This window comes from Paenibacillus sp. Negev47 (assembly GCF_058313655.1).
Genome location: NZ_CM177754.1, coordinates 1,903,159 through 1,959,885 on the forward strand (window position 1 = coordinate 1,903,159; position 56,727 = coordinate 1,959,885).

67 protein-coding genes, 1 tRNA gene and 1 pseudogene (2 of these 69 cut by a window edge) are annotated in these 56,727 nt (G+C 42.9%); 59 read left to right on the plus strand and 10 right to left on the minus strand.

Features of this window, described 5'->3' with window-relative positions:
* Together AC4G47_RS08740 and AC4G47_RS08745 are read left to right on the plus strand one after the other, a co-directional pair.
* A protein-coding gene (locus AC4G47_RS08740; protein ID WP_458123396.1) for a sensor histidine kinase crosses the window boundary here: on the plus strand, nucleotides 1–538 show its final stretch. The gene continues 611 nt to the left of window position 1, outside the view; 538 of the gene's 1,149 nt are visible here — the last part of the coding sequence; its start codon lies beyond the left edge, outside the window; it ends in the stop codon at nucleotides 536–538.
* 110 nt (nucleotides 539–648) lie between these two features.
* On the plus strand, nucleotides 649–1,131 hold the full coding sequence (locus AC4G47_RS08745; RefSeq protein ID WP_491105730.1) for a NucA/NucB deoxyribonuclease domain-containing protein: 483 nt from the start codon (nucleotides 649–651) through the stop codon (nucleotides 1,129–1,131).
* Between the two features lie 195 nt (nucleotides 1,132–1,326).
* Here AC4G47_RS08745 and AC4G47_RS08750 read toward each other — a convergent pair whose 3' ends face one another.
* Complete coding sequence (locus AC4G47_RS08750; RefSeq protein WP_091028538.1) at nucleotides 1,327–1,551, minus strand: hypothetical protein; 225 nt, start codon at nucleotides 1,549–1,551, stop codon at nucleotides 1,327–1,329.
* Nucleotides 1,552–1,758: 207 nt separating this feature from the next.
* On the opposite strand from AC4G47_RS08750, the gene AC4G47_RS08755 reads away from it, so the two are divergent.
* Both AC4G47_RS08755 and AC4G47_RS08760 read left to right on the plus strand, forming a co-directional pair.
* Nucleotides 1,759–2,208, plus strand: coding sequence for a hypothetical protein (locus tag AC4G47_RS08755; RefSeq protein ID WP_491105731.1), 450 nt, complete (start codon nucleotides 1,759–1,761; stop codon nucleotides 2,206–2,208).
* A gap of 235 nt (nucleotides 2,209–2,443) precedes the next feature.
* Nucleotides 2,444–2,529: transfer RNA gene (locus AC4G47_RS08760), tRNA-Leu, on the plus strand.
* 76 nt (nucleotides 2,530–2,605) lie between these two features.
* Here the strand turns inward: AC4G47_RS08760 and AC4G47_RS08765 are convergent.
* The 3 genes from AC4G47_RS08765 to AC4G47_RS08775 all read right to left on the minus strand — a co-directional run bounded on the left by AC4G47_RS08765 (nucleotide 2,606) and on the right by AC4G47_RS08775 (nucleotide 4,805).
* On the minus strand, nucleotides 2,606–3,886 hold the full coding sequence (locus tag AC4G47_RS08765) for a tyrosine-type recombinase/integrase (RefSeq protein ID WP_491105732.1): 1,281 nt from the start codon (nucleotides 3,884–3,886) through the stop codon (nucleotides 2,606–2,608).
* Between the two features lie 73 nt (nucleotides 3,887–3,959).
* Nucleotides 3,960–4,379 (minus strand): ImmA/IrrE family metallo-endopeptidase, encoded by a 420-nt coding sequence (locus AC4G47_RS08770; protein WP_313958613.1) that lies wholly within the window; start codon nucleotides 4,377–4,379, stop codon nucleotides 3,960–3,962.
* On the minus strand, nucleotides 4,380–4,805 hold the full coding sequence (locus tag AC4G47_RS08775) for a helix-turn-helix domain-containing protein (RefSeq protein WP_458123392.1): 426 nt from the start codon (nucleotides 4,803–4,805) through the stop codon (nucleotides 4,380–4,382).
* Between the two features lie 191 nt (nucleotides 4,806–4,996).
* Between AC4G47_RS08775 and AC4G47_RS08780 the strand changes: the two genes are divergently transcribed.
* The 19 genes from AC4G47_RS08780 (at nucleotide 4,997) to AC4G47_RS08870 (ending at nucleotide 17,910) form a co-directional block, all read left to right on the plus strand.
* On the plus strand, nucleotides 4,997–5,203 hold the full coding sequence (locus tag AC4G47_RS08780; RefSeq protein ID WP_145323087.1) for a helix-turn-helix domain-containing protein: 207 nt from the start codon (nucleotides 4,997–4,999) through the stop codon (nucleotides 5,201–5,203).
* A gap of 80 nt (nucleotides 5,204–5,283) precedes the next feature.
* Entirely contained in the window at nucleotides 5,284–5,550 is a 267-nt protein-coding gene (locus AC4G47_RS08785; RefSeq protein WP_491106672.1) for a helix-turn-helix transcriptional regulator, read from the plus strand.
* Nucleotides 5,551–5,605: 55 nt separating this feature from the next.
* Nucleotides 5,606–6,745, plus strand: a complete 1,140-nt coding sequence (locus AC4G47_RS08790; RefSeq protein WP_491105733.1) for a ParB N-terminal domain-containing protein — start codon at nucleotides 5,606–5,608, stop codon at nucleotides 6,743–6,745.
* Complete coding sequence (locus AC4G47_RS08795) at nucleotides 6,726–7,154, plus strand: ORF6C domain-containing protein (protein WP_491105734.1); 429 nt, start codon at nucleotides 6,726–6,728, stop codon at nucleotides 7,152–7,154. The genes AC4G47_RS08790 and AC4G47_RS08795 overlap by 20 nt, the downstream gene beginning before the upstream one ends.
* A gap of 202 nt (nucleotides 7,155–7,356) precedes the next feature.
* The gene (locus AC4G47_RS08800) at nucleotides 7,357–7,629 is read left to right on the plus strand and encodes a hypothetical protein (protein WP_491105735.1); all 273 of its coding nucleotides are present in this window, start codon (nucleotides 7,357–7,359) and stop codon (nucleotides 7,627–7,629) included.
* 98 nt (nucleotides 7,630–7,727) lie between these two features.
* Nucleotides 7,728–8,888, plus strand: coding sequence for a hypothetical protein (locus AC4G47_RS08805; RefSeq protein ID WP_491105736.1), 1,161 nt, complete (start codon nucleotides 7,728–7,730; stop codon nucleotides 8,886–8,888).
* Nucleotides 8,889–8,895: 7 nt separating this feature from the next.
* Nucleotides 8,896–9,303: a hypothetical protein gene (locus AC4G47_RS08810; protein WP_241230735.1), complete on the plus strand. Its 408-nt coding sequence runs from the start codon at nucleotides 8,896–8,898 to the stop codon at nucleotides 9,301–9,303.
* A gap of 27 nt (nucleotides 9,304–9,330) precedes the next feature.
* Nucleotides 9,331–10,356 carry a replication protein gene (locus tag AC4G47_RS08815; protein ID WP_491105737.1) on the plus strand — a complete coding sequence of 342 codons (1,026 nt, stop codon included), beginning with the start codon at nucleotides 9,331–9,333 and terminating at the stop codon, nucleotides 10,354–10,356.
* 4 nt (nucleotides 10,357–10,360) lie between these two features.
* Nucleotides 10,361–11,296, plus strand: a complete 936-nt coding sequence (gene dnaI, locus AC4G47_RS08820; RefSeq protein ID WP_491105738.1) for a primosomal protein DnaI — start codon at nucleotides 10,361–10,363, stop codon at nucleotides 11,294–11,296.
* Nucleotides 11,297–11,424: 128 nt separating this feature from the next.
* Nucleotides 11,425–12,555 carry a DNA polymerase III subunit beta gene (gene dnaN / locus AC4G47_RS08825; protein WP_491105739.1) on the plus strand — a complete coding sequence of 377 codons (1,131 nt, stop codon included), beginning with the start codon at nucleotides 11,425–11,427 and terminating at the stop codon, nucleotides 12,553–12,555.
* A complete protein-coding gene (locus AC4G47_RS08830; RefSeq protein WP_491105740.1) occupies nucleotides 12,555–13,025 on the plus strand; it encodes a DUF1064 domain-containing protein in 471 nt (156 codons plus the stop codon). The genes dnaN and AC4G47_RS08830 overlap by 1 nt, the downstream gene beginning before the upstream one ends.
* A 1-nt stretch (nucleotide 13,026) precedes the next feature.
* Entirely contained in the window at nucleotides 13,027–13,320 is a 294-nt protein-coding gene (locus AC4G47_RS08835) for a hypothetical protein (protein ID WP_491105741.1), read from the plus strand.
* A gap of 98 nt (nucleotides 13,321–13,418) precedes the next feature.
* A complete protein-coding gene (locus AC4G47_RS08840) occupies nucleotides 13,419–13,598 on the plus strand; it encodes a hypothetical protein (protein WP_491105742.1) in 180 nt (59 codons plus the stop codon).
* A 256-nt stretch (nucleotides 13,599–13,854) separates the two neighbouring features.
* Nucleotides 13,855–14,520 (plus strand): HNH endonuclease, encoded by a 666-nt coding sequence (locus AC4G47_RS08845; RefSeq protein WP_491105743.1) that lies wholly within the window; start codon nucleotides 13,855–13,857, stop codon nucleotides 14,518–14,520.
* 66 nt (nucleotides 14,521–14,586) lie between these two features.
* Nucleotides 14,587–16,362, plus strand: a complete 1,776-nt coding sequence (locus AC4G47_RS08850) for a DNA cytosine methyltransferase (protein WP_491105744.1) — start codon at nucleotides 14,587–14,589, stop codon at nucleotides 16,360–16,362.
* A gap of 19 nt (nucleotides 16,363–16,381) precedes the next feature.
* Entirely contained in the window at nucleotides 16,382–16,813 is a 432-nt protein-coding gene (locus tag AC4G47_RS08855; protein ID WP_491105745.1) for an ASCH domain-containing protein, read from the plus strand.
* A 44-nt stretch (nucleotides 16,814–16,857) separates the two neighbouring features.
* Nucleotides 16,858–17,295, plus strand: a complete 438-nt coding sequence (locus AC4G47_RS08860) for a YopX family protein (RefSeq protein WP_491105746.1) — start codon at nucleotides 16,858–16,860, stop codon at nucleotides 17,293–17,295.
* Nucleotides 17,292–17,543 carry a hypothetical protein gene (locus tag AC4G47_RS08865; RefSeq protein WP_491105747.1) on the plus strand — a complete coding sequence of 84 codons (252 nt, stop codon included), beginning with the start codon at nucleotides 17,292–17,294 and terminating at the stop codon, nucleotides 17,541–17,543. Before AC4G47_RS08860 ends, AC4G47_RS08865 begins: the two co-directional genes overlap by 4 nt.
* Nucleotides 17,530–17,910, plus strand: coding sequence for a YopX family protein (locus tag AC4G47_RS08870; protein ID WP_491105748.1), 381 nt, complete (start codon nucleotides 17,530–17,532; stop codon nucleotides 17,908–17,910). The genes AC4G47_RS08865 and AC4G47_RS08870 overlap by 14 nt, the downstream gene beginning before the upstream one ends.
* A 37-nt stretch (nucleotides 17,911–17,947) precedes the next feature.
* On the opposite strand, the gene AC4G47_RS08875 is transcribed toward AC4G47_RS08870, so the two are convergent.
* Nucleotides 17,948–18,673, minus strand: coding sequence for a hypothetical protein (locus tag AC4G47_RS08875; RefSeq protein WP_491105749.1), 726 nt, complete (start codon nucleotides 18,671–18,673; stop codon nucleotides 17,948–17,950).
* Nucleotides 18,674–18,755: 82 nt separating this feature from the next.
* Here AC4G47_RS08875 and AC4G47_RS08880 point away from each other — a divergent pair, with 82 nt between their 5' ends.
* Nucleotides 18,756–19,385 carry a hypothetical protein gene (locus tag AC4G47_RS08880; protein ID WP_491105750.1) on the plus strand — a complete coding sequence of 210 codons (630 nt, stop codon included), beginning with the start codon at nucleotides 18,756–18,758 and terminating at the stop codon, nucleotides 19,383–19,385.
* An 81-nt stretch (nucleotides 19,386–19,466) separates the two neighbouring features.
* Here AC4G47_RS08880 and AC4G47_RS08885 read toward each other — a convergent pair whose 3' ends face one another.
* Entirely contained in the window at nucleotides 19,467–20,174 is a 708-nt protein-coding gene (locus AC4G47_RS08885) for an NPCBM/NEW2 domain-containing protein (RefSeq protein ID WP_491105751.1), read from the minus strand.
* Between the two features lie 484 nt (nucleotides 20,175–20,658).
* Here AC4G47_RS08885 and AC4G47_RS08890 point away from each other — a divergent pair, with 484 nt between their 5' ends.
* The 4 genes from AC4G47_RS08890 (at nucleotide 20,659) to AC4G47_RS08905 (ending at nucleotide 23,841) form a co-directional block, all read left to right on the plus strand.
* A complete protein-coding gene (locus AC4G47_RS08890; protein WP_491105752.1) occupies nucleotides 20,659–21,219 on the plus strand; it encodes a tyrosine-type recombinase/integrase in 561 nt (186 codons plus the stop codon).
* A gap of 262 nt (nucleotides 21,220–21,481) precedes the next feature.
* Nucleotides 21,482–22,210 carry a phage terminase small subunit gene (gene terS, locus AC4G47_RS08895; RefSeq protein WP_491105753.1) on the plus strand — a complete coding sequence of 243 codons (729 nt, stop codon included), beginning with the start codon at nucleotides 21,482–21,484 and terminating at the stop codon, nucleotides 22,208–22,210.
* Nucleotides 22,200–23,657 carry a DEAD/DEAH box helicase family protein gene (locus tag AC4G47_RS08900; RefSeq protein WP_491106673.1) on the plus strand — a complete coding sequence of 486 codons (1,458 nt, stop codon included), beginning with the start codon at nucleotides 22,200–22,202 and terminating at the stop codon, nucleotides 23,655–23,657. The genes terS and AC4G47_RS08900 overlap by 11 nt, the downstream gene beginning before the upstream one ends.
* Nucleotide 23,658: 1 nt before the next feature.
* Entirely contained in the window at nucleotides 23,659–23,841 is a 183-nt protein-coding gene (locus AC4G47_RS08905; RefSeq protein ID WP_491105754.1) for a hypothetical protein, read from the plus strand.
* Between the two features lie 46 nt (nucleotides 23,842–23,887).
* Here the strand turns inward: AC4G47_RS08905 and AC4G47_RS08910 are convergent, their stop codons facing one another.
* Both AC4G47_RS08910 and AC4G47_RS08915 read right to left on the minus strand, forming a co-directional pair.
* On the minus strand, nucleotides 23,888–25,591 hold the full coding sequence (locus AC4G47_RS08910; RefSeq protein WP_491105755.1) for an ATP-dependent nuclease: 1,704 nt from the start codon (nucleotides 25,589–25,591) through the stop codon (nucleotides 23,888–23,890).
* A 244-nt stretch (nucleotides 25,592–25,835) separates the two neighbouring features.
* Nucleotides 25,836–26,057, minus strand: a complete 222-nt coding sequence (locus tag AC4G47_RS08915) for a DUF2188 domain-containing protein (RefSeq protein WP_491105756.1) — start codon at nucleotides 26,055–26,057, stop codon at nucleotides 25,836–25,838.
* Nucleotides 26,058–26,158: 101 nt separating this feature from the next.
* On the opposite strand from AC4G47_RS08915, the gene AC4G47_RS08920 reads away from it, so the two are divergent.
* From AC4G47_RS08920 to AC4G47_RS09070, 31 genes are all read left to right on the plus strand, one after another.
* The gene (locus AC4G47_RS08920) at nucleotides 26,159–26,770 is read left to right on the plus strand and encodes a restriction endonuclease (RefSeq protein WP_491105757.1); all 612 of its coding nucleotides are present in this window, start codon (nucleotides 26,159–26,161) and stop codon (nucleotides 26,768–26,770) included.
* Nucleotides 26,771–27,083: 313 nt separating this feature from the next.
* Nucleotides 27,084–27,380, plus strand: coding sequence for a hypothetical protein (locus tag AC4G47_RS08925; protein WP_491105758.1), 297 nt, complete (start codon nucleotides 27,084–27,086; stop codon nucleotides 27,378–27,380).
* Nucleotides 27,381–27,637: 257 nt separating this feature from the next.
* Complete coding sequence (locus AC4G47_RS08930) at nucleotides 27,638–28,459, plus strand: hypothetical protein (protein WP_491105759.1); 822 nt, start codon at nucleotides 27,638–27,640, stop codon at nucleotides 28,457–28,459.
* Nucleotides 28,460–28,751: 292 nt separating this feature from the next.
* Nucleotides 28,752–29,099 carry a nucleotide pyrophosphohydrolase gene (locus tag AC4G47_RS08935; RefSeq protein WP_491105760.1) on the plus strand — a complete coding sequence of 116 codons (348 nt, stop codon included), beginning with the start codon at nucleotides 28,752–28,754 and terminating at the stop codon, nucleotides 29,097–29,099.
* Nucleotides 29,092–30,057, plus strand: coding sequence for an HNH endonuclease (locus AC4G47_RS08940; protein ID WP_491105761.1), 966 nt, complete (start codon nucleotides 29,092–29,094; stop codon nucleotides 30,055–30,057). Before AC4G47_RS08935 ends, AC4G47_RS08940 begins: the two co-directional genes overlap by 8 nt.
* Before the next feature lie 57 nt (nucleotides 30,058–30,114).
* Nucleotides 30,115–30,795 carry a hypothetical protein gene (locus AC4G47_RS08945; protein WP_426642048.1) on the plus strand — a complete coding sequence of 227 codons (681 nt, stop codon included), beginning with the start codon at nucleotides 30,115–30,117 and terminating at the stop codon, nucleotides 30,793–30,795.
* A 190-nt stretch (nucleotides 30,796–30,985) separates the two neighbouring features.
* Nucleotides 30,986–32,434, plus strand: coding sequence for a hypothetical protein (locus tag AC4G47_RS08950; protein WP_491105762.1), 1,449 nt, complete (start codon nucleotides 30,986–30,988; stop codon nucleotides 32,432–32,434).
* 44 nt (nucleotides 32,435–32,478) lie between these two features.
* Nucleotides 32,479–33,768, plus strand: a complete 1,290-nt coding sequence (locus tag AC4G47_RS08955) for an HK97 family phage prohead protease (RefSeq protein WP_491105764.1) — start codon at nucleotides 32,479–32,481, stop codon at nucleotides 33,766–33,768.
* Nucleotide 33,769: 1 nt separating this feature from the next.
* Entirely contained in the window at nucleotides 33,770–34,138 is a 369-nt protein-coding gene (locus AC4G47_RS08960) for a head decoration protein (protein ID WP_491105765.1), read from the plus strand.
* Nucleotides 34,139–34,153: 15 nt separating this feature from the next.
* Nucleotides 34,154–35,167 carry a major capsid protein gene (locus AC4G47_RS08965; RefSeq protein WP_491105766.1) on the plus strand — a complete coding sequence of 338 codons (1,014 nt, stop codon included), beginning with the start codon at nucleotides 34,154–34,156 and terminating at the stop codon, nucleotides 35,165–35,167.
* 14 nt (nucleotides 35,168–35,181) lie between these two features.
* Nucleotides 35,182–35,592 (plus strand): hypothetical protein, encoded by a 411-nt coding sequence (locus AC4G47_RS08970; protein WP_491105768.1) that lies wholly within the window; start codon nucleotides 35,182–35,184, stop codon nucleotides 35,590–35,592.
* Complete coding sequence (locus AC4G47_RS08975) at nucleotides 35,558–36,016, plus strand: hypothetical protein (protein ID WP_491105769.1); 459 nt, start codon at nucleotides 35,558–35,560, stop codon at nucleotides 36,014–36,016. Before AC4G47_RS08970 ends, AC4G47_RS08975 begins: the two co-directional genes overlap by 35 nt.
* Nucleotides 36,016–36,591 carry a hypothetical protein gene (locus AC4G47_RS08980; RefSeq protein WP_036674036.1) on the plus strand — a complete coding sequence of 192 codons (576 nt, stop codon included), beginning with the start codon at nucleotides 36,016–36,018 and terminating at the stop codon, nucleotides 36,589–36,591. Before AC4G47_RS08975 ends, AC4G47_RS08980 begins: the two co-directional genes overlap by 1 nt.
* Nucleotides 36,588–37,166, plus strand: coding sequence for a hypothetical protein (locus tag AC4G47_RS08985; protein ID WP_036674034.1), 579 nt, complete (start codon nucleotides 36,588–36,590; stop codon nucleotides 37,164–37,166). The genes AC4G47_RS08980 and AC4G47_RS08985 overlap by 4 nt, the downstream gene beginning before the upstream one ends.
* The gene (locus tag AC4G47_RS08990; protein ID WP_154957435.1) at nucleotides 37,163–37,597 is read left to right on the plus strand and encodes a hypothetical protein; all 435 of its coding nucleotides are present in this window, start codon (nucleotides 37,163–37,165) and stop codon (nucleotides 37,595–37,597) included. The genes AC4G47_RS08985 and AC4G47_RS08990 overlap by 4 nt, the downstream gene beginning before the upstream one ends.
* Nucleotides 37,598–37,606: 9 nt before the next feature.
* Entirely contained in the window at nucleotides 37,607–37,813 is a 207-nt protein-coding gene (locus AC4G47_RS08995) for a hypothetical protein (RefSeq protein WP_051449992.1), read from the plus strand.
* A gap of 27 nt (nucleotides 37,814–37,840) precedes the next feature.
* The gene (locus tag AC4G47_RS09000; RefSeq protein ID WP_491105770.1) at nucleotides 37,841–38,611 is read left to right on the plus strand and encodes a YomU family phage tail tube protein; all 771 of its coding nucleotides are present in this window, start codon (nucleotides 37,841–37,843) and stop codon (nucleotides 38,609–38,611) included.
* 81 nt (nucleotides 38,612–38,692) lie between these two features.
* Nucleotides 38,693–39,073: a hypothetical protein gene (locus AC4G47_RS09005; protein ID WP_491105772.1), complete on the plus strand. Its 381-nt coding sequence runs from the start codon at nucleotides 38,693–38,695 to the stop codon at nucleotides 39,071–39,073.
* Nucleotides 39,074–39,374: 301 nt separating this feature from the next.
* The gene (locus AC4G47_RS09010) at nucleotides 39,375–46,274 is read left to right on the plus strand and encodes an NlpC/P60 family protein (protein WP_491105773.1); all 6,900 of its coding nucleotides are present in this window, start codon (nucleotides 39,375–39,377) and stop codon (nucleotides 46,272–46,274) included.
* Entirely contained in the window at nucleotides 46,274–46,828 is a 555-nt protein-coding gene (locus AC4G47_RS09015) for a phage tail domain-containing protein (RefSeq protein ID WP_491105774.1), read from the plus strand. The genes AC4G47_RS09010 and AC4G47_RS09015 overlap by 1 nt, the downstream gene beginning before the upstream one ends.
* Before the next feature lie 11 nt (nucleotides 46,829–46,839).
* Complete coding sequence (locus tag AC4G47_RS09020; protein WP_491105775.1) at nucleotides 46,840–47,250, plus strand: phage tail fiber protein; 411 nt, start codon at nucleotides 46,840–46,842, stop codon at nucleotides 47,248–47,250.
* A gap of 8 nt (nucleotides 47,251–47,258) precedes the next feature.
* Nucleotides 47,259–50,006 carry a hypothetical protein gene (locus AC4G47_RS09025; protein WP_491105776.1) on the plus strand — a complete coding sequence of 916 codons (2,748 nt, stop codon included), beginning with the start codon at nucleotides 47,259–47,261 and terminating at the stop codon, nucleotides 50,004–50,006.
* Between the two features lie 12 nt (nucleotides 50,007–50,018).
* On the plus strand, nucleotides 50,019–50,687 hold the full coding sequence (locus AC4G47_RS09030) for a hypothetical protein (protein ID WP_491105777.1): 669 nt from the start codon (nucleotides 50,019–50,021) through the stop codon (nucleotides 50,685–50,687).
* Complete coding sequence (locus tag AC4G47_RS09035) at nucleotides 50,680–50,823, plus strand: XkdX family protein (protein ID WP_145323012.1); 144 nt, start codon at nucleotides 50,680–50,682, stop codon at nucleotides 50,821–50,823. The genes AC4G47_RS09030 and AC4G47_RS09035 overlap by 8 nt, the downstream gene beginning before the upstream one ends.
* 19 nt (nucleotides 50,824–50,842) lie before the next feature.
* Nucleotides 50,843–51,394: a phage distal tail protein gene (locus tag AC4G47_RS09040; RefSeq protein ID WP_491105778.1), complete on the plus strand. Its 552-nt coding sequence runs from the start codon at nucleotides 50,843–50,845 to the stop codon at nucleotides 51,392–51,394.
* Between the two features lie 15 nt (nucleotides 51,395–51,409).
* A complete protein-coding gene (locus AC4G47_RS09045; protein ID WP_491105779.1) occupies nucleotides 51,410–53,632 on the plus strand; it encodes a phage tail protein in 2,223 nt (740 codons plus the stop codon).
* A 42-nt stretch (nucleotides 53,633–53,674) separates the two neighbouring features.
* Nucleotides 53,675–54,253 carry a stalk domain-containing protein gene (locus AC4G47_RS09050; RefSeq protein WP_491105780.1) on the plus strand — a complete coding sequence of 193 codons (579 nt, stop codon included), beginning with the start codon at nucleotides 53,675–53,677 and terminating at the stop codon, nucleotides 54,251–54,253.
* A 167-nt stretch (nucleotides 54,254–54,420) separates the two neighbouring features.
* Entirely contained in the window at nucleotides 54,421–54,615 is a 195-nt protein-coding gene (locus tag AC4G47_RS09055) for a hypothetical protein (protein ID WP_491106674.1), read from the plus strand.
* Between the two features lie 40 nt (nucleotides 54,616–54,655).
* A complete protein-coding gene (locus AC4G47_RS09060) occupies nucleotides 54,656–54,946 on the plus strand; it encodes a hypothetical protein (RefSeq protein WP_124113795.1) in 291 nt (96 codons plus the stop codon).
* 3 nt (nucleotides 54,947–54,949) lie between these two features.
* Entirely contained in the window at nucleotides 54,950–55,228 is a 279-nt protein-coding gene (locus AC4G47_RS09065; protein ID WP_491105781.1) for a phage holin family protein, read from the plus strand.
* Nucleotides 55,215–56,150 carry a glycoside hydrolase family 25 protein gene (locus AC4G47_RS09070; RefSeq protein WP_491105782.1) on the plus strand — a complete coding sequence of 312 codons (936 nt, stop codon included), beginning with the start codon at nucleotides 55,215–55,217 and terminating at the stop codon, nucleotides 56,148–56,150. Before AC4G47_RS09065 ends, AC4G47_RS09070 begins: the two co-directional genes overlap by 14 nt.
* A gap of 139 nt (nucleotides 56,151–56,289) precedes the next feature.
* Here the strand turns inward: AC4G47_RS09070 and AC4G47_RS09075 are convergent.
* Nucleotides 56,290–56,492, minus strand: a pseudogene (locus AC4G47_RS09075) (hypothetical protein).
* 19 nt (nucleotides 56,493–56,511) lie between these two features.
* Nucleotides 56,512–56,727 carry the 3' end of an Ltp family lipoprotein gene (locus tag AC4G47_RS09080; protein ID WP_491105783.1) on the minus strand. It continues 366 nt past the right edge of the window, so 216 of the gene's 582 nt are visible here — the last part of the coding sequence; the start codon falls outside the window, past its right edge — the gene reads right to left on this strand; its stop codon occupies nucleotides 56,512–56,514.

The following is a 56,727-nucleotide window of genomic DNA, read 5'->3' on the forward strand; positions in this document are numbered from 1 at the left end:
CATGGCGAAACTCGGCAGAGGGAAAATGGCTGTGGAGAACATTGAATTTCAGCCTCTGAAACTGATTCAACAGATAATGAAGACACATGAGCCTGCAGCACAGGATAAACAAATACGTCTATTCTGTCACGCTGATCTGAATGTTCCTGATGTGCTTGTGGGTGATCCGCTAAGACTTCGCCAGGTACTGGATAACTTGCTGAGTAATGCGATTAAGTTTACGGAACAGGGGGAAGTGCAATTACAGGTGGATGTCAAGCAACAGTTGATGGACACCGTTGTATTGGTATTCTCTGTACGTGATACGGGAATCGGTATTCCTCAACATCATATGGAACAATTGTTTGATGCATTTACACAGACAGACATCTCCCATGCACGCCGATTTGGGGGAAGTGGGCTTGGTCTGACCATCTGCAAAGAGCTGCTGGAACTGATGAATGGTCAGATTTCGGTGGAGAGTACCGAGGGGAAAGGTACACAGTTTGAGGTTACACTGCCATTGCTGCGCCAACAGGCCATTCCCAATGTAGGATAATCATTCCATCAGAACAGCCGGGCGGTCTCGGCTGTTTTTTTTATTGTATTGTATTGTTTTACGAACGGGCGTTCTGATATAATGCAAGTGGTGAATGGGGGAGACACAGCATGAGTAAGAGACGCACAAGACGAACACGCAAAGGTAAGCAAGGCTTCAAAAAGCAGATACGGACGTTGGTAGCAATGCTGCTGGTAGCCCTCTATGCATGGGCTGGGGGAGAATGGCCAGAGGAGATACCTTCTCCATTCGGGGGGACTAACAAGAGTGTGGACCATACCATTACGTTCCCTTCAGAGCGCTATCCCGAAACGGCCAACCATATTAAGGCTGCCATCAAGGCAGGGCATTCGGATGTATGCACCATTGATCGTAGTGGAGCCGAAGGGAATCGGGATTTATCACTCAAGGGCGTTCCGGTCAAAAAGGGTAAGGATCGGGATGAGTGGCCGATGGCGATGTGTGCAGAGGGTGGTACGGGTGCAGATATCCAGTACATTACCCCGAAGGATAATCGCGGTGCAGGTTCTTGGGTAGGGAATCAGTTAAGTACATATCCAGATGGAACACGAGTGAAGTTTGTAGTGAAGTAACGACAGGGTATGGGTGAGCAGAAAAAAGGATAGTAAATCCTTCATTGCGTGGCAGTGGCAGCATGGTACAGGAAAAAGTGAAGAGAAAAACCAGACGTTCAGGCGTCTGGTTTTTCTGGTATAAAGTGCTGGCATAAATGGATCTTGCTGACGTATCTATACAAGAACTGATTTTCTATATGATTATAGATCCGACTAAACGAGTTGCATTCCGCTTAAATGATGAGACCGGATACTTAACAGACGCGTAACATGTTCAACCTCATCGAACGGTATCCACAGATTGCCGTGAACGGTACGTAAAGAGAGAATGGATGTATCGGCAGTACGCTCGGGAAATCCGGTTACCGTCTGACCGCTTGTATTACGAACCATGATCTGTTGTTTGCGCCGGATGGCAATTTCTACCTCTTTTTTCATAAGTCATTGCTCCTGATTATGAGATGTTAAATCCATATGTCAATGTTTTCAATGGTTAATTTGACTTCTTTATCTAGTCTATCAGAACTAGGTATAGATTTCCAGAAGAGAAATCAATAATTCTATAGGTGATTTGTCTTAGCTATGGTTCAGCCGTTTTTGAATGGGGGTTACGGGGTTATATTAGGATAAAAGGAGGGGAACGGAATGACACAATTGATGATTGGGCTGGCCCGTACCGAGAACGAGGCGATATTGATGCTGAATCAGGTGAAAGAGGAAGGCATTAAGGATAAATATTTGGGAGCGGTGGCGAAGGAACAGCTTAATCTTGAGCTGGTGAGCGAGAAGACAGGTCTGCCCAAACCGTTGAAAGGTGCTGGAACAGATGGTGCCTTTGGTGCTCTGAAAGGCATATTGGCTGGTCTGGGGAAGCGAATGGATCAGACGATGTCGATCGGAAATGCAGTACGCAGGCTCGCTGGCAATGAGATTGGGAGTGAGACCGATGATTTGGTGCTAACACTAACGGAAGCAGGGATCTCGGAAGAGGATGCACGGTACTATGAAGATTGGCTGTTAAAGAACCATATTCTGGTTATCGTGGAATGCAGTGAGGATGAAGCTGCTCGCGTTCGACCCATTCTACTTTTTTAGTTTAATTTAAGGCTGATTTTAGGTTTCTTTAATGTTGGGGAGGTATTCTTATCTTACACCTCCCTTAATATAGATTGGTTTACCGGAAGTCCGGGACCGCAACTCGGACTTTCTAGGCACTGTGAGCTGACGCTTGCAGTGCCTGTTTCATTTTTTTATTATTTTCAATAAAAGGTGTTGCAAAGTTAATTCATTCATGGTAAGATATTTCTTGTCGCCAAGAAATAATATCCATGCCGGGGTGGCGGAATTGGCAGACGCACAGGACTTAAAATCCTGCGGTAGGTGACTACCGTACCGGTTCGATCCCGGTCCTCGGCATCCATTAAGAAAAGGAAACTCCTTGATACATAAGGGGTTTTCTTTTTTTTTTATAGTCTGGATTGAATTGCTTGAGTCACAGAGATTGAGCGTCTTTTTTGCCGTTGGGGACGGATTGGGGACGAGATTTAGGATCGAAGACATCGAGGTGTGCTGTTGTTTTGCGACTTAATTTCTTGGTGACGTGAGCATATGTGTCTGTGGTCACCTGGGATGTCGAGTGTCGTAGCCGATGTTGGATCTCTTTAATAGATGCACCCTGTCCAAGCAAATAGGTCGCATTTGTATGCCGAAGACCATGTAGGGATACATTGCGGAATCCATTCCGCTCACACCATATTGTCCACTGTTGCGATGGGGAAGTATGATAATAAGGTTTACCAGTCCCTGCATGGAATACAAAGTTTCTATCTCCGCCTTTCCATGTCCCCGCTGCTTTAGCTTCAAAGCGTAATTTGCGCATGGCTTTGATGTGTGTTGCCAATTGCTCCATATACCATTGTGGCATATCTACATAATCTTCGGATGCTTCGTTTTTTGTATCTGTAATGTCCGCCTGTCCGTTTTCTGTATTTGAAATGCTTTCATCGATACGCAACCGGTTATTTACAAAGTCACAGTCGTCTTCATCTAAAGCGATCAGCTCCCCTCGTCTGAATCCTCCAATAATCGCTCCTAGGAAGTAGAGTCTCCAGCGCGTGTCGCTCTTTACTAACGTTTCAATGACCTCAGTGGCTTCGTCTTCCTCGAAAAAGTTCTTACGGTCTTTCTTTGCCTTTTTGTCTTCCTTGCTTATCTGGGGGCGCTGTACGCCTTCTAGTGGGTTCTTGCTAAGGACGCCCCATTCTACAGACCTTTTGAAAATACTCATGGTCACATCATAAACATATTGAATGGTTCGAGAACTAATGGTTTCTTTACCGCCTCGCTTATCAATCCGCGCGCCAGGTTTACGCAAGTCATTAAATAATGTCACCAATCTCATTGTAGTGATCTCATCAAGTTGTAAGTGCCCTATGACGGGAACAACATGATGATTGATCTTGGAGCAATGTGACAGATATGTGGTTCGCTTTAGTTTTGGCTCACCGTATTTAAGCTTCCATTCATTCTCATAAAATTCTTGAAAAGTAAGCTTAGAGGGCGCAATGTAATTGCCACTCAATACTTCTTGTTTAAACTTCGCGAGCTCGTCATCCAAATAATCTTTTAGTTTCTTAGTTGTTTTCAGCAGTGCTTTATCCTCAACAGTTATTGTCTTTCGAGGACGATTTCGGCTGCCGTCATTATTAAGTCCCAAATCTACGGTCAGTCGCCACTTGTTTTCCCCTCGTTTTTCTATACTTCCTTTTGCCATCTGTTTTCCTCCATTCGAACGTCAGTTCTGTTTTTGTGTATGGTAAACAGCCTTGCGGCTGGAAAGCGCAAAGTTACATTTCTAAGTTATGAAGCTGTTTCGGTATGCCGCATCTCAAGAGGTATGTTTCTTCTGTTTCTCCTGGCTCGCGCTCAGTGAGTTGTGTTAACAGTTTTACAGCAAAAATATTTGCCTGTCGTTCGAATTTGCCTGTATTGAAGAAAGTATGCTCATCAATCCAGAATTGGCTTAGGCCCGAATGAAGTCGATCGTGTCCAAGTTCATGAGCACACACTACACGTTGCCACTCTTCAGGCAAGCCGTTATGTATAACAATAAATCGCCTTCGCAACCGTCTGTAGTACAAGCCTCTCGTACCGGGTCCGAATTCCGCGTGTTGAATTATTATATTAAGTCCTTTAGCTATTACAAAAGGATCGTTGGTCTTGAATCTGCGAACGAGCTTGCGAATGATCTCATCCAAACCGGTCACCTACTCTTCGTCTTTAGGGGTTGCCTTTTTCTTACGTCCATAAGTTTTCTTGTTTAGCTCTTTAGCTTCCCAAAGTAGCCCGGTAAGAATGTCCATAGCTCTCTGACGATTTTCATCTGTAATTGGCACCCCATCAAACAAGACAGGTTGGTCTTCTTCAAGGATTTTCTTAATATCGGCTAAGTCTTTAGCTGTGGCCCATTCTGGAGCGTTGTGAGTAGTGTCTTCACTCTCAGTGAAGTGGTCAAGCGGCTTGTTAAAATAATCGGCAATTATCTTAATCAAGTCAATCTTAGGACTTTTTGTTGCTCCGTTCAGAATCTTAGTGAGTGTTGTATAAGGTATACCTGTGTCTTTAGAGACTCTATAGGCGCTTAGATTATTCGAATCCATCAATTCTTTAATTTTATCTGACAGCATTAACATCACGACCTCCGATAGTATCACCTAAAAAGGATATAACCCAATACGGTTATAATAAAACAAAAAGAGGAGATATGTCAAGCTTAAGAGAGGATCAAAGAGTAAACATATAGTTTTATAACCTAAAACGGTGATGGATGAGTTTTACTATAACCTAAAACGGAGATATAGTGTGTTAAGGGGGTGAACACAACATGGGGTTAACAATCGGAAATAACGTTCAAAAGTTCCTTGACGAAAGAGGGTGGACGCCGTACAGGCTGGGTAAGGAAAGCGGTGTTTCAATGACTGTAATATATGGCTTGAAAGAAAAAAAACAGGGGCCAAACGCTGAAACGCTTGTAAAACTTGCAACTGCTTTAGATGTAACAGTTGATGAATTGGTAAGGGATCATCAATGACCCCAGTATACCATACCTCAATAGAAAGGAAATGTGAAATGGATAATCCCTTAGTTTTACTTGAGGCAGCAATTCGTTCAATGATATCCGAGCATGTAACTATAGCAGAAAATCGACTTAGGGCTGAATTCGCTGGACTGAGTGATAAAACTTTGGACGTAGCAGAGACGGCAGCACACATAGGGATCTCTGAAAAACTGATATACCGTATGTGTCAAGAAGGAAGCATTCCACATGAACGTTATGGGACATCAGGTTCCAGAAGACCTGTAATCAAGTTACGTCTTTCCGATTTGGAGGCATGGAGAGCTGAGCAGCGGGCTGCTAGTTACAAAAAAGGAAGCTGAATTTCGCTCTAACATGCCGATGAACTTCTATTTTCTGTTTGAAAGGGGCCTTATCTTGCTCATAGACATTAATAAAATTAAAGTCAGCGATCGTATCCGCAAGGACTTCGGTGGTATTGAAGAACTTGCACAAGACATTGATCAAAACGGACTTATCAATCCTATAGTAGTAACACCAGATTTTCAGTTAATTGCTGGAGAGCGTCGCTTGCGTGCTCATCAATATCTGGGACGCAAAGAGGTTGTAGTCCGGGTGATGGAAATCAGCGATTTTGAACATCAGCTTCGATTAGAAATATCTGAAAACGAGCACCGGAAAGAATTCACCTTCTCAGAGCGAGTTGAGTGGGCTAAACGGTTGGAGGATGTAGAACGCATCAAAGCTAAAGAACGGATGGCTGGAGGCAAGGAAAATGTTCCTGAGCATCCTGCTGGACAAGTCCGTGATATCGTAGCTGACCAAGCAGGCTTTGGATCAGGCAGAACCTACGACAAAGCTAAGTTCATTATGGAAAACGCCACACCGGAAATCATTCAGCAGCTTGATGCAGGGATCATTTCCACACATAAAGCTTATGTGGAGACAAAAGAGCGACTTGAAGCTGCTTTGCGAGATGCTGAGACTCGGGCTAACCAAGCCGAGCAGGAGAAGGAAGAACTCCAGCGGCGGTATAAGGATGCAATTCCAGCAGATCAGGTGGATGAGGCTGTAGCGGCGGCGGTTGAGCGGCGAGACGAGGAGACGGAAGTTATCCTGGCGCAGAAAGCTCAGGAAGCTGCTAAGCAGATTAAAGAGCGTGACCAATACTGGAAGGCAAGGCTTCAAGAAGGCGTGGAAGCTGAGAGTCTGAAAGTGGAGGAACTGAAATCTGGATATCAGAGGGCCAAAGAGGAACTTGAGGCAATCAAGCTTCAGCAACCTGACGACTTCGATGAACAGCATGCCGCAGCTCAGATGAAGAAAATGCGTTTTGAAGCAGATTATAATTCGGTACAAGTTAGCTATCATGTGAAGCAGTTTCTCCAGAAGGTTGGAATCACATCGTTCATGCTTGGTGCAGTATCTGGTGCAAGCACAAGTGAGAAAAAACGGTTGTCAGAAGGTCTTGATATGCTTCAATCCTTCATTGACCAACTTCGTCCGGCAATTAATTCAAGAAAGGTGGTAAATCCAAATGACATTGATGAATCCTAATCAGCCTGACTTCTTATCGGTTGTCGAAAGGCAGATGCAGTTAACAGAAGCTCAAGGTATGGCGATTCGCGGTTTGGTGGATGGCATCAAACATATGCAAGAGGATGTAGCAGAAAAGGTTGGAGAGGTCCAAATGATGGTTCAGGAGGTCCGGGACAGCGTAACGTTGACGGATGCTGAATGCTACCAACTCCAATCTCTTGTTCGCAAGAAATCTAATTCACTAACCAAGGATCGCTATAAAGAGTCAGATGAAAAGTTCAAGGACATGGTTGGCCGTTATCGCCGGATGATCTGGAGTAAGTTGAAAGAACGATTTGAAGTCGCGAAATACAGCCATGTGCGGCGTATCGACTTTGATGATGCGGTTGAGTTCATTAAGGAATTTCGTCCGGAAGATTATATCTGAGGGAGTTGAAACCGATGAGATTAAAATTCATGACGCTTGACGATTTGGCACGTATCTGGTCACACAAACCATTGCAACATGCAATTATTCAAAAAAACATTGCCAAAAAGAAATGATGATACGTGCTCATGAGTTATTGCAAACCAGAGTACTGCGAAGACAGATTAGAGATTTATGTGATACTGCGATTGATGCATTAGCAATGGAACGCAGCATCAAACCCATCAAACAACAAATTAAGATGCTCCGTAACGATCTTGAGGAATTAGAACGCTCAATCGATAAGAACGCAGAATATGAAGGACTAATCTGGAAAGAACCATCAGGCTATAAGGTTGAAGGGACAGTGATTGGTTTGTGTAAACACTGCGATAAAGAAGTGTTCTCGGGACAAAAATTTCCTGATCCAAAAGAAGAAGGACTCTTTTGTAACTACTATTGCAGAAGAGTCTACCGCAACAACAGTATCAAATGAGTCCTAAAGTTAATCGTGCTACCAACACGATCATTTGAAAAACAATTCAACGGAATTATATCACGGAAATTAAATAATGCAAATAGGAGGTCTGCTTCGTGAAAGGAAATAAGGATTTCACTGTATGGGGCACAAGTCTTGCTGTTAGAGGAGATAAAGAAATATCTCACCCCACTTTCATTAGCATGTTAGACATGATGAATGGAAGAGGCTTCACTATTGGATCAGATCCACATATAGATCGTAATTACTCACTTCTTTCAAAAGATCATTTTGCAGGAAGTAAGGGCGATCTGCTCTTCGTAGCAGAGAAATATAACTGTGGCGCAAAAATTGAGTTCTATCAAGAAATAAATGTTGAGAATCGAAACGGTGGAAGATACGACTTTGATAAATTCGATAAGATGTCGTATCTGCTGCAAAAACGATTCTTGGTTGAAATAAAACACATGGAACATTTTTTGATGAGTGAAGGATACTCTTGTGACACTGAGCCAGTTTTGAAAACGTCCCACGATAAGATATTTCATGAACTCAACTCACCAAGCAGACATTGGAGTTCAGAAAATCTTCCTGATTATAACGCTTTGGACAAGGATGGGAAGAGAATATCCAATGGCGAAGTGAAGTATTTCAGGGATCGAAAAGGAACGCTCATGCGCGGCACTGTCTATCACAATATCAATAATATGTGGTGGACTATTCTGAACAAAGACACGTACAGAAACCTGGCATGTTTCGAATTATTTGACCTTACAACAAAACCTGAGAACAGTGTAAGGAAACTGTCTAAGAGATCAGGGCATCACAATCCGAAATCTAGGTTTGTTCCCACTGAAGAAAATTTAAAACAATATAAGTCGTTAGCTAAGCAAGCAGGGAGATTTGGCAGAGCAGATTTAGCTAATAGAGTATTGACTTATCTGTATGAAATAAATTGGATGTCTCGTAAATTCGAGTTTATCAAGAAAGAAAATGGACGTCTGGGATTAGTAGAGACAGAAGGGAATCCATACTTCATGGGACAGCGTATTGGAGAAAGGAAGTATGATCCTCCCCAAGCAGTAAAGTTATACTCGCGAAACTTACCAATGTCGAGTACAGAAGCATCATGGATTACAGGACTGCGTGACTATGTTACAGGTGGGAAGCCCACTATTTCAAAATGGTTCTGTAAGGATGGAAACGGAGAAGGTGGACAGGCTTACCTTTGGCCGGAGGTTAGGGAACGATTACTCCATATTGGAGCGCAGGTATAAGTAAGGAGTGACTGCCTTGTCTCTACAAAAACAATATACATTAGGTGAGTTATATAGCCTAGCAGAACAGTGCAGTCACGATTATCCGGCTACACTGGCTCGGAAGATCGAGTTTTTGACCGAGGTACAGGTTATTTTGGGCCGTAGAGCTGCTGAAGCAGTGAGAGACTATAAACGTATCTACGCCCAGAGAAAGCGTGAGTACGCAGAAGCATACCTTGCTGCTGGCAAAGACAAGGCTCAGCGTGCGGAGCTGGCAATCATTGAGATTCGTCTTAAGGAAGCTGATGCTGAGGCAGACAAGGTTCGCTGGCATAACGCAGTGGAAAGTAATGATCAGGTTATCAATTCGTTGAAATATAGCTTGAAGGTTCTTCTGGCGGAATTCAACAATCCAGCCAGTGGAAAGAGATAGTAATCAGAATTTTCCGGGGTGAGGAGAGTGGCAAGTCCCCAGTTAAAGAATGGATTCATCGGGATTGCTAATGAAATATGGGATGAGATAATCAGCCGGAAGTTCACAGAAAGGCAACAAAAGATTCTCAAGCTGATTCTAAGGCTGTCGTATGGCTGCCAGAAGAAAGAGGCTGTTATCCCCCTCTTGAAGCATTTCGAACTATGTGGAGTACGCATACAGGACGCTAAAAAAGAGATCACTTACTTGGGTCAATGTAAGGTGATTTATTGGGATGGCAAACAGGTCTATTCTCTCAACAAAAACTATGATGAATGGCGTGTCAGTCTTGTGAAAGAGTGGGATCGCGAAAAATTTACAGAACTTATCTCTCTAAATATAGGCAGTAAAAAAGTTACGAAAAGTGTAACTCCAGAAAGTGAAGAACAAGATGGAAGTTACGAAAAGTGTAACTCCGAAGTTACGAAAAGTGTAACTGACGAGTTACGAAAAGTGGAAGTCGAGGGGAGTCCAATCCCTTGTGGCAGTGAGGCTGAAGGCACCTCTAAAGACATGTTTAAAGACAGTATTAAAGTTGGTTGTTGTTTAACTGATCCTAATTCCGTATTTGAACCATACAAGGGAAACCCGGATTCTGTTCCTAATACCGAAGCAGATACTGACTCTGATCGGGAGGTTTCCCAAACGGAATATCGTAATCAAGTGGCAGCTCGTTATCTCCAGAGAAGAGGCAAGGGACTGGAGATAACCTTAAACGATGAAGATGCGGTTAAACAGTTCATAGCTGAGAGGATTCCGCTCCAAACAGTTATCGATGGTATTGACCAATCGTTTGACAATTTTAAACCCAAGAACAAATGGGATCAGATACGAAACCTGAGTTACTGTGCAACGGTTGTATATTCGTTGCATGCCAAACGTGAAAAATCAAACACAGCCGAAATTAATATAGCTACTTCCGTACCAGATGCGCCGATTGAAACGGCATCAAACGTGACCGCAGATGATTTAAAAGAGTTGCTTGCTAATCTAAGGTCAAAGCAAGGAGTGTGAGTACATGGGCAGCTTTCAGGAGGAACTCAAGGCACTAATTCCCCCGAGGTTTGCAGAAAGACAGCAGGCAGCTATTCAGCAGATTGATAGCCATCCGGAAATTAAACGGCTCAGACAGGCCTATCCTGATCGCTCAGGAGACCTGACAAGACCAAGACGGTACAGGGATGTATCCGAACATTTGACTCAATGTGATGCATGCGCCACGTGCCCTGGTCTAATTGGCTGTCAGAACGTCCAGAAGGGTCATAGGAGCGTTGAAGAACCGAGCCCAGATAAACAGGACGAGTTGGTGTTCAGGCTTAAAAAATGCGAACTGTTGAAGTCTTACGAGCGGCAACAGGGCATAGGAGAACGAATTAAGAGTCACTTCATTCCTGAGCATATTTTGAACGCCACCTTTGACGACATTGAACCTGATCCTCCGAGGATGGCAGCTATTGCGGGAGCAGTGAAGTTTTGTAGTGAATTTGTTCCCAAAGAAACGGTACAAGGATTGTATTTGTACGGCCCAATGGGAGTGGGCAAGAGCCGTTTTGCCGGAGCTATCGCACGGGAGTTAGCTAAATGTGAAGTGGATGTCCTTATGGTGTACGTACCCGACTTTATCGAAGAGGTCAAGGATGCCATTGGTTCCAAGGAAAGCGTCGCGAAAAAGCTGGATGCTCTTAGAACCGCTCCAGTTCTCATATTGGACGATATCGGGGCAGAAGCCATGAGCGGATGGGTTAGGGATGAAATCATTGGCCCCGTGCTTCAGAGACGTATGGAACGGTTGCCGACCATCTACACGTCGAATCTGACCATCAAAGAGCTATTCAACCATTTTGCCAATGCCAAGGGTTCGCAGGATGATAAGAAAGCAGCCCGAATAATCGAGAGAATTGAACCATTTGTAAAGTTACTGCCTGTTGGCGGAAGAAATAGACGGAGGGGATAGTAGGATGTGTAAAACATGCGATGGCGCAAAGGTAACTTACCAATTTAAAGGTGCAATGATGATGTTGGGTCCTTGCCCAACATGCAATCCTCAAGCTAAAAAAGAAGTAAAGGAGGGAATCCGACCTTATGAAAATAGTCGTGGATAGTGAGCTGCTGGTTGAAGCTCTCGAAGATGCAAGTAAGGCTTTTGCGAGTAAGAGCCTCATGCCGATTCTTGATTGCTTCTTGATCGAAGCAAACAGCGAAGGATTGAAGGTTACCGGGACGGATACACGTACAACGATTCAGTCTTACATCTTTAGCAAGGATGTCCAGGTGGAGGTAGATGGACAAATCGCTATCCCTAAACTGTTATTGGAAATGATGAAGAAACTCAATGGTGATGTGAGTATTGAAACAAAGGGAACAACTGCGATCATTAGGTCCCGAAAGAAAGAAATCGACATGGGCGTTTTTGATCCGGAGGAATTTCCGCGAGTGCCGGATATCGATGATAGTGAGTTGTTTGAGACTACTGGCAAGGAACTCAGGAGACTATTCAAAAAGGCAACGTATGCAGCCGATCCTACGGGTAAAAATGCGGCAATACTCGCAGGAGCACACATCTATATCGATGACGGTTTGATTGGTATTGAAGCGACGGATAGACATCGACTTGCGAAAACGGAGTATGCCACAGATGTTACTAAATTAGGTGGAGCTGTTATCGAGGCCAAGGCACTCGGGGATCTCCAAAAGATAATTTTGGATAAAGACAATATTGAATTTGGCTTCTCGAAGTCTTTTACTGGAGAAGTAGTTCACGTATTTGCTAGGACGGACCGGTTCACCTTCTATTCCCGAGTGTTAGAAGGAGCATTCCCGGATGTGGGCCGGATGTCAGTTGTGCCTGAAGGTGTCACCAAAATAACAGTAGATAAAAAAGAGTTAATGAATTGTCTTGAAATGATATACACACTGGCAAAGGAAGATAAGCACAACAAAATAATTCTAAACATTTCAGAAGATGAAATGAGTATTCGAGGTCAAGGGAAAGAGACTGGCAAGGCAAGTGAAAGCATTGTTCCTCTGTCGTTTAGCGGTGAAGATTTCGCTGTTGCCTTAAATTCAAAATACTTCATGGATGCTATCAAAGCATTGGATGGAGATCAAGTGACTTTGGTGTGCTCAGGTAAAGTCAAACCTATCTATATTCTGGATGAAAGTGATGAAAGATCGGTCCACATTGTACTTCCTTATAGGACGGAAGAAGTGTAATGAACAAATACAATGCAACAAAAGTTATCGTCACTGAAGACGGGACCCTGTTCTCAGAATGGATCGTCAAAAAGCACAACCTTGATATAACCGGTATACGATTCGATAGCATAGCTGAGGGAGAGTATTATCAGTTCCTTCTCCAGCAAAAGAGGTTTGGGGAGATTAAAGCCTTCGAATGTCATCCTAAATTTGTTCTTCAAGAGAAACCGAAGGTCACTTACTCTGCTGACTTCCTGGTAACAGAATTAGATAACAGTCAACGGGTGGTGGATATTAAAGGAGTGGAGACCTCCACGTTCCGCGTCAAACTGAAACTATTTCAAGCTAAATATCCGACTTTAGCAATAGATATACTTATTAAAAAGCGCGGAGAATTCATTCCTCTTGCACAATACAAGAAGGAAAAATCAGCGCGTAAACGAGCGGCGAATGCACTTAAAAAACGAGTAGATGAAGGGAGAAAGTAAAATGAAAATCAAACATACCGTAATCAAAAACGAGGACATTAATAAGCATCTTAACCAACAGGAGAAAGAAGACTTGCTGCGCTTGTTTCATAAAATTCAGTATGGTCGAGTATCGGAGGGGAAAGTTGGGTTCAACATGTACCTGGTAGTAAATACTGACGAAACTTACGCTGAAGATGTTGTACGGATCTTACAAGAAAACGGTCATTGGGGTCCAACACACGATCCAAATCAAATCGAGTTTCGGCAAGATGGTAATACGATGGAGCTTCCAGAAACTGAGGTGGAGGCATGAGTGGACAAAGCCCTGACCCAAGGGCAAAGGAAACATTTCCTTACCTCATCTTAGGAACATTCTACTTGAACTTAATAGTCAATTGGGAGGTGTGCTCTGTGACTGAAGCTGAGAAAGATGAATTCTCCACAGCCTTATATGAAAGGTATGCACAGGTTAAACAATTAAGTTCTTCTAACAGAGAATTGATAAACAATTGGGATGCGGTGATTAGTGACTTGCCTCTCGATATAAAATCAAAGTTTGAAGAAAAGCAGAGTCAACTTTCGGCTTTGTAAAGGAGGTTTGGATGCGAGTACTGTAGATTTGAACAATTTTGACGAACAGCCTACCGAAGTGCAACGAGCTATAGCTTTTTATGTTGGATACACAGTAAACGGTGTACAGGCTATGCTCAGGAAAGACAGGTTCATTACGCTGTTTTAGAGCGTGTTGGGTTGTTGGAGCCTATCAAATCCGTAGTGGGTATGTAGTAAATTAGGTTAAAAATATAAGCATAAGCACAGGAAATGCAAAGGGAAAGGCGGATGAGTAATGGCCCATCAGACATTCTGGAAACCGGAGAAAAAAGCGAAAGAAAAGAAAGCGAGCAGCTTCGGACGTAGCAAGAAAGAAAAGCGACCTGTTCCGGAATGGAAGAAGGGAATATTATCTCATCACCAATCCCGGCCAGGCTCCAAGGAACGCGGTGATTTCCCTAAGGATGTCATAGCTCAGCTTATCGACGAATCAAACGGGATTTGCGAATCCTGCAAGATTGCTGAAGCGACAACTACTCACCATATATATCCGCGAGGTAGGAAAGGCCGTGGAGTTAAGACAAACGGTCTTCGGCTTTGTTGGCCCTGTCATGATCGGATTCAAACCAATGAAGATTTGCTGCAGTTCTGGATTTCAGCTTTCCGCGATAAGTATGGGGATCGATTCTGGTTTGATGAACAGGATTGGGATGAATATAACCGGAAGCAAGAGGTGCAGCAGAAAGCGGATCAGGAGAAACAGAACCGTCAGCAATCTTTGAACCCGGTTAAAGAACTAATTTCTTCTGCGGCAGGACGTTCATTGAAAGCAAAAGAGGTCAGGCTTATTGAAATGATGGATGATAAACAGATCGCAATATTCGAGACAATGATAAACGATGTCGTAAGAATTGAAGAGAAGCATCAAGTACCGTTTGGATATGGGCACTTTGATGATTAAGATATATTTAGTTCTCCTAACAACGAAAATTAAAGACTTTTAGGGGATGGGGAGGGGATAAAGCATATGAAAGAAATCATTGTTGATAATTTCGCAGGCGGTGGCGGAGCAAGTACAGGTATTGAGCTGGCAACAGGCCGCAGCGTAGATATAGCAATCAATCATGACCCAGTAGCTATTGCAATGCATGAGGTCAATCACCCAGATACGGAGCACTATTGTGAATCTGTGTGGGAAGTGAACCCGGTTGAAGCAGTAAAAGGTCGTCCAGTGGGGCTGGCTTGGTTCAGCCCTGATTGCAAACACTTCTCCAAGGCTAAAGGAGGCAAGCCGGTTGCAAAAGAGATCCGCGGTTTGGCATGGGTCGCCGTTCGGTGGGCAGCAACGGTTAAACCGAGGGTTATCATGCTGGAAAACGTGGAGGAATTCACGACATGGGGTCCGTTAACAGAAGATGGTTACCCAGACAAGGAACAGAAGGGCCGGACGTTTCGTACCTTCGTGAATGCTCTAAGTCGACAGGGATACAAGGTCGAATGGAAAGAGTTGCGAGCATGTGATTATGGAGCGCCTACGATCCGCAAGCGGTTGTTCATGGTTGCGCGGAGGGATGGAAGTCCCATTGTCTGGCCCGAGCCAACGCACGGAGCACCGGACAGCCCGGACGTGAAAGCAGGGAAACGGCTTCCATGGAGAACAGCAGCTGAAATTATTGACTGGTCTATCCCTTGCCCTTCGATATTCGAACGGAAAAAGCCTCTTGCCGAAAACACGATGCGCCGTATAGCACGTGGCATGCAGAAGTTCGTCATAGACAATCCTGAGCCATTCGTAATGCGCGTCAACTTCTCTGGCAGCAATCACCATTACTGTGATTCTGTAAATGAGCCGTTGAAGACAATCACGGCAAAGAACGGATGGGGATTGGTTACACCATATATTGCGAGGATTGGGCAGACGGGATATGCCGGGGATCGGTTGCAATACAAGGCTACTGACCCGCTGACGACCATTACAACCAAGGCAGAACATTTACTTGTGACTCCGGTTCTTGGGGTTAATACAACAGGGCATCCTGGTAGCCCTCCAGACGAACCACTTCGGACGGTGACGACAGGAAATCAGCACATGTTAATCAGCCCTGCACTGATACAGATGGGTTACGGAGACCCAGAAGGTCGAAGGGTGCTGGATCTGAATAAACCGCTTGGAACGGTGACAGCAGGAGGAAACAAATTCGCCATAGCTTCAGCATTCATTGCCCGTTACTTCGGAGAATCAGTTGGCAGCTCAGTCGATGAACCGATAGGAACTGTAACGGCAGGAGTAGGCGGGAAAAGCGCCCTCGTCACAAGTCATCTGGTCAAGATGCGCGGGACCAACACAGGTCAGCCGGTTACAGACCCGCTTCAAACGATTACGGCAGGTGGGCTGCACTTTGGAGAGGTTAGGGCCTTCCTTCTCAAGTATTACGGTAGCGCTGAAAACGGCCAGACCATAGACAAGCCGTTGCACACGATAACAACCAAAGACCGGTTCGGGCTAGTGACAATTAAAGGCGTGGATTACCAAATTATCGATATAGGAATGCGGATGCTGGAGCCGCACGAGTTGTTTGCCGCTCAGGGATTCCCGAGCAACTACACTATCGCAGTTGATGCGAACGGTCAGAAGTATTCCAAGAGCGCCCAAGTAGCTCGGTGTGGAAATGCGGTACCTCCACCGTTTGCTCAAGCTTTGGTCCGGGCTAATCTGCCGGAAATATGCACAGGATCGGGAAATAACCTTACTCTGGAGCGGTATTCAGAGCAGGAAGCTGGGCAGATGGCATTCAGTATATAGAAGGGAAGGAAGAACTGTCATGAAGGCTATAACAATTATTCAGCCGTGGGCGACATTGATCGCCATTGGAGCGAAACAATATGAAACACGCAGTTGGCCTACTAAGCATCGTGGCGAGATTGCTATCCATGCCGGGAAGAAGATCGACAAGGATGCCTGCAAGTATCCTGAAATTCGCGCAGCACTAGAACAGCACGGATATACGGTAGATAACCTGCCAACGGGTGCGGTTGTAGCGATTGCTAAACTGACCAACTGTCTTAAATCGGTGGATACATGGACAGATGGTTATGAGTTGGAAGGAAACAGATTGGTTTACTCTCCTGAATATGAATTTGGAGACTTTGAACCTGGGCGATATGCATGGGAAATGTCGGATGTAAAGATGCTTATGAAGCCTCTAGCAGCTAAAGGCCAGCAAGGATTGTGGAACTTTTTAAACCAATCTTAAGGCAAGGGGCCTTTGGGCCTCTCCCAAATAGGAGGATATACAAGATGAATATAAAAGCACCGCGTGCATGGTACAAACCGCTGGGCGTTATGATTCAACCCGAAAGCGTAGAAAGCATCAACTTTGAAACGAAGGTTATCGGCGTTTACTTGGAAATGGACGGACGAGGATTTCACCGCCTGCGGCTAAGCGATTTCGAAATAATGCATTACGCGGGATTTCATGACGATTCTGATGATGAGGTTGAGGTATACCAGGGTGACGTTGTGCAATTCGAATATGAAGGCGAAGGACATACATGCGAAGTAAAGCACGAGGGCAGCGGATTTATGTTCGTAGCGAATTCATTGCCAGACGGTTTCCTTTGGGCATCTGAATTGATTGAGTTTGACAGATCGTACTGCTGGGCAGAAGGCGTAATGGTGGTCGGAAACGTACATGATGACCGTGGGTTGGCTCCCAAGGAAGGAGCGGAACAATGAAACAGATTAAGGTGAGATGTACAGACTCGTTTGAAGAGTTCAGCCTTGGCAACGGTCGATTAGTGTGCGCAGTCAATTACGGTGAGGAACTGGTAGCAGATCTTCATGAGGAGTCAGAAGAATATTATTCGACAGATAGCGAGGGAAGAGAAGTATACGTAGGATGCTTGGATATAAACGGGACACTTGAACTGGACGAGTGCTTCGAGTTGGTTAAGGAAGGAGCGGATAAGCATGACGCTGTATGAATTCGGAGCAAGAGCATGGGATACCGAAACCAAAGAGATGTCATACGAATTCTTAGATCGGAACTGGTTGAAGGTATGCGTATGGTCACCGTACATGGTGTTGATGCTTAAATCCGGGGTGAGAGACAGCAAAGGTAAGGATTACTACGATGGCGATATCGTTAAAGTAAGCAAGTTGAATTTTGAGAGTAGCGGCCCATTGCCTGAAAATCTGGTAGTGAGGTTATACGGAGGCATGTTCCAGTTATTCAGACACAAGGAATCTTTAATGGGATTGCATTTGGGATATATAGCAGACGGAGAAGTGATCGGTAATGTCTACGAAAACCCTGAATTTTTGGGTGGGGAAGGAGCGGATACAGAATGACGGTGTATCAACGGCTCCTTTATCTCAACTTCAACAATTATGTATTGTTCTTTAATAATGTTTTAACTATTTTCAATACACCAACCAAATCATCATACCTCTTAGCTTTAGAGAGTAAATTCATTCTCAAGATATTGTTGAGTAATATTGAAACATATGAAGCGAAGATTGCCAGTGCAAATAAGACACCAAGCATCTCCCATCCCTGCCCGATCTTTGCACCAACAAATTCACTCCAAAGAGGAAACATAATTAAACTAATAATCGTTATTGGTGTCCACCTTCTTGATTTTATACTTGTACTTTTATCGGAGAAGAAGCTAATCAACTCGTCAATATCTAATTTTTTGAAATCTTCCTCTTTAAAAACTTCTAAAATTTGTTTACACCTATAAGCAAATATAAATTCATAGTCATAACTGAATAGGATTAACTTTTTCTTAAAAAGGGGATTATACTCTGGATATTTATATTTAATGAACGAATGTGATAGCCAAATTGATAAATAAAGAAGAATCATGGCAAGTGCACTAAGGCTTAAGCAAACAATAAGAGGCCAGTATTCATCAGCATTTGTGCCTATTATTAATGAATAAAAAGGGGCAATCATTGCTAGTATAATTGATACGAATGCCCCTATATAAGTAAGTTCAGCTCCTTTGTTATTGGTGACCATTATCTTGAAAACTGATAGCTCGTGTATAAACTTCCTTTCTAGTTCTTTTGTTAATATGAAGAATTCCACAGCAGAATTATTGGACAAATTAATTCCTCCTTTGTTTAGTTTTAAGTTATTACAGTTCTTCTATATGTTCAAGGTTATAAATCGACAAGGAGATAACAAAATGCCTAAAAAAATTATTGTATTGGATTCAACTGAATATGATACAGAAGATACGAGCAAAATCATTCAACTAAACTTTTTCTCGGATGTAGATGAAGTGGATATCCGTAAAACAAAGTGGTTGCTCGGAAAATATGTAGACATGATAGACATCATACAAAATTATGAATTTGCACTTAAACAGATCGAGAATGGAATGTCAGCGTATGAGTTGCTGTCTGCGGAAGGATCGGTTGCTAAACGTGAATCAGGTCATGAATTGACTGCTGACGTCACTGCAAACGCTGTTATCATGAAGGACAAGCGGCATGCCAACTACGAGCTATACATGTTCATATCCAACAATGTCCGATTTGCTATAAACAACTTAAAAGATGTACACGAAGGTGTAGCAGCAAAGTTGTTATTCTTGGAAGGAAAGAAATACTTGAAAGCGCAGGAATACATGGAAAAAGGCTATCGCAAGGACGTACCCGGCATTGCAGCAACAACATTTGCTGACAAGCGGCGCAGGGCTATAGCCAACATTGCCAACAGTCTAAAATTCAATCGGACGCTAGATTTTGTAACAATTGACTATGGAAGAGGGCGGAATAACGAAGGGGAAATAGGCTTACTGATTCCGAGATGAGAAGCCTTGGGATGGAGATTACTTGAGTGGGGCGATTAAAAGAAATACATCCAGTCGATGCATTGACTGGATGTTTTATCATTACTGATACAACTTCGGCTCACCAATTAAAATGTTTGCATAACCACTCTTTGCACTGAACTCAATTTTCAGTTTCAGTACACCCTCCAGATTAATATCTACAGGTACCGCATGATCTCCGCCCTTCAAACCTTCATATGACTTAATGATTTCTCCGTCACCATAGAAAGTAACTGTATACTCTCCTGAAGTATTTTTGTACTTATCCTCAATTCCCGCGAAAGCCGTCAGACGTTTATATTTTCCGTCCAGGTTGTACTCAACCGATGTAACCTTCTCATTTTTATATGCAGCGTCAACCATTGTGAGAATGTTATTTCTGTACTCCGTCCCTGTCACCGTTTTATCGGATTCATTGAACCACATACGATCACTATAGGCATCAAAACGTGCATAATCCTTGGATGTCAAATTGATACCATAACCATCACGTTTACCAACCCATATAGCTTTGTTTTTACCGTCATACTCCACTTTCTCACCGAGACCTTCGCTCACAAAACGTAGAGGAACATATGTAGTACCCTTATAAATGAAACTTACTTCTCCTGCTGCCTGCTTTTTTTCTACATTGTTAAACATAAACTTGAGGTTTGCGATATCAACTGTTACTGAATTACTCGCAGCTAATGCAGTCGCTCCAAACAGCATTCCAGCTGCTACAAAACCTGCAATAAATCCTTTTGATCCTGAAATCTTTTTAGTCATTATTTTCTCTCTCCTAATTCAATATTTACCAATTTTAATTCTATCGTATTACTTATTTTAGGACAATAGTAATATTTATGAGGGCTGAAACGTGACATTTGAACCAGGATTTAATGCGCGCTTGCATAGAGGGATGAATGGTGGTTACTAGAATGGGGGACTAACGTCTTGTATTGATTAAACTATTCCTTATATTATCCTTGTCACCAGAAAAACGAAGTAATCCTGAATTAAAAACATGTTATCTTAAATCCATATAATAACGTTAATAAGAAGGTCGCTCATGTGAGCGGCCTTTTTGTATTGGAGGGAAGAGTATGGATGGTCATTTTTACAGCAGAAATGAACCGGCTATCCCGAGGATTTCGGACAAGCAACCAGAGAAATGTCGGGGCTGTTGTTTGGGAACCTGGACAGGGGTTGTTCAGATGTGTATTATGCCGCGCTGCTGGAAGTCGAATCATGGTCAAGAGAAGGTGACTAAATGAGAAAGGTACAGCCGATCCGTGATGAACGGGTTATAGATGGAATGAAGGAATACTTCTATATACGAAGCATGCGGAATTACTTATTTTTTTGTATGGGCATATACAGCGGACTTCGTGTTTCTGACTTGCTTAGTCTTAGGGTATGGCAAACCAAGGGAACTCACATAAGCATGGTTGAGCAAAAGAATAAGCATGCTAAAACATTTATAATTCATCCGAGTATTCGATCAGATCTCGATGAGTACACTGCGGACATGTTACCGAATGATTGTCTATTTCCAAGCCGCCAAGTTAAAACAGTAAGTCGAATGCGGAAACAGCCGATTGATCGGACTACTGCATATCGTTTTCTGAGTGAAGCAGCACGTGAATTCAGATTGAAAGATATAGGCGTTCACTCATTGCGAAAGACCTGGGCATACCGTCTGTATATGGACGATCCTGAAAATTTAGCGTTACTAATGGAGATGTTCGGACACAGTGATCCGAGGGAAACTTTGGACTACATTGGGCTAACTCAGGACATGATGGACAGAGCAATTCTCAAGTTGAGGTGAAATGAGTGAAACATAATACAACGATTAGTTCACTCATAAAAGAAATAACATGGCATTAGATGAAGAAACACAATATTTTATACCTAAACTGAGTGAAACACTATTACCTTTATGTTTCAGTCAACTTACATTATTTAGTGGATATGAGTACAGAACAACAGCCTGCGATTCTGACGGAGGCTTACTTTGATTCGTAACGTTTGACTATTACTGACCTTAAATAGGAATTCCAACTCAATTTCATGAAAGTGGTGATAATTTTGTGAGCAGAAAACAGAATCCGAATCGTAAGAAAGCGTTCAAAATCTGGAAAGAAAGTGGCGGGGCGATGAAGCCGAAAGAGATTGCTGAAAAGTTGGGCATTACACCCGAATCGGTCCGGAAGTGGAAATCACTGGATCAATGGGAAGGGAAGATGGCTAACGCTAAACCTGGTGCTCCTCGTGGCAATCAGAACGCTAAAGGTAATCGAGGTGGAAAAGGGGGGCCGCTGGGCAATCAGAAAGCTGTAACACATGGATTGTTCCGTAAGTTCGAGCCGCAAGATCCTGAGTACCTGGAACTTATTGATATTGTGCAGCAGATGGAACCGATAGATATGATCTGGCATAACATCACCCAGGGATTCCGTAAAATCATTTGGGCGCAGCGTATTTTCTTCATCAAAGACAAAGAGGATATGACCAAAGAGTTGAAAAGGGAGAAACCAGGTGAGTATGGAGATGAATACGAATGGGAAATTCAATTCGCTTGGGATAAATACGCTAGTTTTATCAAGGCAGAGGCTACAGTTATGCGTGAGATTAGGGGAGCCATCAAACAATTCCTTGATATTGCACCACAGGAAGACGAGCGCCGACTGAAGTTGAATCAGATGCAGGCCAAAGTTGATAAAACCCGCCTTGAAATTGAGAAATTGAAGAACGGTGATGGAGATACCGAGGATGATCTGATTGAAGATTGGGTGAAGGCGGTGGAAACTGGTGAGTAAAGAGTCTCCACAAACGAAACGCCGTTTTGCTGCATTCAAAAAACGCATTCCTGAGTACCGGAAGAATCCGGTTCTTTTTTGCGTGGAGCTGCTGAAATTCACTCCTGATGAGTGGCAAGCAGAAGTTCTGATGGACATTGCTGGTAATCCTCGTGTTTCAGTGCGATCAGGCCAGGGAGTTGGGAAAACAGGTTTGGAGGCAGCGACGGCATTATGGTTTCTCTCTTGCTTCCCATTTCCGAAAGTTATATGTACAGCTCCGACACGGCAGCAGCTTCATGATGTCCTTTGGGCTGAAATTAGTAAGTGGCAAGAGAAAAGCCCGGTGCTCAAAAAGATACTTAAGTGGACAAAGACTAAGATTTACATGCGAAATTACGAGGAACGATGGTTTGCTACAGCCCGGACAGCAACCAAGCCAGAGAACATGCAGGGTTTCCATGAAGACTACATGCTTTTCATTGTGGACGAAGCTTCGGGGGTTGAAGATCGTATCATGGAAGCTATTCTGGGAACGCTCTCGGGTGAATTCAATAAGCTGCTCATGTGTGGAAACCCTACTCGGACCAGTGGTGTCTTTTATGATTCTCACAACAGGGACCGAGCAGATTACAACACACACAAAGTTTCCTGTCTTAACAGTCCTCGTACAAGTAAAGAGAACATAGCTATGCTTGAACGCAAATACGGCAAAGGATCTGACGTATGGCGTGTCCGAGTTGAAGGGGAGTTTCCACGGGGCGAGTCAGAAACCTTTATCGCTCTGGAAGTGGCTGAATTTGCAGCGAAAAATGTGAATTTAGAACCTGTTGGCGATACCTTGACTATCGGCTGTGACGTTGCTCGTTTTGGCGATGATGAGACTTCTATATACGCGGGGATTGGTCCAGTAACAATCGGGCAACATCATCATTTTAAGAAAGATACAATGGTTACTGCTGGATGGGTGATGAACTTAATAAGAGAATTGTTACCACAGTACCCAGAAGTCATTCATACGAGAATTAGGATAGATGATACTGGTGTAGGTGGTGGTGTAACGGATCGGTTGAATGAAATAATAGCAGAAGAAGGGCTTCCTTATGAAGTCATTCCAATTAACAACGGTTCATCTTCATTGGATGAGCATTATGGAAATTTAGGAGCAGAGATGTGGGCATACATTAAGGGGCAATTGGAACAGAATATGAGCAATTACATGAACGGTGATCCTGCTGTTTTACAATTACCTGATGATGATGTGCTGACAACCCAATTGACTACAAGAAAATGGTCTATGACGAGCAAGGGTAAAATACTGCTTGAAAGCAAGAAGGACATGAAAAAACGCGGATTAAAGTCACCTGACAGAGGTGACGCATATGTTCTTACCTTCGGTGAATATTTACTGGGCACACCTCAATCTGTAATGATTCCAACGATTGGTGGCGTAACAATAAAGAGATAATATGAATCTTAAAGTTAATAATAGACAGGGATTAAAGCAACTCATATCAACGATTAACGATACACTTTTTCCGTTCACCCTCAGTGACAGCACTATCAAGCGCAAAATCGATGAGGGACTGGAGAGTGTTGCAAATACTTTGAAGCTTATCGGCTTTTTTGAGCAAGATGATGCTGAATTCTAAAAGAGAAGCTGACGAGTTGATCGTCAGCTTCTCTTTTTTTGCACCATTATCCTTTTATGAAATCTTGCAGTTCGTTCCTAAAGAATTCCAGTTTTTCTGGAGTGTTGTTTAACACTAATTGAGTGAGTTCCATTCCATGAACAATTTTATTGTAGTGTAAAGAGTAGCTTTCAAATAAGCGTTCTAACACTTCGCTTCCAACGACATCTTTTAATACATTTGTAGAACCTTTCCTAGGGAATAATTTATTGTCATCGATTGATAATAACAAATGGTCGATTTCGCTCTTTATTAGATCCGGATCTGTAGAAGCTATTGATGAATTTCGGTTAATGATTTCAGAAAGCTCTTGATAACAGTCTAAAAAGTAGTTTTCGTACTCTCGTCGTCCCAAGATAATTATACTATTTCCATAACTTTCTCTTAATGTGAGAAGTTTTTCGTCTGTTTTGTTATCTGCATCAATAATTATTTTATAAGGTATTGGGCTCTCTGATATGCCACTTAGAATTAAGTCGAGTTTGCCTTTATACTCTCGCATAGAAGAATTTTTAGTAAAATAATTACCAGTTCCCTTCATATTTAATATTCTGTAATTATAACCGATCTGTTTTAAGCCGAAATGAGAGAGGATCATCGGAATTACAAGTTCCTCAGTTTGTCCTTCTACAAATATTACTTTATCAGATAAAGCAAAGTCACTATTGCTAACACCTATATCAGACAACACTTCTTGAATATGTTCTAACTGTATAAAGGAGCTGGTCCCGTTCAACTTACTAACATGGACTAAGTGTTTTTCGGCAGGATAATTAATTAAAATAGGCGAATGAGTAGTGAAAATATATTGATTCTCATCCATTTCGTTTACTAAATCATATATAGCTTTCTCTGATGAAGGATGTAAAAATACTTGTGGCTCATCAAAGAGAATGATTATATTTTTTTTAGTAAACAAGACACATAACAATAGTAAAACATGGGTAAATCCACTACCACAATCAGATAAAGGAATTGGTTCATCATAGCCTTCAAAAGCTATACTTATATAAGTCTCTTTGTGCTCATTGATAGGCGTGCTTATAGATTTAACATCCGTAAAGATTCGAGTGAAGGATTTTAGAATTATATCAAAGGTACTCTCACTATTGTTGTGTAACGTAAACAGGTAAGCATTAAGATTTCTCCCGTCAATATACAAGGATTTTTGTAAACTATAACCTTCTTTATCATGTACAAATCTAGAACCATTGATATATAGGAATTTATTCTTTAGTAAATGAAAGAAATATTGTATGAAATAAGGAATTCCTGACGTTGTTTCACTTCGCCCGTAAGGTAAGTTCTCAATTACATATTCTCCAGCACCTCTAGCAGTATAAAAAGACTTGAATATATCATCCTGGTACATTTCTATTTTTCTAACGGATGTTACATTTGATTGAATATCGTGTTCAATAAATAATCTGAAGTGTTCCACAGTTAGCTGGTGAACTATGTCTGTACTCTCAAATAGTAATTTCAATTCGTCAGGAGTTACATAGACCTCCATAACTAAATGTAATAAATTTGAATTATCGGAGAAAACTTCGCTAAGCTGTCCATTCAAAGTCTTATAAATTGCTTCAATAAATGCTGACTTACCTGTATTATTTTTTCCGGCTAAAGCATTAATTTTTTTGTGTAGATCTACATCGAATGAGTCCTTTATACTTTTGTAATTTTTAATACGAACTTTATGTATTATCATTGAAACCCTCCTATTCTTTATTTTGATTTAATATAACAATATCATTATAGTCTATCTTTGCATTTAAGTTAGAGGGAGATTTATTGACCCTAACGTGAACCAAGTCTGACATCATCTTGAGACTATGTTGGACCCCACATGACCATTTTTCCGTGATACATTAGGAGCATAGAAAAAGGCGCGAATGAAACGCACGGCTGCACAAAAGCAGCATTAGAACGTGGCGTTCCTCTTCGCGCTTTTTTTAACCTTTTGGCGGGTAAGGATCGTTTCCATGGCTGTCTTTGGATTGAATTTTTCCGTTTTTGCCATGAATAATCAGTTCTGATTTTTGGTTTTTAGCAATTTGTCTGGCTGCATCAACAGCTTCTTTTTTTGTTGTCGTAATTTTGGTTGCTTTACTGTTTCCTTCGCCCTTAACAGCCCAACCATTGTCACCATTGGGTACCACGTGTTGGTTCGACATTTCATCCCTCCTTTTATAGGACAAAAGTTCGATGAATTGGCAGGAAAATCCTTCTTTATTGTCGAATTATTGTCGGTACCTTATAAAATGGAGGGAAAGCTGTGGCAAGAAGAAAAAGCAAAGCGAAGCAGGAAGAAGAACTATTTCAGGGTTTAGCAGGCATGGCAATGCTGGGAGGGATTATTGGAACCTATTCGGTAACAAGATCATGGCAAGCATCATTGGTTGTTGGCTTGCTGGGTGTCGTTGGAGTTATTGTTTTAATGGTAATCATTCAACAGAAGCGTGCTGAAAGATTAAAGAGGTCAGGGATTGCCGAGATCGATAAAATGGATGGAGTACAGTTTGAGCACTATCTTGGACATCTGTTCCGTTCACAAGGATTTAAGGCTGAAGTGACAAAAGCTGCAGGTGATTATGGCGCTGATCTGGTTATATCCAAAGATGGGAAGCGAATCGTCGTGCAAGCTAAAAGGTATAAGAAAAATGTTGGATTGAAAGCTGTACAAGAAGTTCAAGGAGCCAAGGCGCATTACAGAGCAAATGGAGCATGGGTTGTTACAAATAGTAACTATACTGAACAAGCATATCAGCTTGCTAAATCAAACGGGGTACGGTTGATCGCTAGGGATGAACTGGTTGAGATGTTGCTTGTTATGAAAGAGAAATTATCTGCTTCAAAGAAAACGGCAAATGTAAAGACTACTGCCTAAGATAATAAAGAGGAAGTGCAAGTGAATCATTTTTCTACCTCGAAAGTACTTTAACAACAAAAAACAATATTATACATATCACAGCCAAAGTCGTTCCTTCACTGGATCGGCTTTTTTTATTGGAGGTTTATATGATTAGTAGTAGATGAAGGAGGAAGTAACGAATCCATCCCAACAGGCAGCCAGAGAAATGCAAAGGGTGTGATTTGGGGCAGATGGAACGGGGGGAGGTAGTTTTGTAGTAGACCAGTATGTCAAAAAGAGGTAAAATATCCCTGATACTTTTAATTTCTTTAAAAGAGGGGGAGATTTTTTGACAGTAGAGGACAGTGCTTCTACATCCGCTTTGTATTCAGTTCAATTAGAGATTGTTAAGGGTTTAAACCAATCAAGAGATAAAATAGTTGAACTGATTAAAAATGAAGGAGATTCAGAATTAAAAATTCTGTTGTTAGAACAGTTTAAAGCCATTAATAAAACATTATCGGATAATTTGGTTGCAGACGTAAACCTAGTAGTTCACAGTAGGTTAGATACCATTATGGCTGAAGTGAAGAAAATAAGAAAACACTTGAAGATTACTGAAAAAGAAATAGAAAAAGATAAGTGAGCACCCATTGAGGTGCTTTTTCTTTTGCCTTCATATGACAGAATGTGCACCGTTCTGAGCTTCTTAACATGAGAACGTCCATTTGCAGGGATCATTCCGTTAGAGAGTGGAGAACATCAACTGAGTGAGCATACGCACGAATATGAAGCTCCCCCATACGTTGAAACCAACTCAACACAAATATTAAAAAAGGAAAAGAACGGATATTGTCGAATTAACATTTGTGGGATCATATTTTTTAGAGAGAAGGTACATATATGACGACTGTTAATGAAATATTAGGAATTAGTCTGTATAATAAGCAGAAAATTAGTCAAGGAGAGTACGAGGTTATCAACTGGTTACTTGCTTCAGAGTATCGCTATGACTGTTATTGTACGGAATGTGGGAGAGATAGTGTATTCTCTAAAGTCAATGAACCTGCACGAAAGTCTATCGGAAGTACGACAGATTTAGGGTTAAAGCCTGTTGATACGTTGCCTTATAGAGAAATAAAGTTTCAATCAGTATTTTTATGTTGTACTAGACAAGAAAATCACAAAATAGCCTTCTTTTTCTCGATGTACAAGCACTCCTCATATATAGATATAATAAAAATAGGACAAACACCTTCACATGCAGATCTATTAAATGCTGATACAAAAAAATATAATAAAGTACTCGGTGGTAAGGATAGCCACGAGTTAAGCAAAGCCATTGGCTTATTTTCACATGGTGTTGGTATCGGTTCTTTTGTCTATTTAAGACGAATTTTTGAGAACCTCATTGAGAAGGCTCATCAACAAGCAACTCAAACTACTGGATGGGATGAAGAAGAATATTTAAGAGCAAGAATGCATGACAAAGTAGGCAAGCTAGCAAACTATCTGCCCCAGTTTCTTGTTGAAAATAGACAGATTTATTCAATACTTAGCAAAGGAATTCATGAACTCTCAGAAGATGAGTGTTTAGGTGCATTTGATGCTGTGAGAGTTGCAATTGAATTGATTTTAGATGAGGAAATAGCTAAAAAGGAAAGTGAAAAAAAGAGGCAACAAGCAGCCCAATCGCTTGCTTCATTACACCAAGGTTTAAAATAAGTCACTCAAAGAGTGGCTTTTTCTTTTACTCATAAAAAAAGAGGAGGCAACGAGAATGAACATAAGAATCGTGAAGATCAATCAGTTTAATGCTGTAGCCTTAGAACCTCCAGTCGATCCAGAGTATTAGAAGCTCCGCCGTAGTATTCGGGTAAGTGGAGCGGATCGTTTGGAACGAACGCACCGGGAACATCGTCCCGTAGCTATCAATGTACTGATCAAAAATAAAGCCAGTTAATAAAAGCAAGGATTTTGACAGTGTTTGTCGAATGACTAACTTGAGGTGGAAAACGTGGATGAATTAATTAAAAGAATTACAGCATTTAGAGATGAACGAAACTGGGGACAATTTCATAATCCGAAGGATCTTGCAATCTCTTTAAATCTGGAGGCGAGTGAGCTGCTCGAGCTCTTTCAGTGGAAGAGCAGTGTGGAAGCAATCGAGCAAAATAAAGACAAGCTTCAGGATGAATTAGCAGACGTGCTTTATTATGTGCTGCTGTTGTGCAACGATCTTGATATAGATCCGAAGGAAGCGTTGCTTAAAAAGCTACAGAAAAATGCCGATAAGTACCCTGTGGAGAAGTCTTATGGCTCAAATAAGAAATATACAGAATTACAGGGGGATAGCAATGAGTAAGGTGATTTTACAGCCATCAGGAAACAAAGATGCTCGAGAACATTATGAGGATACAATTCAGAATCCAGTGCCTATCGAAGTATTTTCTGAATATCTACCCGAGGAAACTTTAGACCAAGTAAAAACTTTTTACCCTGATGGATTAGTTCCAACGTGGGGAGTAACTCCAGGCAAAAACAATGTTAACGTCTCAAAATGGGGAAAGATTCAAACAGGCGATGTTACAGTATTTTCAGCAAACGGGCAGATATTCGCCTCTGGTGTTGTTGTAATGAAATTACGACACAAAGAACTGGCTGAAAAGTTGTGGGGTTACGATGGATCGGGTCAAACATGGGAATATGTTTATTTTCTCGATGAGATCAAGCAACATAATATCCCCTACATAGATTTCAATAGAACCGTTGGATATTCAGACAATTATATTATTCAGGGATTCAATGTATTGAGAGAAGAATTAAGCGAACGAATGTTATTATCATTTGATATGAAAAGTGAAATCTATCTACCAGATGTTTCTCCAGAAGAATATGAAGAGGAAGTACTACTGTTTGAAGATCATGATTCTCTTGACACACATCGCACAGGCAAAGGAAGAAAAGAACAACCTTTCCTTAGGAAACAGCTATTTAAGAACAAAAAATTAGGGTCATGTGGTATATGTGGGAATCAATATCCCGTTGATCTCTTAGTTGCAGCACATATCAAAAAGAGATCAAAGTGTTCTAGGGAAGAGCGTCTAGATTACAAGAACATTGTTATACCAATGTGTAAATTTGGGTGTGATGACTTGTTTGAGAAGGGATATATTATAGTTGTTGATGGCAAGGTACTTAGAAACTCTAAAAAGTTCTATACTCCGCATTTATTGGAGAAGGTTGTCCAAATTGAAAGTAGAGAATGCCAACATTGGAACGACAACACTCGAAAATATTTTGAGTGGCACCAGCAACAATAATTACAAATATATCATGTTATCATGTTGATCTGTCTTAAAGAGAAGGAGTTTTTTTGAATGAAAGATAAAAAAAATGAACGTTTTCCGGATAAAAAAGATCTAACGTACTGGATGCTCATCATATTAATTTTATTTACTGTCGTTGCAACTTGGAAAACGGAAGATCCTGGGAGATTATCCGCTGAGTTGGCTTTGGGTGGAACAATTCTTTCAATATTATTAGGTGTTGTAGCAATTATTTTCTCATTTATCCAATCATCGAGTAGCTCTCGGCAATCTGAAAAATTGATTGATAGAATAGCGAAAATGACAAGTACAGTCGAAAGTCTTTCAAGAGTAAGTGATTCTTTGGAGAAAGTAAATAAACAGCAGATTGAGAGAATTGAAAATATTGGGACGAAGCTTCATGGTTACCTGAATGAAATAGGGACAAAGCTCTCAGAAGATAAGGAAAAACCCAATATTGCTGGAGTTGAAGAAGTGGTTGGAAAAATTAATAATCTTATGGACTCTGGTTTTGTAGTGATGGGGCCAAGAGCTCTTCTTAATACAATTAAGAAGTTGGTTGGAAATGATAATACAGTTCACATACAGGCAATTTGGGCAAATTTATTTGAAAATGGTATTGGAATGAGTATGAGCGAACTCAAAGAAAAGCTAAAAGAGATCGAAAAGTCTGGTCAAATTGAAATTTTAGAAAGTAATGATTTTGTAAGATTATTAAATCGAGATATGTGATTGAAAACTGAGCCTGAAATTTTAGGGCACATTTTTTGTTGGGGGTGGTGATGATGGTATGGTATTGCTGAGTAAATCCGTAGTAACACTATAGTAACTCGATGATATTATAAATCCATAGAAGTATGAAGAACTTTAGAAGGCAAGGAAACTTTTCCTGCCTTCTATTTTTATGTCTGGAGGTGAAACATTGAAATGGTATCATAAAGCCATTTTTTCATTTGCGAATTCGGTTCTTCCGCCTGCTGTAAAGCGACAGATGATGGGCTTTGGCAGAATGACCACACCAAGATCGTCAAACGGATGGGATATTTTCAATTGGCTCCCGAAAAAGTACCAGAGCGCTCATAATATTGATCTGACCAAACTACAGAATCACACAGCAGAGGAACTACTTGAGATTCTTGTATCTGTTCATCCTGATATTTCGCATGCGCTCTACAACTTTCTGCGCATGGGCGACACACCACTTACATTTACAGCAAAGAAGCAGAGTGGTAGTGACGACAAGAATGGGCAGAGATCGTTAGATGCAATCAAGAACTTACTGGATTCTCCACTTCCCTCACCTGGTTATCAGCATGGAAGGTCGCTGGACAAGCTTGATACGATTCAGCGGATGATGATCATGGTACGAGGTGCTTGTGCTGGTGAAGTAGTTTTGAACGAGCGCTGTAACGATGTGATTGATATCGTACCTGTTGACCCTGCGACGATTTGGTTCAGGAGAGAAGAGGGGACGAATCGACTTGTGCCTTGGCAATACATCAAGAATCCACGTCAACGTTGTGGTGAAGAATGGTTTGGTCAGTACAAAAAGATTGATACGCCGACATTCATTTATGAAGAGTTCGATCCGATGATTGATGATCCGTATGGGCGAACACCAATACTGCCTGTCCTTCAAGCGGTCTTTTTTCATTTACAGGTTTTGCAGGACTTGAAGGCAGTTGTTCACAATCAAGGATACCCAAGACTGGATATATCCGTGGTTGAGGAAGTTTTATTAAAAAACATGCCTAATCAATATAAGAATAATCCTGCTGGACAGCAAAAGTGGTTAACTGAACGTATGAGTGAAATTATGGGACATTTTAATTCGCTTAATCCAGATGACGCTATGATTCATTGGGATAGTGTGAAAGTTGAATATCTCAAGGGTGGTAATTCAGGACCGATGATCGACATCAAAAAATTGATTGATATTATCGATACTCAGATGGCAACTGGATTGAAGACTTTGCTCACATTACTGTCTAGGCATCAAGGTTCCACTGAGACATACAGCTCCGTGGATACTCAAATATATATCAAGTCCGTAGAGTCCGCTCGAAACGTAACCAAGCGTTTCTGGAAGCGGGCTTTTTCTATTGCTGCAAGAGTGAGAGGAGTTCAAACCCTGGTAGAGGCAGACTACGCTCCGATTGATCTACGTTCTGAAATGGAGAGAGAGCGTGATCTGAGAGCGAAGCTTAACAATTATGTACTGGCTGAGAAAGAACGCTACATCACTGCCAAAGAAGCAGCGACAGAAGCACGGTGGATTATGGGGCTTGATCCTAATATACCGTCTGAGTTGCTTGATGGTCTTGAGAAGAAGTTTGGGTCTGATGATAACGATCATGATTCAGCAAGTTGAGAAAGAAGAGTCGTTTATTACATGAAGGAGGTGAAAAGGAGTAGATGGCAAAGCCAACAACTGATCAATTAGCGAGAATTAATCAACTTGCGCGTGTTCCACTCACGGAAGAAGAAGCCTATGTGTTTCCTGCAAAGCTTGTGGGGGATCAAATCATCCCACGCCGATTTTACCGCTTGACACCGAACTTCCTTCGAAAGATGGCTGTCCAAGCCAGAGAAGGTGTGTCACTGCTTTTGGATCACTCATGGGCCAACTTAGGCATCATGACAATTCCACTCGGCAGAACCTTTGACAGCCGATTGCAAATGGATGGCGATGAACTGGCATTATATGCAGACCATTACATGAAGCTGGGCCAAGAGGTCGGAGACATCAAGATAGATCAGATAGCGGAAGGTATTGATGCCGGAACGATCTTTGATACCTCAATCGGTTTCACGGTAAGTAGCCAAACGTGTTCCATCTGTGGTCAGGAATATTTCGGTGGGAATTGCCCTCACATACGCGGCAGAGAGTATGATACAAAACTCTGTACGGTTGATATTAATGACGGTGATCTTATGGAGAACTCACTCGTCTTTGACGGAGCTTATCCGGGTGCTGGAGTAGTGGGGATGAGCAATGCCACTGAGCAACAACCAACTGTGAAATGGGAAGCTTTATCTGAAGATACGAAGTCGCTTCCTAGTGGCGGACGTGTCTTTTATTCTTTTAGCGGAAAATCCGGTCTTGATGGATTCGTAATCAAGCAAGAAAAAAACAATGTGGCCGAAACGCAGGCCGAAGGAGATGACACTTTGACAGAAGAACAAAAGGCTGCTTTGGCAGCATCACAAACTCAAACAATCGCGCTGACTGCGGCGAATAGTGTGCTCGGACAAGTCCGGGCTGCGCTGGGCGTTGAAAATGATGCGGACATTACCTCAAAGTTGGCTACACTTAGCGCTCAGGCTGCTGATGGTGCAGTCTACAAGACAAAGGTTACGGAGCAAGCTTGCGGAGCTGGTGTACGTGCGTTGGGAGAAGCGTTTAATACGGAAACTATGAAAGCTATGCTGTCCCACTTGCCAGTATCCGAGATTGAAAAAATCGGCGCGACTTACGAAGCTCAGGCTCAAGCTGCATTGGGTGGTGGTGGTCGTCATACCGAGGGTGATAACCCTGATCTTCCTGCAGGAGCTGCCAATGGAACAGCGCCAACTAACGCGCAGGCTGCTGGTCAAAAGACACCAGAACAACTCCAAACAGAGGCAAAGGAAGCGGCTAGAGCTGATGCTATAGCTGCCCTCAAAAATACCGGCAGAAGTAATCTGCTGAAGGAGGATAAGTAATATGATTGGATCTCAATACAACGGTGCTCCGGGACCTGGTCAGATTAACACACAGGAATTTGTTGAAGTTCTTGCTTCCACGGACTTGCAAGCGCGGATTCCTGGTGGCGTGTTGCTTGCAAAAGGGAACGGAGTAATTAAGAAAGGTACTGTCCTTGGAAGGGTAACAGCTACTAATAAATTCGTTCCCTATCTCTCTTCAGCATCCGATGGTTCGCAAGACGCTGTTTGCATTTTGGACAATGATCAGGATACTACGCTTACCGATATGGGCGCTTCAGCGTGGATTGCTGGAATTTTCACTGAATCAAAATTGACCGGCATTGATGCAGCGGCTAAAACAGCGCTGAAGCTTTGCTACTTTGTATAAGGGGGAACAACATAAATGGCAAACGTACTCGACCCGTACTTCCTTACGGAAGTCGTTCAGAACATTCGGACAGATATTAACAGTTTTCGAGGTGCTCAAATCCTGACAAATGGTGTGGATTTCAAACCAGAACTCGGGCTGACAATTAAATATGATGTTACCTACGACGATACCGGCATGACCCCACCTACTGGACTCAATGATCCCTCACCGATCCACGCCGCTCCTGTTGTGAAACAAATGGAGTTCACAAATCAAGAATGGCGTGAGAAGGCAATTATTGATCGAGAGAAGATTGCTACCCTTCGCAAGCCGGGCAACAGCCTTGAGCAAACTTGGGGCGAGGAATACATGATTGAAAAAATGGTGAATCTCAACCAACGTCTTGAAACTCGATTCGAGTGGATGCGTTGGCAAGCACTTACAGGCAACCTTGTTGTTCCAGCAACAGCAAATAAACCTTCTCGGACAATCGACTACGGCGTTCCGGCAAATAACAAGCCTACCGCTGATGTTCTTTGGAGCAATACCACAACCGCTGATCCGCTGAAAAACTTGGATGAATGGCTACTTAGATTCAGGGGAAGCGGCGCGAGAGGTGTTAAAGTTGTAGCTAACAAAAAGGTGGATACGTACCTAAAGCAGAATGAAAAGATTCGTGATCTGATTAAATTCACCTACGGCAAAGATATTGTTACGGATGGTTCGCTTTCAGAAATCGTCAACCAAAACCTGAATGGGCTGCAATACGAAGTGTATGATGGTGGATACATTGACGATACAGGAACGTTCTACCCGTTCATCCCTGACAACGCTGTAATTATCATTGGTCAAGGCATGACAGGTTCCATCATGGACTTGGTGACTAGCCCAAACAACTACGAAGACATCTTCACAGGTCACACTGGCAAATTCGCACTTGCTAAACTAATTCAAGGTGACCCGGACCAATGGCAAGTAATCAACGGCGCAACAGTGCTGCCGCGTCTGAAATACGTCAACTGGCATATCTTTGCTACAGTGGCGTAAGGGAGGGACAACCGATGACAATCGTGAGAGTTTTGGTTGATGCTGTTGGTGATTACAACGCAGGGGACATCGTAGAAGATGCCCCTGCTGGACTTATTGAGATAGCTAAAAGGCAAGTTCGCAATGCTGCAACGGGAAAACTCTTAGCTGAGATTATTGAGGGCGATATAGCTTCTACGCATACTCCATCGGAACGTGAACTAAAGCTTCAGGAAGAGTTGGACGAATCGAAGAAGCGCGAAGCGGAGCTTTTGGCTCAAATTGCTGAACTGCAATCCGATATTCAAAATGGTGATTTGGACGATGAACTAAAGGAATTGAAATCTGTTGCTAAAGAAATGAAAATCACCGGCTACACAAAAATGAGTATCGAAGAATTGAAAGAGGCCATTGCCGCAACTGGCGGTGACGCTGGTGGCGAATAAGATACTTACGACAGAAACATATCACGAAGAAATAAGAGGGCGTCTAGGCGTTGGTGAGGATGTAATAACTGACTCCGACATAGACGCTATTTCTGTTTTACCAATCGCTGAAGCGAGGATTGTAAAGCAAGTTCCAGATTACGCTGATTTGATTGGTGATGATAAATCCTATGTATATGCAGCAGCTATTTGTATGGTTGCTGCTATACTGGCTCCATCTATGGCTGCGAGAATCAAAAAAACGATGAAAGATTTCGATTTCTCTTTCGAAAATCAGGCAGTTAACTGGGATAGACGTGCCTCACAACTCGTTGAAGAGGCAAATGAATTCATCGGCTTGATCTCTAGTTTTCAAGAGACCATGGATGCTCCATTATTTATGTTGTCTGGTCCCACTAGGGAGAAGGAAAGGAGGCGTTTCTGATGTTTAAAGATTTCGTTCATAGACATTCGCCCTGCACTGTAAATGGGGAACAGGATAAAGTCATTCTGTCCAGAGAAACAAAGGCGACTACGGTTCTCGGTAAAGAGTACATGTACAACGGCCTTTTTGCTCCTAAGTCTCCTGTATTACCTGGGGATGTCGTGCAGAGTGATATGACATTATTGGTCCAAACTCTCCGTTATACTGCAACCAAAGACAAATACTGTTCCTTAATCAAAACGAACGTTACCGTGGAAGTTCAAAGGTACATGCAGGAGTTCGATGCGAATGACAATCCAAAGGGCAAACCTGAGTTTACACTCGTAGCTGGGGATATCATTGGTTTCGCTCAACATGTCTCTGCTCAGTTGAGACAAGAAGAACCTGGTCTTCTATCTACAACTTCCCTTGTTCTTCTTTTGCAGACTAGTATTGATGTCAGGGAACCGAGTGATCCGACATTGGTAAGTCCAGACCGCATCGTGATTGCTGGTAAGAAATATCAAGTGGATGTGGTGGATCGGATCAAGTATCCGAATCTCCTACATATTCAGTTGTGCGAGGACAGGCGATGATTACCGGGTACGATGCAGAACGTGCAGCGAAGGACTTGGAAAACAAGTTGGCAGTTGAAATCACAGGTCTGACGAAAATCGTTATGCTTACTGCTAAGACTGGTATCAGATATTACCCTGCTGTCAGAGAGAGTTTGGAAATGCAAATGACTTTGCTGGCGAACCAAATGATTTCAGGAGACATCACTGCTGATTACTGGCAAGCCTGGCTGGAACAGTTCGGTAAAGGATCACTTATGGCTGGACCGAGTCAAAACCCGGGTCTGGTAAGTTACATGAACAGTGAAGCTTGGAACAAGCTGAGGTCAAAGGGTAGCCGGGTAGTTGTAGGCCGGGGTAGAGGTACTTACCGAGCTATCGACGGCACAATTAAAAAGTCCAAAGGCGGATACGCAGGTGTAGATTTGGAGGAGTTAGCAGAACGCGGGGACCTTGATCCTTCGTTCAAAGCTACTCCTCCTACTTATTTCATGCGTATAGCTCTTGAATCCAATCGTGATCGGATATTAAACGGGATTAGTCGTGTCATTACCGAGTTTCCATATCATCGTTACTTCAGGGAGGTGAGAGATTGAGTCTTCAATTGTTGGATGCAGTTCAGCATGCGCTTAAAGGTGATGCCGAACTCATGGAGTTACTTGAGCTTGACTCATCTTCACCTTCCGAGGAGGTAGTGAAGAGATTGACAAAGGGAATGGAACCTGAAATCACGGTAAGTAACGAAACGGTTCCTCATATTTGCCAATATGTTATGCCAGGACGATTTTCACCCAATCAGTTGGTTTTCGAGGGTAAATTCTGTCTGGACTTTTATGCAGGGACAGGTTATTCAGCGAAAGAGCTTTTTGAAAGAGCCTTTCGAGTGCTGCATGATAAACGTATTACAATGCCAGGTTGGGCGACATACCTTTGCGTATTAACGTATGATGCTGATTTTGCAACGGGAATACAAGGTGTCAAAGGATATAAGGCCATATTTGATGTGGACTATCTCCGAATGAATTGAGGTGAGGATATGTCTGAAAAACAAGCCGAAGTAACAAATACCAAACCGGAACCTAAGGAAGAATTTCCTGAACTGGAGAAGTTGATCCGAGAAAAGGTTCGTCTCGCACAAAAACTCGGATTGATGGATGGCAAGGAACCAGTTGAAGGGTATGAAGACACGAAGGAATATAAACGAATTGAAGAGATTGATGCACGGCTCTGGGAGCTTGTTTAATCAACTCTATACCCAAGGAGGATAAATATGAGACCACTCGTTTTTGATGGCGTAGGAACAATCGTAGCCCGTAATTTGGATGGAACAATTAAGTACGTTGAGGACAAGGTAACAAAGGTTACGTTACAACTGCAATTTGACTGGCAAGCGGTCATGGGCGGCGACAGTGGATATGCATTCCACTACACAGCAGGGGATCTACAAGACAAAGTCAGTATTGAAGTGCCACGTTACTCTGCGGCAATCGCTGATATGTCTCAAGGTGGTAAAACAGAGAAGAAAGAAATTGTGTTTGACGAAACAGAAACAGCTTTTCTGAAGAATGGCGAATACAAACTGGCCTTCGGAGAAACCTTGGTAGCCGACAGTGACGAAGTCTATCTCAAGGACCCGGATACAGATGCATTGACTCAACTTACCCGTGTGGCATCAACGCCGACTGATCAACAATACACAATCACTGCTGAGGGAGTGATTGAATCTACCACGGCAAATAATGATAAAGAGCTGCTTGTTACCTACAAGTGGTCTAACCAGGGCACGGAAACTTCATTCGATGGAACTCGTCGCCCAACAGCGTTCAAATTCACGCACAGATTCAAACTGATCGATGACAAAACGAGTAATGAGATTCAATGCCAGCTCACTATTTACAAAGCGTTGGGTGGCGGTACGCTCGACGTATCCCAAGAACGTAAAAAAGCTAATACTTCCACCATGGATTTGCAAGTCATGGAGCCTGAACGCACACCAGATAACCCGAATGGTCATGCAATGACTATCAAGTTCGGAATTTAAACTATCACACACAACCCTGCCGGTAATCGGTGGGGTTCTTTTTTTGGTAAAAACTATATTTCAATTCAAAGGAGAATGAACATGAGTGAAGTTGAACAAGCAGTTGAAACCCAAGAAGAGAAAACGTTGGACCAGACCTTGAACATTGGCAGCACTGTACGTTTGGCTGAGGGACTACAGAAGACAATTAAGGTCGGAACGATCAAGTTGATTCGGGAAGTTCGGCAGCAAGCGAAGAACTTCAAGGGTATTCGCTTTAGCTATGTAATTGGACGGGATGCCATTGAAGCAACGCAAGTTGGTGAGCAGGATATCCCAGCTATTGACTGTCCGGCTATTGAGCAGGCGTATCAAAAAGCCTTCGATCTGATTTTTGTTGAGGGCCTAACGGATGAAGAGTATGAACAAGTGGACATGGAGGGCATCCAGGCTTTGGATAACGTTTTGGATCGATTTCTATAAAGAATCTTTTCCTCCAGATCCTGATTCCGCTGAAGATGATGAGGAGTCGGAGGATGGTGAAGTAGATCAACCAGGAACGGACTGGATGGGTCTGTGGGCGCTCTGTATCAGCAATGGAATTTCAGATACAGAGTGGCCTAATATGACCATACCTAAAATCCGAGCACTCATGAATGAAAAACAACGTTCTCGTGAATTCGAAATTGTTCTTCATGGTGGTACGGTCGAAAACAAAAAGCCGAAGAAAGCAAAATACTTATCCGATCTTGGTTTCTTCCAGCCAAGGTAGGAAGGAGGCAATATGGCAGAGGGTACAAATAGAGATGTCGTTGCTGCGCGGATTAATTTAGATACAGGCAAAGTCCTTCAGTCTTTCAAAAATATCGATACTGGAGCGCGAGGAAACGCAGATGCATTTAAGGCCTTAAATGCTGAACTATCAACCGCTGAGAAATCTTACAAGAATATAACTTCAGCAATGGATAAAATGGCTTTAAGTTCGGATCAGCGCCGTCAGAAGATAATAGCCGAATATGAAGCTCAACAAAAGCAAAAACTTGCTCAAACTGCTTTGCTCGGTGCAAAGGCTCAACAGATCGAGCAAACTAACCGCTTGATCGATGCTAAAATGCAAGCGCAGCAAGCCCTGATTAAGAGACGAAATCAGCAGATCGAACAATCCGAACGTGAGCACCAGCAGAAGATGCAGATTCTGCAAAATCGTTCAGTTAAATCAGGTCAAGAGGCTGCGAAAGCAACAGGTACGGGTACAGACGAGCGCACGCGGGAACGTGTCCTGCAAGAAGAACAGAAGATACGCACTGCTCTTACAGAACGGCAAAGGAAAGAAGAAGCTCTCAGGGAGAAAGTGCTAGCGGAGGAACAACGGATTCGGCAAGCGTTGTCCCAAACTGAACAACAGACCAAGCGCATGGGTACCACTATGGATGCTGTCTCTAAAAGCTGGATCGGTAAATTAGGTGACATGGCTACACATGCCGTTGTGTTCAACACAATGTATAAAGCAATGCATGAAGTCACACAGGCGATGCATGAGGGCTTAGTAGACATAGAGTCAAACATGGCTGGATACGTGCAGACTAATGAGCACTATTTTGTTCATTTTGAAGATGGAACGAACAAAATGATCATGGACACCCAGAAGCTCAACAAGGAGACGCAACAGTTCATCCATACAGCTCATGAACTCGGTTCTAATATCATGGATGTCACGGAATCTGCTCGACTCTGGGGCCGAATGTATAAGGATGTCAATGTGGTTCAAGAGCTTGTAAGACAATCCACCAAGTTGTCTACCGTTGACATGGTTGAACTGGAAGAAGCTACGAAATCCATGGAATCTGTCATGTCTCAATACGGAGTACATATTACCGATGCCAATGATGCTATGGTGATTGGTAATAGGGTTCTTGATTCTTGGTCAAGGGTTGCGCATGATACGATGGCGCCTGCACGAGACCTCGGAGCTGCTTTCCAACGAACAGGAAAAATCGCTGCTGAAACAGGCGTTTCATTTGATTTTATGAACGGTCTAATTTCAGCAGGTGTCCGGAATACCGCTTTAAGTGGCGAGAATCTAGGTAACATGTGGAAAACGGTCTTAGGCACAATACGGACAGATAAAGCTGTTGATGAAATCGAACGCCTTGGTGTGAAAACTAAAGAAGTTGTAAAAGGTGTGGAAGAGTGGCGTAAAGCGGAAGACATTCTCTTGGATCTCTCGATCCAGGTTACTGACAAAAACTATGACCTTACGCAATCCTACGCTGATATTTCACGAGGTGTTTACCAGTACGCAAAACTCGCGGCATCTCTAAACGTGGGGGATATCTTGCTTGGTACTGCCGCTTCAGTTGGTTCTACAGGTTCAACAATGCAATATCTTACGGTTCAGATGGATACCATTCAACGTAAAGCTGCACAGACTAGAACCTCCCTTCTTGAAATTTTCAACACAGCTGGAGAAGATGGACTGAGACAGATGATTAAAGACGTGTTGGATGGCATAGACCAGTTACTTATTGGTCTAACTAAAATCCCAACAGGAGTGTACGCTGCTGCGGCTGGTTTGAGCGGTCTACTACTAGCATACAAGGCTTTGAGTGGTCCAATTATGGCAGTGGTAGCGGCAATTCAGGTGTTGAATGCTTCCAAAGTCCAAGAGACTGCTTCTACTGCTGCTAGTACTGTTGCGACCACAGCCAACACTGCTGCGAATAGCGTAAACATTGTTTCTGGGGAAGGTGTAGTAGTCAGTACGGTTCAACAAACGTCCGCAAGACAAGCGCAGACAGTAGCAACAGGTGCAGCAACCGTTGCTACTAGCTCTCTCAGCAGAGCGCAGGCTGCGGCAACCGTAACTATGGCAGCAGCTACAGCTGGATTGTCGCTTCTTATTGGAGCAGTTGCTATTTTCGCCATGAAGAGCGGAGAAGCGGAAAAAGCTGAGCGCGATCGAATGCAACTGGCCAAGGATAATGACTCAGCAAGTCAGCAGATGATTAGTCAGTACCAGAGACAGATTGATTTATTGCCTAAGATGGTCAATGCACACAATTCACTGAAAAAAATGATCGAAAGTGGGACTCTCTCAGCTAGCAAACAAGAGCAGACAAAACGTCAATTGGATGAAGTCTCCAAGGCATTAGCAATGACTATCGGTAAAGAAGGCCTGGCTCAATTAGAAGCAGCTGGTTACACTGACGAAGCTACGAAAAAACAAGTTGATAACCTCAACGAGTTAATTAGAGTGAGAAACGAAGCTCGAAAGTCACTTCTGGAGGGGCAACAAGGCAATCTACAAAATCAGATTAATGAAAATGATGCAGCTATCGAAAAGACAAAAGAGAAAATAGATTCTATAAAGAATAGCCTAATGTCCGGAGGAATCGACTTTTTAAAAAATGTATTCAGTTTTAAAAGTTTGGATGAAGCGTCTAACTCCTTGGAAAACTTGGAGTTTAAACTCGAATCATTAGAGACAAAAAATCGTGAACTATTGGCAACCATGGGTGATACGAATATTGAAATAGTTCAGCTTACTGCGAACACGCAGGATGCTAAAGAAGAAGTAGATGGATTGGCAGGATCTAGTGGTCAAGCCGCCGAGGCTATTGATCAGGCGACTGAGGAAATGAATAAACAACTCGAAACGCTTAGAAATGTAACTCAATCAAGCATTTCAGTTGTTGCTGAATTGAATCAAGTTTCATCCAATCTAGCTGATGGACAATCTCTTAGCGCTCAAACAGTCGGTGATCTGATTCTTAAGTATCCTGAATTAGCTTCTCAGATCAGAAAAACAACGGATGGTTGGATATTTGAAGGACAGGTTCTTGAGAAGGTAAGACAAGCTAAGATAAAGAAGTCCATTGATGACATTAGAGCAGAACGGGATACAACAAAAACCGCAGCTCTGGAAAGTTTAAGACGAATTCAGTTTTATGGGACGGAATTTTCGGCTATCACTAGTTTTTCGGAGGCTCGCCAAAAACTGGCCGAGATTGAAAAAGGAATATCTTCAGAAGAGAAAAACGCAGCTGATTTGAGTAAATCTCATTTGATTACTCAGGGGATGGCGAATTTACTTCAACAAAAAGCGAACGAACAGATGGAAGCTAAACGACAGAAAGTTAAGGAAATCAATGATGTCATCAAGCAATATGCTGGACAGTTGCAGCTAAGCAACGATCAGATCGAAGCGATGACCGAACTACTGAATGATAATACATTTGGAGTGAATGAATCAAACAAAGCACAAAAAGAGAACATTGAGGTTTTAACGGATTTGCAGAAAGCGATTGAGGGGTATAACAATGCACTTGAAAAATTGGATTCCCAGCAGAAGCGTGTTGCGAAGTCATCCAAAGAATACCTTGATATACTCGCTGAGAAGCGTAAAGCATTGCTGGAGGAACAAAAACTCTACGAACAAGGATACAATGATCCCTCCCAGCTCGTGTCCTCTCAGACCGAGATAACAACAGACGGAGTGCCTTCTTCAGACATCACAAGAATGCTTTCCACTGCCGTCGACCTGGCTAACTCAGGTGTGATGAGATACAAAAAAATAGGCGGTGAATTTACCGGTTCGTTTGATGATTTCAAACAGCGAGCCTATTCAGACTGTTCTCAGTTTGTGCAGGAAATGTTTGAAACGATCGGGGTACAGGTACCGCGTACAGCAGCTCAACAAGCTAAAGCTGGAACTGCGATATCAAAGAAAAACCTACAAGTTGGAGATCTTGTATTTTTCAATACGAATGGCAAGGACAACTCTCACGTTGGGATTTACATGGGAGACAGTAAGTTCATACAAATGGGTGATTCGGGATTAAAGGTCTCCGATTTAAATAATAGCTATTGGGCGCCGAAATACAACGGAGCAACTCGTATTCCTGGGCTTTCAACAGATTCTGCCTACCCGACATCCTCCAGTTCCCAAACAACCTCTGGCGGAGTGGCATATGCCGGTAAATACGCTTCTGAGATTAATGCTGCTGCTAATCAATTTAATGTTGACCCATACCTTGTCGCTGCTGTGATCCAACGCGAATCAACTTTTGGAGCCAATGGCGTAACCAATGTCATGCAAGTTAATGGCATGAACAATGCGACAGTAAAACAGAGTATTGATGCAGGGACTAAGATGCTCTCCGAGCTACTGAAGAAATCTGGTGGAGATGTCGCCATGGCTCTGGGCGGATACAATATGGGATCAGGGATCATTGATTGGTTCAAAAAGTCTGGTGGATACAATAAAGCTGATATGGCCGCGTATTCAGAGAAGTACAAGAAAGTATATAAAAGCAATGTATACGGAGATGTAGGGTATGTAGATAAAGTGTTGGCTGATTATTCTCCACAAAAGTCCAGTACAACTACACAACCTACACAGAAACAATTGAAGGATGCAAAAAACACTGCTGATAGCGAACTGCTTCGGATTAGTGATGAACTTTATAATATTGATGTTTCAGAACTTGAGAGTAAACTCGGAATCAAAGATATGAAAATCTCTGACAAAGAGTTGTCTTTAAAACAATCCGAAGCACGGCAGAAGAACATGAAGAAAGACTCCCAAGAGTACAAAGCCGAATACGAGCTTCAATTGAAACTCAAAACTGAAATACAGAAACTGATGCAGGAGCAGCGTCAGATGATCGAACAATCCGGGCTGAAATCAGATGAGTTGACAAATAAGCGGCGAAGCCTGACTGAGAAAATTGGGGATGTGCAGTCCGAGAAAGAAGACATGAAGGATCAGTATGCTAGCGATCAATTTGATACCGCACAGTCCAATATGGAAGCTCGTGTTGAACGCATGCGTCAACAAGGCCGTTCCGAGATGGAAATGACCAAGACGCAGCTTCAGTTTTATCAGGGACAACTCAAAAATACGGCCCTAACTGAGGAACAGCGTGTTGAATCAGCTAAACAAGTGTATGACCTGACAAACAAGGTTACGGATCTTAAATTTAAAAATTCGACTAGCTGGATCGATAAGCAAACCGACCAGATGGAAAGACAGGGCAAATCAGAGGTTGAAATTTACCAAATGCAAGCCGAGGCTTACAACCGGATGCGAAACGATACCACGATAAAAGCAGAACAACGAGCCGAAGCAGAGAAAATGTATCAAGATACTTCCAAGAAACTGATTTCGTCTCGTTATGAGTTCTCAGAGAAGTGGATGACTAAAGAAGCTTTGAAAATGGAAATGTCCGGTGCTCAAAAAGTAGACATCATGAAGTGGGAGCTTCAAGAGTTTCTGAAGATTCAAGCTGATAAGACTATGTCTTCTGAACAGCAATGGGATCTTGAACAGAAAATATATAAGCAGCGTAATGATCTGGATAAGGAATACTATTCTGCTGCTGAGAAACGAATTAATCACTTGAAGGCCATTGGTGAAATGACTACGGAGCAAGAGCTTGCTGAGTACATGAAGCTTCAGGCATCTTATTTAGTTGGAAGTGATCAACGAATGGACGCCGATGAAAAGGTATACGATCTAAAGAAAAAACTGATGGACGAAATGACCAAGGCAGTATCTGAATCGGTTACTAAGCAGAAAAAGTTATTGGACAGTGCGAGAGATGAGGAGATTAAACGTATCCAGGCGGAGAAGGATGCGTTCACCTCAGCTCAAGAAGCCAAAATCAAAGCCATTGACGATCTTATACAATCGATGGAGCGAAGTAACGATCAGGATGACTACGAGAGGCAACGTGCAGAAAAGGTTGCTCGTCTTGAATTGCTTCAGTCCGCTGTCGGTCCAGAGGGTATTGTAGAACGGAAACAAGTCCAAAAGGATATAGAGGATCTGGATCGAGAACATGGTCGTAAGCTTGCAAAACAAGCGCTGGAGGATCAGAAAACGGTATTGCAAGAGGAAAAAACTACTCGTGAAAAGGATTTTGACGATAAAATTCAGGATGCTAAATCTCATTATGATAATCTCTCTTCCGCTTTTGATGAATTTTCTTCAAACACTGAGCTGTCTGCTGAAAACCTAAAAAACATCCAGATACTGAAGGAAAGCGAGAAAAACGAAACTATTCTCGGTATGCTTGATGCATTTGTTTTGGAGTACCAGAGTCGTCTTGATCAGATTGCTGCGGCAAACGCTGCGATTGGAGTGACTGACGTTCCTGGTGGAGCTTTGGCTCCTGGTACTGCATCGAAGGACCCTTCATATCAGAAAGAAATTGATCTTTATACGTACAATTCCAACAAGGATGCCTGGGACGCAGCTAAAGCTCGTGGTGATGCTGAAACCATGCGGCTCCTTCAAGAACAAAACGATGCCCTTCGTAAGAAATACGGCATTGAGAAGGACACAGGTAAACTTCAGCATTTTTCCGAAGGTGGGGTTGTCAAAGGTCCTCGCGGTGCGGCTGTTCCAGTTATTGCTCATGCTGGAGAGGCTATTCTTAATGACCGTCAACAGGATTCGTTGTTTAATCTCTTGAATCTACGAATGCACAGACTAGACTTCACAATGCCTGAATTCTCAGTTCCTCAAGGTTCAAACGGAGTAAATCCGGAGAGAACCAGTAATCAATTCGTAATTAAATCAGGAGATACTTATATAGCAGACGAATCGGCTGCGAAGGTTTTCTGGAGTGAACGCGATAATTTGATGCGGAGGATGCAGGCTAGAGGGGGCAAGGGATAATGATAAATGCTACTGCTGATGGCAATTCCTTTCTACAGATCGGGCTCGGGCTTAAAAAGCATAATATCCCGGTATTACCACCGACGAGGGACTACAGTCTTGAAATTGCAGGACGGGATGGAGAGATCGATTTTGGTAGCACCTATGGTCCAAGAGTAATCAATTTGGAGTGTATCGTCATGGCTGATGATACTACCCTTGACTATCATAGAAGAGTCGCCCAAGTGGCGGCTCTTTTTAATGCTAAAAAAGGGGATATCGTATTCACTTTCGACGATTTACCCGGAAGAAGATACATCGGTCGGTATGCCGGAACGCTTGATATTGAGAAGATTCTTTTTGATGGAGAACTGACAATCCCGATCAAGATGGGTGAACATCCTTTTCCAGAAAGTGAAGAGAATCTAAAGGAGATTGTTATAACGAATTCTCCCCAAACTGTTTCTATTACGTCTTCAGGAGATGAGAAGGCGAGTCCGGTTATCGTTTTAACCAATCAAGGTACTAATGCAATTCGTAAATTCAGAATAGCCAATGAGTATTTAATTGAATAGGAGGGATTATCTTGGCAGACATTTTACTATCGAAATCAAACTATTGGAAGAAAGCTTCAATCAATGCGGCTCTCCGAGCTGTTAACTTTACTGCTCCACCCAAAGTATACATTGCACTTTACACATCTAACCCTACAGACGCCGATACAGGACAAGAAGTGACAGGTGGAGGCTATGCCCGGCAGCAAGTTGTTTTCGGAGACCCTGTTATTTCGGACCGGAGGGCAGGAGTTCAGAATACAGCAGATGTATCTTTCCCTATTGCAACAGCGGATTTGGGCCTGATTACACATGTAGGCATAAGGGACGCTGTTACAGGCGGGAATCTCTTGTATCACGGAGCTGTAAAAACGCCAAGAACAGCACTGACCAATGACCTGATTCGTTATCTAGCGGGTCAACTCAAGATTGATGAGGGGTAGGTAATCTTATGAGAAAGATGTATCCGGCAATCGTAAATTCTCCCAAAACGGAACTTGCGACGGCTATCACGCAGACACAAACAGATATTTCGGTTACTGATCCAAGTGTACTCTTACCAGGCGAGGGGATAGCCGTCATAGGTAATGGGGAAACAGCAGAAACGATAACTTATACATCTGTTGAAGGAAATACCTTAAAAGGTTGTTTGCGGGGGTATCAAGGCATTGCACGAGCTTGGACGCCTGGTACAAGGGTTGCTCGTAATTTTGCGGCTGCAGATTGGGATGCAGCTCGTGAAAATATATTGGAACTAGCTGATAGGCTGGATACTCCTGAGCGTACAGCTATTACACTCCAACCAGGTATCCACGTAGTTCAGGCAGAACAGGAAGCCCCGTTTTCCTTGAATGGACTCAAGGGCAGAACGTTGGTTAACTTGCTGGGACGTGTCGGAGGAATGGAGGACTTATCAAAGATAGGTTATTATAATTCATCAATTGCCTCAGACTCCACAAATAAAGTTCAAGGGCTTAAAGGGTTGATGGTAGCCGTTTCGGAAAGTCCTTCCGGAGTAGCAGCCATTTCAACATCAGTAAAAGCCGGAAAGTATTATATCTTCATTGTAGAAGCAAAAAACGGGAATTCTACCAAAGTGACGTTTAGCCTCCCTGCAGTAGGATTAGGAAAAGAATCAAGCTCATCAGTCTTCACGCCTATGTCCATTCGATATGCACCGTCACAAGATGGAACATTTAATATTGACATGGGAGTAGTGGGTCCGTCCGGATCATACGCCTATTTTGATGCTGTTCGTCAATATGAGGTAAGCGAAGCAGAATATAACGCTCTCGCTTCGATGACGGATGAACAAGCCGCTGCTAAGTATCCTTACGTTGATAGCGTTCAACCCGTGCGAAATCCGTATGCGATTCGTTATGGAGAAAACTTGTTGCCGCCGTTTTATGATGAATGGCAAAATGCCCCTCGTAACGATTCTACAGGAAAAGGATCTATTTCAAGTCCTTACGAGTATACGGTGGTAGCCAACGCAGCAGAATCATGGATAGGCTCTCCGTGGATTCCTGCAATTCCGGGTAAGGCGTATACGTTTAGTGCCGAACATAATGGTCAAATACATCTTGTATTCGCTGATAAAGACAAGATAGCGATTAGCGGGACTGGATATGCCGCCGGACAAACTGCAACTCTCGTAGCCCCTGTCAATGCGGCATATGTTGTTGCCTATTTCAGAAATACAGGAAGCGCAGCGGGGACGTTCAGCATTAAAAACCCAATGCTCGTTCTCGGCACAACAGCCAAACCATTCAAACCACGTGAGGACGTTATGCTCGCATTGCAAGCGGATCTATACGCTAATCCACTAACTGGGGCGAATGCTGACGAAGTGTTCGAGAAGGACGGTCAATATTTCAAATTGGCGAAGTGGAAAAAAGCTTCAATCATTCCTACAGGTGATTATGGCGTTAATGCGTCGAGTTACACGGGATACAAACAAGTAACATTGTTCATGCCTAAAAATGTCGATACGTCAAATGTCGCCGCGTACATGACTAAGTATGACGGTAAGTTACTTGAATTGGATAGAGTTAGCTCGCCTTTTCCTAAATCAGATTTATTTAACGTAGGCAACGAATCAAATAAGGGTTATGTATGGACGACAGTTTCCAACGCAGACAGCGGATGGGGAGACTCATACAATCCGACAGCAGCCGAGATTAAGGCGTATTTCATGGGCTGGATTATGTACCTCTCGGGAACTGGAGGAAGCGGCAAAAGCGGTATTACGCCGTATAACGGAACAGGAACGAAGTATTGGGCAAGGGTAGCATCTGACGGCAACACTTTAGCAGATGGAACAGCAGTTTTACCGACGACTCAAGCGCCAAGCTACACGCCATACCAACTCGTATATCAACTTGCAACGCCTACTGTCGAACCAATCACTTCGGAGGGACAATTGACGTTCTTTGAGGGAGATAATCAGATTGAGGTAGGAACGGGGATTGTGTTGCGCGAAGGCGTGAAACCTTACGTTAATTCTTCTATCGGTTACGCTGGGATTAATGCTCCGAGTTCGCCAAACTATCCGGGAACAGGGTTACAAACTAAGGTGAGTAAACTCCTGAAAATATATAAGAACGGCAGGGATGATAACGAATGGAATGTACAATCAGGCGGGAGCATTACTGGCGGCGGAGAAGAATACGCGGATATTAAATTATCTCAATATGACGCCTCAGCCACGTACACCGTAACATACCTGATGCTGGACACGTTCCCGGCTGCTCCATTCGTCGGATCGGTAGCTGAGAACGAAAAGGCGCTGCTTACGGACTTGGTGCAGGATGTTCAACAAGCTACCGCTCGGCTTAGTGTTGTGGAGTCGAAAAAGGCCGAGAAGGGTAGTCCGGCGTGGATTACGCCAACATTAGTAAATGGGTGGATCCAATATCCCGGTTATCCAACTGCTCAATACGTTAAGGATTCAAGCGAAAATGTACACATTAGAGGATTGATTAAAGACGGAGTTAGGGATGCAGGTAAGAGATTGTTTGTCTTGCCCGAAGGATTTCGCCCAAAAACAAGACGGATATTTAACGTACTTTCCTTCGAAACCCCCACTCCGGTAGGTACAACAGTCGAAATAACAGAAGACGGAAACGTATACTTAGGATCGACTGCCGCATCTCTATGGCTGAACCTCGAAGGTATATCATTTAATATCAATATATAAAGGAGGTAACACATGAAAGCCGTACCTAAAGTGAATACAGACGGACTCTACTTAGAGGACGAGTTGGTGGACGATGCCTTTTCTGGTGTCGTCCCTTTTTATGCCGATCCTGAGCCTGTGGTATTCAATCCCGAAGCGCCTGAACAGCCTGTGGGGCCTGAAATCCCGGATGACGAGGAAGAAGTAGAAAGGGAGATTGTAGGGTATATCGTAGGCGTGCCAGTTCCTGCTGGATTGTTTCTGCCGAAGTTCGATCTGAAGGGATGGGAAGCACATCTCGAAGAGGAAGTGACAGCACGAACTGAGTATCAATCTCTTTATGATGCGTGGCTTCAATTGCCGGAAGAAGAAAAGGAAGAAGCACCTCAATATGTTGATCCCGAGTTGCCTGACTTGTGGGTGGAGGGTTTAAGCCAGGAAGAGATTGACGAATTGATCAAGCCACCGCCGGAAGAACCTTCTGAGATGGACCGTTTTGGCGAACAGTTGGTACAGCGCGAGCTGGAGTCGCTTGAAATAAAGCGACAAAATGAAATATTGGGTGCGCAGATCGTTCAACGCGAACTTGAAAACGCTGAATTAAAGGCTCAGAACGAAGCATTAGGTGGTCAGATTGTCGGCATTGAATTACGTATATTGGCAATGGAAACAGAACCGAAAGGGGAAGATGCGAATGTTTAATTCTGACTTCGAAAGACTCCAATATTACTATGAAAAGAAATGGGCCAAGGAACCGCAGCTAAGACAGTATGTATCATTTGGCGTAATTACTCCTGATGAATTCGAACAGATTACAGAGCAACAATACGAAGCGTAAGGCAGAAGGAGGCGCGGTCTTGTTCGGTGGAGGATTTAACGAAATTGCTTTTAACACTGGTGGTGGAGAAAACATCATTGATATGTCGGCTCACCTTTCTGGTGGTGCTCAGATGTATACCAAACGAGATGCAGATGAATATGAGTTGGAATACGCCATGGAAATGACCCTTTCATCGGATATGTCTGGGGAATCCCAGTTACAAGCTGATTTCGTTCGGGAAATTGTATTAGAAGCTGTTCCTATGTCAGGCGAAGCTCGAATTAGCGGGGAATATGTACGTGAAATAAACATGCGCTCAGAATTGTCTGGTGAAGCAAGATTGATTGCCGCAGCTTCCAGATATCATGTGGATTATATCGAATTCGAAGACGTGTTCAATCCCGGTGATCAGATCATTATTGATATAGACAAATTTAAAATCTTACGCAACGGGCAGAACGTTTCTCATCTATATAACGGAGACTTCTTTTATTTAAATCTTGGCGAAAATAACCTGACCTGGACTGATCCTGAAACGGGTAGAACAGTTCTAATGCGAATTACACATCGTGATAAATTCCTTTATTAGATATTGAGGTGGAAAATGCCTAACCCAACTATGCAAGTCTTCGACAAAAATCTTCGGCGTGTAGGTACCCTGATAGACAGTCATGAAATTCAACGAAGAAGACGTATTAACAGTGACTACGAGGTAACATTCATGGTCCCAATGACCTCAGATGATTACCGCGAAAAAATAGCAATCAAAGGCCACGTTCAAGACGAACGTGGCCAATATTATGTTATTCAGTCTAGGAGCCGGTCCCGTGAAGGTCGGAAGCTGATGGCTTCAATTTATTGTAATCATGTCATGTTCAAACTAAATGACTTCAAGTTTCCTTATACCTCATACATTGATGAGGCTTATGGGATACACCTAAATGAACTGACGGAGTTAATTACAAAAGCTACTGGCGGGAGATTCACTTTCGTTATCCACGATACGTTTGATCTACATGACGTTAAAGATTTTGGGCGAGGGACATGTCTTGAAGCTCTGAACCGGATTGTGGAAATGTATGAATGTGAGGTTGAGCCTAATAATTTTGTGATTAACCTTAAAAAAAGAATCGGATCTGACCACGGCTTACAGTATCGGCTCAAGAAAAACATCGTATCAAGCTCATTCAAGGACAAAGGCGAATCGCTTGTTACCCGGATGTATGCTCAAATGAAAGATGGCCGTACATTCATCGGTATGGATGCGTCATTACTGACAGATCTGGAAAGAAGCCTATTGTCGAGCATACCAGGAACGATTGTGAATGGTAAACTTGCGGTTAACTATCTCATATCACCATTTGCTCAATATTGGGCGAGTGATTCGGTTCCATTTTACGATGGAGAGATCATCGAACAGGATATTGAAGAAGCAGAGGATTTGCTGAAGGCTACACGCAAGGCGTTGCTTGAGCAAGAGGTTGTTTCTCTGGAAGCAACTATATCCACGGCAGACCTGTTTAAGATTGACCACACGGAACCAAAACCTCATTTAGGTGATGATGTCATGTGTATCGATCCAGATATGGGTATGAACCGGCTAAAAGCCCGTATCACTGAACTGACAGAGTATCCATACAGTTTAGACAAGCATGCTGAACCGACGATATCCAATATCAATTTAAGAGATTATGATGATATTATCAGTGACCTGGAACGAAATAAGAATATCACCAACAACCTGTTTTCAAACGGGAAGATCCGGACGGATGTCTTTGAATCATTTGCCAAGCAAGCGGTCATTGACATCAACAACAGCAAGACTGAACTGATCTATCCACCAGAAGGTGGAATACTGGCTCAAGAAAAAACGAATCCACTGGAGCAAGTCAGGCTGACATCAAAAGGGGTTGGGATATCTACAGATGGTTGGCAGTCAATACGTGCTGCTATAACGGCACGAGGTGTTGTTGCTGAGCAAGTAATAGGCCAACTTGGTAACTTTGTCTCCATGTTGATCGGTAATGGTGAGGATATTGTCCAGATCAATACAAACGGTATTGCAGCGGGAGCATCATCGTTTAATAGTGCGCCTTTCAGACTAAATATGAAAGGTGATTTGATAGCGAATAGCTTAACAGCGAATTACGCAAACATTGAATATTCCAACTTTAAAAATGGTGCAATTGTAGGTTCATCCATTAATGTGGGGAACGGGATGTTTACCGTGACTTCCGGAGGGATCATGTCGGCTGTAGGAGCAAACTTCTCTGGATCAATAACCGCCTCTGCAATTTCAGGAACAAGTATAACTGGAGGAACGATTACGGGGTCATTAATACGTACAGCAGCAACAGGTCGTAGAGTAGAGCTTGATAACAACGGATTCCGAACCTACGATTCCAACAATAACAACCGAATTCGAATTAACACTGATTCTGATAATGGTATAGCAGCTATGTCTTTCTTTGGATCAGGAGGAGCATTTGCTGGAGAAATAAATACTTATCAGAATAGTGGAGGCTTAACTATTTTCGGAAACGATATATTCATCGGTTCAAATAGTACCGGAAATCCTATCAGACTCCAAGGAGCAGTTATATTTGGCGGGGGCGCAACTTTTAGAACGGGTTTTGTATACGGAATTTCCATCTCTGATATTGTTGGGTTGCAGAGCCAACTAACTTCATTACAGAATAAGATAGATTCATTACAATATTCATACGACAATCACAGACACAGTGTCACAACTGCAAACCATAATCATGGCAATACGGCAAACAATCCGAATACTGGTGGTGGAACCTTTACGACAACCACTCCGTAATGTATCATATTAGGTAAATTGCACCAATACGGGGGTAGGGTTATGAAGAAAGTTGCACACAAAGTTGCGTATGTAGCTGGAGGTATTATTATTGGGATTGTTTTTTCGACAACAGCGGGAGCATTTGCGGACTCTGTTAAGAGCATGGTCGGCAAAAGAGTGACTGGTGAATATACAATTGTAGTTGATGGCAAAAAATTGTCGGACAAGGGAGCTGTCATTGACAGTAAGGCAAATGTTCCAGCTCGTGCCCTGTCCGAAGCGTTAGGAGCTGATATTTCAGTGAGCGGAAAAACAATAAACATAACCACTGAAGACGGAACTGTTACAACAAATGATGATAAGTCTTCTTCTCATACTGTGACATCACAGACAAACAAATACATCGGTGGGACTAAATCTAGCTTGGAGCAATTAAGAGAGAGCACAGTTAAAAATGTTATTGCTCCACTAAAAAAGGATAGAGAAAAAATAGCAGCAGCTTATGATGAACTTATAGATACAGGTGATAAAGCTGGAGCAGAGCTGTCTAAACAACGGTTGGATGAATATGACGCCGATATTGCAAAATACGAGGCTGAATTAAAACTAATTGATGAAGCATTACTTACTGCTAAGTAGAATAAGTCTCTGAGGGTCCGTTATCTGCGGACTCTTTTTTTGTTTCTGTGACTATAAATCCGTAGCCACTCCGCAACAAAGATAAAAGATAATAAATCTATAAAGCCCTATTCCTTAACTGGAAGGGGCTTATTTTCGTATAGAGAGGAGGAAAAGTATTGGCAAAGATGACACATACACTCCAAGTTGAACTGGATTTGAATAAACCTGTTGAAGAATTGACCCAGATAATCTCTGCGGTTCTTAGCTCACATCCACTTAATCAAAAAGAGATTCTGACTGCTTTAGATCTGGAGATCGGGAATGCACTAGCAGCTATTGAGATTCAAGAACAAAAAGAAAGTACGGAGACAATTGAATAGGGCAGGAAACATTTCCTGAACAGAGAGACGGGGGAGCGGGATGGAATGGACTGTATTGATCAGTGTAGTCGCAGCAATTAGTGGTCTTATCTTGGGGTGGTCGGGACGCACTAGATCTTTTAGACAAGACATTATCCAAGAAGCAGGGGCTGATGCCTTGCAACGCGCAGATGTTGATTACATAAAGCGCGGGGTGGATGATATTCGGCTTGAGCAAAGAGTTCAGGCACAGCGTGTAGATGCACTGTCAGAGCGGGTGACACGGGTCGAAGAGTCGGCTAAACAAGCTCATAAGCGGATTGATCGAAAAGAAGATATTGGAGGCGTATAGGATATGGACTGGAGTACTGTATTTTCACTTATTGATCCTAAGTTATTTATTGTATTGGCTGCATGCTGGGTACTTGGTATTGGAATCAAACGCATACCAAAGATCCCTGATTGGACCATTGTTTTCATCGTGACTGCATTCGCTATTGTTATTACGTGTTGGACACTGGGATGGTCAGCCGAGTCGCTCGTTCAAGGGATTCTGGTTGGGGCATTCTCAGTATACGGAAACCAATTGGTCAAACAAACTAAAAAGGGAGTTGGTACAGATGCAGGCGCGTAAACAGGGGAATGCACAGGGGATTGACGTATCCCATCACAACGGTAATATCGATTTCAAAAAGGTGGCAGCGGACGAGATTTCATTTGTCTTCATGAAAGCCACACAAGGCAAGTCCTTCAGGTCATCAAAGTTTCTCAAGTTCGTGAAGGATGCCAAGGCAGTTGGCCTGCTGATCGGTGCATACCACTATGTGGATGACTCTGCTGGCAGCGTTGATGCAGCAAAGGCAGAAGCACAGAATTTCTACAGAGCCATTCAGGATGCTGGTGGGATCGGCGTTTTCGATCTACCGCCAGTTATGGACTATGAATCAAACAAAAAGGGCTACAGTAAAGCAACGATTACGGCAGTAGCCAAGACGTTTCTGGAAGAGATTCATAGGCTTACAGGGGTTAAGCCACTGGTGTACACGTATCCAGCATTCATCGGCAATTTCAGCGGTCTGAGCGGGTACCCATTATGGATTGCACGTTATAGCACACAAACGCCTGCTGATGCTTCTGGTTGGACACGTTGGGACTTCTGGCAATACAGCGATGGCGCGGCTGGTGGATATCTGCCACGCGGTAAAAGGAAGGTTGACGGGATCAACGGTCCGGTGGATCTAAATGAGTTTGACGGAACGGTTGCCGAGCTGAAAGCGAAGTATTCAAAGAAGAGTGAACCTGTTAAGGAGGACAAGCCAGTGAAGCAGGAGAGAGACGTTAACGTTCCGAGCAAGTGGGCTGAAGCGTCATGGAAGGAAGCGCAGGCTAATGGGTACTTTGATGGAACGCGTCCAGGTGCGCCGATTACGAGGGAAGAAACGGCCATTGTGATTAACCGCTTGCGGCGTAACTTCCTGTCCCTGATTGCAGGTGTTAACGGTGATGTAAAAGGACTTGATGAACGCCTGAAACAGATTGAAGCGACTCAGGAATAATTTCAGAATATTATACACCCAAATTGACAAGTCTTCCCCGCAACTATCTCACTAAAACATGAGAATTTTGCAACCATAAATCCCAATCGCTTGGGAATAAATAAGGCCCTATCAGCTCATAGCTGGCAGGGCCTTATTTTTATTTGAACAACTTTTTGATTACCTGGAAAATATCAAACGAAGTCTTGCGGTACACCTTGTTATATACTGCTTTTTTCGGGTTCCGGAGCCACACATATCCGCGAGGCATTTTTAGTCCAGACCGATGTATAATTTGACGTTTAATGCTGGTACGGGCTGATATCCGTTTTTTAGGCTGGGCATCCGGAATCCAAACTTCATTCAATGCACCGCCGATCTGTTATTTTAAATTAGCTACTGCGTATTTAGCTTCTTCCTTGGTGAATTTCTCACCATAGTCAGATACCAACTGATCATAAATGGCGGAATCAGACATACTCATTGATTCAGCGTATGTTTGAGCTTTCTTTAAAGCTGCTTGTTTCCAATCAAACTCAATGTTATCAATGGCATATTGAGCAGCTTCCTTTGGAAAGTTTTCACCATATTCAGATGT

Bases quoted from the DNA above. Each gene is read 5' to 3' on its own strand.
- AC4G47_RS08745 (WP_491105730.1), top strand. From the start codon at position 649: ATGAGTAAGAGACGCACAAGACGAACACGCAAAGGTAAGCAAGGCTTC.
- AC4G47_RS08750 (WP_091028538.1), bottom strand. From the start codon at position 1,551: ATGAAAAAAGAGGTAGAAATTGCCATCCGGCGCAAACAACAGATCATG.
- AC4G47_RS08755 (WP_491105731.1), top strand. From the start codon at position 1,759: ATGACACAATTGATGATTGGGCTGGCCCGTACCGAGAACGAGGCGATA.
- AC4G47_RS08765 (WP_491105732.1), bottom strand. From the start codon at position 3,886: ATGGCAAAAGGAAGTATAGAAAAACGAGGGGAAAACAAGTGGCGACTG.
- AC4G47_RS08775 (WP_458123392.1), bottom strand. From the start codon at position 4,805: ATGTTAATGCTGTCAGATAAAATTAAAGAATTGATGGATTCGAATAAT.
- AC4G47_RS08780 (WP_145323087.1), top strand. From the start codon at position 4,997: ATGGGGTTAACAATCGGAAATAACGTTCAAAAGTTCCTTGACGAAAGA.
- AC4G47_RS08785 (WP_491106672.1), top strand. From the start codon at position 5,284: ATGATATCCGAGCATGTAACTATAGCAGAAAATCGACTTAGGGCTGAA.
- AC4G47_RS08795 (WP_491105734.1), top strand. From the start codon at position 6,726: ATGACATTGATGAATCCTAATCAGCCTGACTTCTTATCGGTTGTCGAA.
- AC4G47_RS08800 (WP_491105735.1), top strand. From the start codon at position 7,357: ATGGAACGCAGCATCAAACCCATCAAACAACAAATTAAGATGCTCCGT.
- dnaI (WP_491105738.1), top strand. From the start codon at position 10,361: ATGGGCAGCTTTCAGGAGGAACTCAAGGCACTAATTCCCCCGAGGTTT.
- dnaN (WP_491105739.1), top strand. From the start codon at position 11,425: ATGAAAATAGTCGTGGATAGTGAGCTGCTGGTTGAAGCTCTCGAAGAT.
- AC4G47_RS08830 (WP_491105740.1), top strand. From the start codon at position 12,555: ATGAACAAATACAATGCAACAAAAGTTATCGTCACTGAAGACGGGACC.
- AC4G47_RS08835 (WP_491105741.1), top strand. From the start codon at position 13,027: ATGAAAATCAAACATACCGTAATCAAAAACGAGGACATTAATAAGCAT.
- AC4G47_RS08845 (WP_491105743.1), top strand. From the start codon at position 13,855: ATGGCCCATCAGACATTCTGGAAACCGGAGAAAAAAGCGAAAGAAAAG.
- AC4G47_RS08850 (WP_491105744.1), top strand. From the start codon at position 14,587: ATGAAAGAAATCATTGTTGATAATTTCGCAGGCGGTGGCGGAGCAAGT.
- AC4G47_RS08855 (WP_491105745.1), top strand. From the start codon at position 16,382: ATGAAGGCTATAACAATTATTCAGCCGTGGGCGACATTGATCGCCATT.
- AC4G47_RS08860 (WP_491105746.1), top strand. From the start codon at position 16,858: ATGAATATAAAAGCACCGCGTGCATGGTACAAACCGCTGGGCGTTATG.
- AC4G47_RS08865 (WP_491105747.1), top strand. From the start codon at position 17,292: ATGAAACAGATTAAGGTGAGATGTACAGACTCGTTTGAAGAGTTCAGC.
- AC4G47_RS08870 (WP_491105748.1), top strand. From the start codon at position 17,530: ATGACGCTGTATGAATTCGGAGCAAGAGCATGGGATACCGAAACCAAA.
- AC4G47_RS08880 (WP_491105750.1), top strand. From the start codon at position 18,756: ATGCCTAAAAAAATTATTGTATTGGATTCAACTGAATATGATACAGAA.
- AC4G47_RS08885 (WP_491105751.1), bottom strand. From the start codon at position 20,174: ATGACTAAAAAGATTTCAGGATCAAAAGGATTTATTGCAGGTTTTGTA.
- AC4G47_RS08890 (WP_491105752.1), top strand. From the start codon at position 20,659: ATGAGAAAGGTACAGCCGATCCGTGATGAACGGGTTATAGATGGAATG.
- AC4G47_RS08905 (WP_491105754.1), top strand. From the start codon at position 23,659: ATGAATCTTAAAGTTAATAATAGACAGGGATTAAAGCAACTCATATCA.
- AC4G47_RS08910 (WP_491105755.1), bottom strand. From the start codon at position 25,591: ATGATAATACATAAAGTTCGTATTAAAAATTACAAAAGTATAAAGGAC.
- AC4G47_RS08915 (WP_491105756.1), bottom strand. From the start codon at position 26,057: ATGTCGAACCAACACGTGGTACCCAATGGTGACAATGGTTGGGCTGTT.
- AC4G47_RS08930 (WP_491105759.1), top strand. From the start codon at position 27,638: ATGACGACTGTTAATGAAATATTAGGAATTAGTCTGTATAATAAGCAG.
- AC4G47_RS08940 (WP_491105761.1), top strand. From the start codon at position 29,092: ATGAGTAAGGTGATTTTACAGCCATCAGGAAACAAAGATGCTCGAGAA.
- AC4G47_RS08945 (WP_426642048.1), top strand. From the start codon at position 30,115: ATGAAAGATAAAAAAAATGAACGTTTTCCGGATAAAAAAGATCTAACG.
- AC4G47_RS08955 (WP_491105764.1), top strand. From the start codon at position 32,479: ATGGCAAAGCCAACAACTGATCAATTAGCGAGAATTAATCAACTTGCG.
- AC4G47_RS08960 (WP_491105765.1), top strand. From the start codon at position 33,770: ATGATTGGATCTCAATACAACGGTGCTCCGGGACCTGGTCAGATTAAC.
- AC4G47_RS08965 (WP_491105766.1), top strand. From the start codon at position 34,154: ATGGCAAACGTACTCGACCCGTACTTCCTTACGGAAGTCGTTCAGAAC.
- AC4G47_RS08970 (WP_491105768.1), top strand. From the start codon at position 35,182: ATGACAATCGTGAGAGTTTTGGTTGATGCTGTTGGTGATTACAACGCA.
- AC4G47_RS08980 (WP_036674036.1), top strand. From the start codon at position 36,016: ATGTTTAAAGATTTCGTTCATAGACATTCGCCCTGCACTGTAAATGGG.
- AC4G47_RS08985 (WP_036674034.1), top strand. From the start codon at position 36,588: ATGATTACCGGGTACGATGCAGAACGTGCAGCGAAGGACTTGGAAAAC.
- AC4G47_RS08995 (WP_051449992.1), top strand. From the start codon at position 37,607: ATGTCTGAAAAACAAGCCGAAGTAACAAATACCAAACCGGAACCTAAG.
- AC4G47_RS09000 (WP_491105770.1), top strand. From the start codon at position 37,841: ATGAGACCACTCGTTTTTGATGGCGTAGGAACAATCGTAGCCCGTAAT.
- AC4G47_RS09005 (WP_491105772.1), top strand. From the start codon at position 38,693: ATGAGTGAAGTTGAACAAGCAGTTGAAACCCAAGAAGAGAAAACGTTG.
- AC4G47_RS09010 (WP_491105773.1), top strand. From the start codon at position 39,375: ATGGCAGAGGGTACAAATAGAGATGTCGTTGCTGCGCGGATTAATTTA.
- AC4G47_RS09015 (WP_491105774.1), top strand. From the start codon at position 46,274: ATGATAAATGCTACTGCTGATGGCAATTCCTTTCTACAGATCGGGCTC.
- AC4G47_RS09025 (WP_491105776.1), top strand. From the start codon at position 47,259: ATGAGAAAGATGTATCCGGCAATCGTAAATTCTCCCAAAACGGAACTT.
- AC4G47_RS09030 (WP_491105777.1), top strand. From the start codon at position 50,019: ATGAAAGCCGTACCTAAAGTGAATACAGACGGACTCTACTTAGAGGAC.
- AC4G47_RS09035 (WP_145323012.1), top strand. From the start codon at position 50,680: ATGTTTAATTCTGACTTCGAAAGACTCCAATATTACTATGAAAAGAAA.
- AC4G47_RS09045 (WP_491105779.1), top strand. From the start codon at position 51,410: ATGCCTAACCCAACTATGCAAGTCTTCGACAAAAATCTTCGGCGTGTA.
- AC4G47_RS09050 (WP_491105780.1), top strand. From the start codon at position 53,675: ATGAAGAAAGTTGCACACAAAGTTGCGTATGTAGCTGGAGGTATTATT.
- AC4G47_RS09055 (WP_491106674.1), top strand. From the start codon at position 54,421: ATGACACATACACTCCAAGTTGAACTGGATTTGAATAAACCTGTTGAA.
- AC4G47_RS09060 (WP_124113795.1), top strand. From the start codon at position 54,656: ATGGAATGGACTGTATTGATCAGTGTAGTCGCAGCAATTAGTGGTCTT.
- AC4G47_RS09065 (WP_491105781.1), top strand. From the start codon at position 54,950: ATGGACTGGAGTACTGTATTTTCACTTATTGATCCTAAGTTATTTATT.
- AC4G47_RS09070 (WP_491105782.1), top strand. From the start codon at position 55,215: ATGCAGGCGCGTAAACAGGGGAATGCACAGGGGATTGACGTATCCCAT.